Below are 57,671 nucleotides of genomic sequence, written 5' to 3' on the forward strand. Positions count from 1 at the left end.
TTTGCAGTTAAAACCGACCAAGCAGTGATTCCAGCCGCTACAACTAAACCGGCTATGATTAAATACTCAAGAACTTTTGCCATAATCATTCCTTTATAATGATATGTTCTTCTCTTTTAGAGTCAAACATTTTAATTTGTTCTGCATTTTCTATTTTATAAGGTTTTTGCATAACATCTTGTTGTGTTTTTAGACCCAAAATAGTTAATCCTGCTAAAATCGATAATAATAAAATAGTTGCTATTAACATTCCGCTAACGCCTGAAAGTGAAAATACACATCTGTTTGAATTTTCCATTATTCGCCCCTTGAAAGAGAAATCACATATTCGCCAACTGCTTCTTTTTGAAGCTCATTTAACAAGCCATTGTTAAAATGAGGCATTACACCTATACTACCTGCTTTACCACGATTTAAAACATCTACTACAAATTCTGCACTACCATATTTTGTTAAATCTGGAGCCACTAATTGACCATCAATAGTTCCTTTTCCATCTTCACCATGGCATACTGTACAAGTGACAAATAATTCTTTTCCTTTTGCTACAAGTTGAGGATTTTCAGTTTTTTTAATTGCTGAAATTTCAGAAGCAACATAAGCAGCAATTGCAGGAATATCAGCTTCATCTATACCATTATCTGCTGCACTTAACATCTCACCCATAGGATAATTTAAGCCCTTAGAACCTTTAGTAATTACTTCTATAAGTCCCTCTTCTGAACCCCAAACATTAAGATTTTGAGCTTTTCCATTGATACCATCGCCTGTAATACCATGACAAGAAGAGCATTGAACTAAAAAGATATTTTTACCCATTTCTTGCTTATCTTCATTGCTTAAATTTGCAAATTTTTGTGCAAATTTCTCATTATGCGCTTGCACTTCTTTATTATATTGACCAATTTGAGAATAACTATTTAAAGGATACCCCCAAAGAAAATACCATATACACCATACTATAGCTAAGAAAAATACCACAGCCCAGCCAAGTGGTATAGGATTTTTATATTCACCTATACCATCCCAACTATGTTCACTTAGCTCACCCTGACTTTTTTCTTCTTTCATACTTTTAAACAATTTTCCTACCACAACAAGCGTAATCAATATGATAAGAATTGCTCCAATAAAAGATAATAAATTAACATTATCTTGTAAGTTCAACCATTGCATTAAGCACTCCTTTTATTTTGCTCTAAAACACGATCGCCAATTTCATCATGTAATGCTAAATCAGCATATTTTTCATAGTTTCTTCTACCTGTTTTTTCAGATCTATACAAATGAAACCAATAAGAATACAAAACTACCACTAAGAATACTACAAGGGCAAAAAAGCCATAAGCTTGCAACTCTCTTATTAGTTCTAAATCCATAATTTTTCCTATTTTAAGCTATTAAGATACGCAATCAAAGCGACAATTTCTCTAATTTCACCTCTAGCAAACGCATCTTTAACATCTTGATTTTTCATTTGATCTACTATAGCTTGGGCTTCTGCTTTAACTTCTGCTTGAGCTTCTTCCCAAGTACCAAGTTTTGTACCATTTTCAACATCATAAGGAACATTGAAAACTTTTTTTACAGTTAGTGCTTCTGCATAAGCTGTTTCTATATTTGCATTATTGCTAAACATATGTTTGTAAGCTGGCATAATAGAACCAGGAACAACTGAAACTGGATCCCACATGTGATTTTCATGCCAATCTGTAGTTCTAAAATTACCTATACGCAATAAATCAGGTCCAGTTCTTTTTGAACCCCATAAAAATGGTCTATCATAAGCATATTCACCACTAACTGAATACATACCATAACGATCTGTTTCTGATTTAAAAGGACGAATAAGTTGTGAATGACATGCATTGCAACTTTCTTTAATATAAGCATGGCGTCCTGCAAGTTGTAAAACCGTATAAGGCTTTTTACCTTCAATTGGTCTTGCATTTTGAGCAAAATCAGGTAAAACTTCCACAATACCTGCATATGCGATCACTATAAATACTGCCACAGCAAAAAAGAATGGATTTTTTTCTAACCAACTAAACATGTTTTTCCTCCTTATGCTGCCATAGGTGAAGCACTTTTTGGCTCTTTATCAAGCACTCTACCCACTGAAATTGATTTATAAATATTATAAACAAACATGAAAAATCCTACTAAATACAACAACCCACCTACAGCTCTAATCCAATAATAAGGAATAATAGCTTCAACAGTATCAATGAAAGTATAAAGCAAGTTACCATACTCATCTGTAGCTCTCCACATCATACCCTGAGTAATACCTGCTATCCACATAGAACTAAAGTACAATACTATACCTGTAGTTTGAATCCAAAATTGAGCTTCCATTAGCGATTTACTATATAATTCTCTTTTAAACATTCTAGGCACCATGTGATAAAGCGCAGCCATAGTCATAAAGCCAACCCAACCTAAAGTACCATCATGAACATGTCCTGGAATCCAATCTGTAAAGTGTGCTAATGCATTAACTGATTTAATAGAAAGAATAGGACCTTCCAAAGTTGAGAACATATAGAAAGTTGAAGCTAAAATCATAAATTTGATTAATGGGCTTTCTCTTAATTGACTCCACTCACCTTTCATAGTAAGTAAGATATTAATTGCTGAACCCCAAGAAGGTAAAATAAGTACGATTGAAAAAACTGAACCCATAGTTTGCATCCAATCAGGCACTGTAGAATAAATCAAGTGGTGTCCACCTGCCCATAAATAAACAAACATTAAGCCCCAAAATGCAAATAAAGATAATTTGTATGAGAAAATTGGTTGTCCACTTTCTTTTGGTAGAAAATAATAAATTTGAGCGATGATACCAACAGTGAATACAAATGCAACTGCATTGTGTCCATACCACCATTGAACTAATGCATCGTTTGTCCCTGCATACATAGAAACACTATGCCACCAATCACCCATTCCACTCACAAAATAAGTAGGCACAGCCATATTGTTAAATAAATAAAGCATTGCTATACCTAGGAAAGTAGCTATATAATACCAAAGTGAAACATATAAAGTTTTTTCACGGCGAATTCCAATAAGCCCAAAAATACTTACACCCCATAAAACCCAAACTAAAACTACCAATATATCAAGTGGCCATTCAAGCTCTGCGTATTCCTTTGAAGTGCTAACACCTGCAAACAAAGTAATAACAGCTATAATCATAGTGATCATGTAAAGCCAAAAATGCAATTTACCAATGAACATTAAAAAGCTTGATTCTGCCATACTAACTTTTAGCACACGCTGACCAATATAATACCAAGTAGCCCAAATTCCTGAGAGCATAAAACCAAAAATTACACCTGAAGTGTGCAATGGTCTAAGTCTTGAAAAAGTACCATACTCACCGGCTAAATAATTTAAATCTGGATAAGCCATCTGAAAGGCAATAAGCGTTCCAATAGCCATACCAATAACACCAAACAATAAGGTAGCAAACATAAAATATTTAGCAACCGTATAGTCATAGTTTAATGCATTTCCTGGGTGCATTTCCTCTCCTTAAGTTTTTTTCTGCAATTATGCGATCTTTATATTATACGATACTTAATATCTTTTTTAGCTTAAACTATGTCTAATTATTTATTATTTATTAATAAATTATCGCGTAAAAACAAAGCCTATATAAGAAAAATACACACCATAACAAAAAATTAAAATATAGGAAATTAAACTAGCTATTTTTTGAAATTTTTCATTTAATGTTTTAGAAAAATACGCAAGAAATATCAATGCTGGTAAAGTTGAAAAACCAAAAACAAGCATAATTAAAGCCGATAAATACACACTTTGCACACTCATTCCAAAGGCTATATAAAAATACACCAAACCACAAGGCACAAAGCCATTTAAAAATCCTAAAAAAAGAGTACTCTTGAAAGATTTTTGTTGAATCAATCTAGAGATGTTTTTTTTAATTACGCATTCAAAAAATAAAGAATTTTCAAAAAAACTTAGAAATTTTCCTTTAAAAATCAAAGCAAGTGCTAATGTTATCATAAAAATTCCAATTATAAAAAACATTATGCCTTTTGAAAATTCACTAAATGAAAGCAAACTTCCAAAAACTCCAAAAAATATACCCAAGCAAACATAAGCAAAAATTCGAGATAGATGATATGAGAAAATTAAAAGAAAAAAAGGGAGTTTAATTTGCTTTGAAAGCTGAGTATAAGCTAAAACAAAACCTCCGCACATTCCATAACAATGCCCAAAACTAGAAAGAAAAGCTATACTTGCTAAAGCAATAAAATCTAAACTCACAAAAGCTCTAAAAATTCTTTAAAAATATACTTGCTCTCATGTGGTCCTGAAGAACTTTCTGGGTGATGTTGCACCGATATAATAGGATAATTTTTATATCTCACACCCTCTACATTATCACCAAACAAATTTCTATGAGTAATAGTTGCAACCTCTGCTATTTCTTCAGGAATATTATAATTATGATTTTGTGCTGTAATTTCTACTGTGTTATTAGTAAGGTTAATAACAGGATGATTTGCTCCATGTTGGCCGAATTTCATTTTATAAGTTTCATAACCAAAAGCATTACTTAAAAGTTGATGTCCCAAACAAATACCAAGCATAGGAATTTTAGCTTCTGCTAGTTTTTTAATCTCTGCGATTTCATCTTTTAAAATTTTTGGCTCACCTGGTCCATTGGATAAAAATACACCATGAATTTTACCTTTTTGATATAAATCAATCAAATCTTTTGCCTTGGTATTATAAGGAAAAACCTCCACCTCAAGTCCAACACTTACAAGCTCATTTAAAATATTTTCTTTTACACCATAATCAATCACAGCTACTTTTTTACCATTTGCTTTTACATTCTCATAAGCTTTGTTGCTATGATCCCAAGCACCTTTACTATGTTTATAAGAGCTTTTAGTGCTAACCTGTGCTACATAATTTACTTCATCAATTTTAGCACTAGAAAGAAGCATTTTTTTAAGCTCTTCTTTGTCCTTAATTTCAGTAGATATTACCGCTCTCAAATTTCCTTGATCTCTGATCATTTTAACTAAAAATCTAGTATCAATTTCACAAAGCCCTATTTTTTCATGCTTTTTCAAATAAGCACTTAAAGAATCATTGGCTCTAAAATTAGAATAATCTTCATTTAATTCTCTTATAATCATTCCGCTAGCAAATACATCTTTACTTTCATTATCTTCATCATTAATACCAACTATACCAATTTCTGGCATTGAAAATACTACAAACTGACCTGCATATGATGGATCAGAAATAATTTCTTGATAGCCTGTTAAAGAAGTATTAAAAACAAGCTCTCCAAAAAAAGTTCCACTTTGTCCAAAAGCCTTTGCGCTTAAAAAAACATCATTCTCTATATAAATATATGCTTTCATAAAAGTCCCTTTTTTCTAAGCTCTTCTTGATATAGCTTTTCAAATACCAATTCATATTCTTCAGAACCTGGAATAAGTTTTCTTTTATAATTTGAAATTTTTTCATAGACTAAATCTTCTAAATTTTCATACTCTTTTAAATAAGACATAATACTTGAAAAAATGAGATTTTTCACGCGATTTTCTGATACATTGTAGTTTATCAAATCTTCTTCCACTAAATTTTCTAAAATTTTATGAGAAAGATTATTGTATCTATCTTCACTATCAAGCATAAATTTAAACTCATTTGCTAGTTTTTTCTTAATCATCCAAAACATACTTTTTCTATCTATTTGCATAAACTCAATTTCATCTTCTTGGCTTTCTAAAATTTCTTTTGCTTTTTCATCAAGTTTACGCTCATTTAAAACATCTATTTCTATAATTTCTTTTGCTGTTTTTAAAAGTTTTTGACTATCATCTTTAATTTTAACAAAAGAAGAATGCATTAAATCAAGTATTATTTTATTTGCTATATAAGGTATATGAGCTGGTTTGATACGCATTTATTCACCTTTTTATTTTTATTTTGAAATAATACTAAAAAAAAGGTAAAAACTGCTTAAAACTTACTGCGAACTTGCATTTTGATCTAAATTTTTCAAAAGTAGTGTTAAATCGGAAGCTTTTTTTGGATCCATCTTGGCCATAATGGATGAAATTTTTCTAGGGTCTAGCGAAAGTAGAATTTTTGAAGCCTCATCCGGTTCCATTTCGCTTAATATACCTGCCACAGCCACATCTTTCATTTTAGCATAAATTTCTGTGATACGCCCCATAGTTTTATCATTAATAACTTGAAGATTTTGTTTAGTCGCTTCTAGTATACGCTCATTTTGCTCTTTTAAACTTTTTATTTGCTCTAAACTTGCATTAACATCAGCTTCTTTTTGCTCCAAAGCTTGCATTTTTTCTTTTTGCAAAGCTTCAAAAGAAGCTCTATAAGCCTCTAAACTTTGTCTTGCTTCATCATATTCTCTAATTTGCTCTTGTATTTGCTCTTTTCTTGCTTCAAAATACTGCTCGCAATTTTGCTGTGCATTTACAAAATTTAAGAAAATCAATAAAAATATTATTTTTTTCATCATTTATCCTTATTAAAATGTCTTGTTATAGCAAGTTCATCTATAAATTTTTCTTCTTCTTTTTGTAAGGCTTTTTGGATTTTTTTTAATTCTTCATTTTCTAAAACCTTAATTTTTTCAAATTCCAAATGAGCCTTTTTGTATAAATGTTGATGATGTGCAAGTTCTTTTTTAGTTAGGTCTAATTTTTGTTTAATTCTTTGCTTACCCTCTCTTGCAATCTCTTGCATTTTTAAAGACGATCTTAACAAAGCCACCGAACCTTTATCAGCCAAAGTCAAGCTTTCGCATGTTTTTAAAGCTTCTTTAAATTCTTCTTCACACAACAAAAGCTTTTGTCTTGTTCTAGTCAAATTTGCCTCTGCTTTATCAAGCTGTTGTTTTCTAAGCTTAATCACAGAAGAATATTTGCTTTTCATAAAATGATGGTATCTTCTCTTTCAGGACTTGTGGAGATATAACCTACTCTAACGCCACTTAATTCTTCCAAACGCTTAATGTATTTTTTAGCATTTTCAGGTAGCAAATCATAATCTCTAATCCCTGCAACTTTATCCCAACCTTCCATTACTTCATAAATAGGCTTAGCGTTTTCTAAATCACAAGGTACATAGTCTATTTCTTGTCCTTTATATTCATATGCTTTACAGATTTTAACACTTTCAAAACCATCTAATACATCAAGTTTCATTAATGATAAAGTATCTAAGCCATTTAATCTTGCAGTATATCTTACCGCAACCGCATCAAACCAACCACATCTTCTTTTTCTACCTGTGCTTACTCCGATTTCTTTACCAATAAGTCCTATTTTTTCACCATCTTCGCCTAAATCCTCACTTGGAAAAGCTCCATTTCCCACTCTTGTTGTGTAAGCTTTTACTATGCCTATAACTTTTCCAATTTCTTTTGGATTTAATCCCAAACCACTTAAAGCTCCAGCTGAAATAGTCGTTGAACTAGTTACATAAGGATAAGTTCCATGATCAATATCAAGCATAGAACCTTGCGCGCCTTCTAACAATACTTTTTTATCCTCATCTAAAGCTTTCCAAAGCATTCTTGTAGTATCTGTAATATATGGCGCTAGCACTTCTTTAAAGCGTTTTAAATCTTTTAAAATTTCATCATAACTAGGCATTGCAATACCTAAAACATCAAAATAAGTTTTTTTAAGTTCAAAATCTTTCATTAAATTTTCACAAAGTTTTTCAGGCTCTAGCAATTCCCCTACTCTATGTCCATTACGACTTATTTTATCTTCATAGCTTGGCCCTATGCCTTTGCCTGTTGTTCCTATAGCTTTATCGCCTTTAAGTCTTTCTCTTGCTTGATCAATCAAAGCATGATGATTTAAATTTAAATGAGCTCTATCACTTATAAATAATCTTCCTTCTAAATTTTCAAATTGAGCCATTTCACTAATTAATACATCAGGATTAACTACAACTCCATTACCTATAACATTAATACATTGCTTATTTAAAACACCTGATGGCATTAAATGTAAAGCATATCTTATACCATCAACCCATATAGTGTGACCTGCATTATGTCCACCTGCACTTCTGCAAACATAATCATAATTTTCACATAGTTTATCAACTATCTTACCCTTACCTTCATCACCCCATTGGATACCAACGACAATATCTGCTTTACTCATAAAAAACTCCATTTTGACTTAAATTTGGCGAGAAGGTGAGAGAATCGAACTCCCCAAAAAGTAGTCAACTACCCTTTCATCTGATTTGAAGTCAGTGGCCATCACCAGATAAGCTAACCTTCCAAAAATGATATTATATCTTAATATTTTTAATTGAAACAAAAATTAAACATATGAAATTATAAGCGTGTAAAAATACTTTGAAATATTATATTTTTTAGTTATAATGTTTGTTTTTCAGTGTCAAGTTTTGACAATTACAATTTTTGGATATATCAATGCATTCTTTCAAACAATCTTTTTTTATAAATTTTTGGGATAATTCCAAAGGCATGATTATACTTGGAATTTTAAGTGCTATTTATTTTGGAATTTTTGGTAGTGTTTGGGCTGTTACAGGTGAAATGACACGCTGGGGTGGAGAAATTTTAGAATTTTTTGGTATGGATTTAAGCTCCTACACTTACTACCAAAAGCAAAATTTAAGTGGCAGTCCCTTAACAAGAATTGATGGTATCATGCTCATAGGTATGTTTATAGGATGCTTAGTAGCTGCATTTTTAGCAAATAAATTTAAATGGCGTTTGCCTGCTAGCAAAATTCGAATTTTTCAAGCTATTATAGGAGGAATTTTATCAGGCTTTGGTGCAAGACTTGCTTTTGGTTGTAATTTAGCAAATTTCTTTACAGGTTTACCTTATTTTTCTTTACATACTTGGGTTTTTACTTTATTTATGATTTTAGGAATTTATCTAGGTGTTAAGGTTTGTAATCTTGCCTTATTTAAGCCAAAAGCAAAGTTACAACGCGTTTGCAAAGAAAATCAAAAATTAAAAACACAAAATAAAATTTCAAAAATATATTTTTACATAGGACTTGGTGTATTTATAATTTTTATAACTTATGTTGTATTTATACTACAAAAACAAAATATTGATATTAAAAACAAAGAAAGTTTTTTTCCTTTAGCGTTAATATTTGGTTTTGTTTTTGGTTTTATCATTTCTAGGGCTCAAATTTGCTTCACTTCTTGCTTTAGAGATTTATTTTTATTTGGTAGAGACAATGCTATAAAAGGCGCTTTAATAGGTATGATCATAGCTTGTTTAATAGCTTTTGCTTTTATATTACAAGGGCATACTAGTAAAGTAATAGAAATATCACCAAACCTTGCTATAGGTGCTTTTTTATTTGGATTTGGAATAGTTTTTGCCGGAGGATGCGAGTGTGGTTGGATGTATAGAGCTTGCGAGGGACAAAGTCATTTTATTATAGTGGGTATTGCCAATATCATCGGTACTATGATCTTAGCTTTAAATTATGATCATTTCCCAAAAATACTAACAAATGGTATAAAAATTCATCTTTTAAATGATTTTGGTTATTTTAATGGCTTATTAATCAATTTAGCTTTGTTTGCTATTTTATTTTTGTTTGTTTTAAAATTTAAAAGATTATTCTTCCAACACAACAAAGGAAAATTATGATTATTCATTATAGTTTAAATTTAGAAGGTGAGGCATGCCCATATCCTGCTATAGCTACCATTGATGCATTAAAAGAATTAAAATCAGGTGAAGTCTTAGAAATTTTATGTGATTGCCCACAAAGTATTAATTCTATACCTCAAGATGCGAAAAATCGCGGATTTGAAATTTTAGAGATAGATCAAGATGGACCAACGCTTAGATTTTTAATTCAAAAACCTTAAAAATTAGATTTGAGTATTTACTCAAATCTTTATATTTATACGATATTTTTCTATTAAATTTTCATCCAATATCACTCCTATACCCACAGCATCATTGACTTCAACTATACCATCTTTGCAAGGGATTAAATTTTTCACCAAATGAGTAAAAAGCACACTTGTTGATTGAGAATACTCTATCAAATTACAATATTTAGTACTTGCTAGAAACTGCACCGTAGCAGCAAGTAAAATTCCTGTAGAAAAACCATGCGGGACTAAATCACAACCATATTTTAAAGATATTTTTTCAATTTCTAACATAGTGTCAAAACCACCGCATCTAGTAATATCAGGTTGCACAATAGAAACTTTTGACTTTTTAATAAAATTTTCAAACTCATTTAGCGTGTAAAAACTCTCTCCACCCGTAATCTTACAAGGTAAGTGTTCGCTAAGTCTTGCATAATCATAAAAATTATTTGCACCAACTGGTTCTTCTATCCACTCTAAGTTATATTCTTCAATTTCCAAAAATCTTTCTCTTGCATAAGAAAAATTTTTCCAAAGCCCTACTAAGTCAATACTAAGTTTAATATCATCACCCACTGCACCTCTAATATTCTTGATAATCTCTTTATCAGCTAATGCATTATTACCAAAGCCTGCACCACCAAATTTTAATAGTTTAAAACCTTCTTCTTTTAAGTATTTTACTCTAGAAATATTTTCTTCCATATTTTCACTCGGAATAAAAGTAGCGTATGCATTTAAAAAGTCTTTTCTTTTTCCACCAAGTATAGTAGCTACACTTACACCATAAATTTTTCCAAGTAAATCATATAAAGCAATATTTATTGCACTTAAAGCACAAATTAATGCTCCGCTAAGTCCATAATACGCACTTCCCTCAATCAAATCATCCATAATCTTCTTAATATTTCTTGGATCTTGTCCTATTAAAATTTCACTTAAATTTCTGCAAGATCCATGAGTACTAGGTTGCTCAAACATTATCTTTAAAACTGCCGCAGCACTATCACTTTCTCCTATTCCATAAAGATTATTATCTGTATAAATTCTTAATATAAAGGCATCTTCACCCCACTCACAAGACTCATCAAAAGTTTTTGTCCTTAACCATATAGGTTCAACCTTTGTAATTTTCATTATCCATCCTTTTTATCCATTTAATAAGCCCATAAAAGCTAATAGCAAGTATTACCAAAAAAGGAGCAGCACTCAAAACAACTGCAACTTTTAAGGTATTTAAATCTGCATTTATATAAAGCATTGCTAAAGGAATTAATCCAAGCATAATACACCAAAAAACTTTTAAATATTTACTAGGATTTTCACTATCTATTTTTGTGCTTACACAAGAAATAGTAAATGCAGTAGCATCCATATGAGAAGCCAAAAATACCATCATAAGCAGGAAATAAAAAAGAGCAAAAATAGTACCAAATGGTAGTGTTTTTATCAATGCTACCACTCCAGCTTCTCCAGCATTTGAACTAATAAAATTTGGAACATCTAAGATTCCACTTTGAAAAATATCTATTGCATATGAACTCAAAACTCCAAAGAAAAACCAAGTCCCAATACATCCACCCACAATAAGACCAAAAATTACTTGACGAATGGTCCTTCCTTTAGAAATTTTTGTCACAAAAATACTAACAGCAGGAGTGTAAGTAATCCAATAAAGCCAATAAAAAACTGTCCAATCAGAATTAAAGCTACTTACACCAGCAATATCATTATATAAGCTCATTGAAACATAATTACTAAAAAATACCCCTATACTATTTATTATATTATTTAATATAAATACACTATCTCCTAAAATAAATACCAATATTGCAAACACAAAACACAAGATACAAGATATTTTAGCAAGTTTTGCCATACCACTTGATAATCCAACAAAACTAGAAAAGGTAAAAACAGCTGTAACAATAGCTAAAAGAATAAATTTTAAATAAAAACCATCATTAATATCAAAAATTCCAGAAAGTCCAGCACTAATTGTAATTATAGAAAGGGTTGTAGTAAGTACAAGTCCACCAAAAGTACTAAATAAAAACACAACATCGATGATTTTATCAAGCACTATATTTTGATTAATATGCAAGATATTTGCTATTAAACTTGAAATTTTTAAATTTTTATTTTTAAAAATATAAAAATGAAAACACATTGCAATAGAACTTAAAGCATATACAGCCCAAGGCGTAATACCCCAATGCAAATACACAAAAGAAGTTGCACTTCTTAAAGCTTCTGTAGATTTTGGAGTAATATTTAATCCAGGTGCTAAATAATAATATGCCCATTCCATAAATGCCCAATACATAGTAGCAGATCCAAGTCCTGCACAAATAAACATAAAAATCCAAGCAGTATTTGAATAAGGATTTATCCCATCGCCTAATTTAATATTACCTATTTTAGAAAAAGCCAAGTAGAAAATAAAAACTACACAAATAAACTCAAAAAGTTGAACAAATGAGCCAAACATATGTGTAAGCTTACTAAAAAGAAAATTTGCTACTTCTAAAGCTTTACTAGGATTTATAAGTAAAATTACAATCACCATAAAAACCGCCAAAATAGATGTCACTATCAAAAATAAATCATAAGTTTTTTGATTATTTTTTTGCATAAATCTCCTTTTTGTTTCAAGTAGTAAATATATAGTATTTTCTTATTTTAAAATAAAACTTAAAGAAACTTTTATCATAAATGCATTAAAAGCCATACCTTAGTATTTTCAAATATTTTTTACTATAATAAAAAATTATTTAATCAATAAATTATTGCTACTAAAATACACAAATAAATAATGTTATTTCTCAAAATACAAAAATATTTAAAAAAATATCTTACATTGAAATTAAACACAAAAAAGGAGGAATACATGTGGCAAGGGAGAAATGATGGTGATGAAATTATCCATAAACGATTATTTAAATGTTTAAATCACTCTTCAAATAATAAATTATTAGGCTTTTGTTCATCATTGGGTGTGCAGAGAAATAATGGTAGAATTGGAAGTGAATTAGCACCAAAAATTATAAGAAAGAATATGGCAAATTTTGCTATACATGATGATTTTGATTTTGATGATTTAGGAGATATTGAAAATTTTGATACCCTAGAATTAGGCGATGAACTACTTTATCACAAGTGCTTAGAAATTTTACATAATAATCATTATGGTGTAATTTTAGGAGGTGGACACGAAACATCTTTAGCTTGTATCAAAGCGCTTTTAGATTACAAAAAAAGTGTAGGAGTTATAAATTTTGATGCACATTTTGATGTAAGAATTCAGGAGTTACATACTTCTGGAAATTCTTTTTACAAAGCTTATGAATATGCAAAAGAAAATAATTATAATTTTTCTTATCTTTGCTTGGGTGCAAGTAAATTATCTAACACAAAAGCACTTTTTCAAACTATGGATAATATGAAAGCAAGTTATGTTTTAGATACTGAATTTGAAAAATGTATAGAAGTCATTAAAAACTTCTTAAAACAAAATGAAGTTGTTTATTTAAGTATTGATATGGATGTATTTTCACAAAGCATAGCTCCTGCTGTAAGCGCCCCTGCTGTTTTTGGTATCAATTTAAAAGAAATTTCAACTCCGATAAAAATTATTTTTGAAAGCAAAAAAGTTGCTTTAGCAGATATTTGTGAATTTAATCCTAAATTTGATATAGACAATCACACTGCAAAAATCGCTGCTTATCTAGCATATTTTTTATTAAGTAAAGGAATGATATGAAATTTGATAGTTTAAGTGTATTAGCTATTAGTATCGGGGTTTTATTGTTTGGTATGTTTTTGAAAAAAAGCTTTTTAATCTTAGAAAAATTTTGCATTCCCGCGCCAGTTATAGGTGGATTTTTAATCAGTATAATCATTTGGATTTTAAGTTTTATTGAGATTAAAGTTGATTTTGATACAAGTTTACAAACTCCTTTAATGGTGGCTTTTTTTACCGTAATAGGATTAAGTGGAAGTTTTAAACTCTTAAAAGTAGGAGGAAAAGTACTTTTAATCTATCTAGGTTGTTGCTGGTTTATGGCTTTAATGCAAAATTTTATCGGCATTTCCATGATGAGTTTATTTGATTTAAATAAACTATATGGAATTTTATGTGGTGCTGTTTCTTTGGAAGGAGGACATGGAAATGCTATAGCTTTTGGAGGTATGGTTGAAGAATTAAGTGACTTAAATAACGCTAAAGTTTTAGCAGTGGCAGCGGCAACCTTTGGACTGATTTCAGGGTCTTTGCTCGGAGGTCCTGTAGCAAAATATCTTATAAATAAACACAAATTAAAAATCACAACTAATCAAGATATTAAAGATATAGATCCTCTAAAGCATGAAATTCACAATGCAAATTATAAAGATTTTTTAAAATCTTTATTTTTAATATTATGTATTATGTGTATTGGATTTTTTTTAAGTTCCAAATTTACACAATATAGCGGCTATTCTTTGCCTAGTTATGTTGGTGCTATGCTTGTTGCTATTGTTGTAAGAAATATTAATGATTCTTTTAATATTTTCAAGCTAAATCAATATACAATAGATACTATAAGTGAATTAAGCCTTGGTATTTTTTTAACTATGGCTATGATAAATTTAAAAATAAACGAACTAAGTGCTGTTGCTACACCTCTTTTTATTACTTTGATTGTGCAAGTTTTAGCTTTACTATTCTTTACAATTTTTATAGTTTTTAGATTATGCGGAAAAAATTATGATAGTGCGATTATGTGTGCCGGACTTATGGGACATGGTCTAGGTGCAACACCAAATGCAGTAGCAAATATGAATGCAGTTTGTTCTAGATATAATTTAACTTCAAGACAAGCTTTTTTAATAGTACCTTTATGCGGTGCTGTTTTAATTGATATTGTTGCAATACCTTTAAATACTTATTTGATTAATATTTTTTCATAGTTACTCTCGCATATTGCGAGAGTATTAGAGATGTTTTAGCATTGTTTCATAAGCTGCTTTAGTTCCTGGGCGAACTTTAGTTACCATGCTCACTAAAATAATCACAACAGAAGCAGCTAAAAATCCTGGAATGATTTCATAAATAGGAAAATCAAGCCACTCTGCTAAGAAATTTTTATATACTACAACTACAACTGCACCGGTAATCATACCTGCAATAGCAGCATATCTAGTCATTTTTGACCAAAATAACGAAAAGAGCATTACAGAACCAAAACTTGCTCCAAACCCTGCCCAAGCATAAGCTACTATACTTAATACGCTTGAGTTTTTATCAGTAGAAATAATAAAAGCTATCACAGCTACTGCTAAAACACCAAATCTACCCAAAGTCATCACTGTTTTATTGGACGCTTCTTTGTTAAAAATTCTTTTATAAAAATCCTCTGCTATAGTTGAACTTGAAACAAGCAATTGCGAACTTGCTGTGCTCATAATGGCTGCCAAAATAGCACTTAATAAAACACCTGCTATCCAAGGATTGAAAAGCAATTGCGACATTACGATAAAAATCTTTTCAGGATCTTGCAAACTAAGCTCAAATTTACTCACATAAGCTATACCTAAAATACCTATCAAACAAGCTCCAATTAAAGATATAACCATCCAAGAAATTCCTACAAAAGTAGCAGTTGGAATATCTTTAGTTGATCTTATAGACATAAAACGCACCAAAATATGTGGCTGACCAAAATACCCAAGCCCCCAAGAAAGCGCTGAAACTATACCCAAAAAGCTTAATCCTTCCCCCATAGAAAAAGTATTTGGCTTAATTTCTTTGACTATATTAACAGCTTCACTAAAGCCACCCAAATGATAAATCATCACTATAGGTACGATAATCAAGGCACTCATCATTAATAAACCCTGAATTAAATCCGTCCAACAAACTGCCTTATATCCACCCAAAAATGTATAAGCAACTATAATCACAGTTCCTGTAGTAAGCGCATAATCATATTGGATTCCAAAAGTTGCTTCAAAAAGCTTTGCTCCACCTACAAGTCCTGAAGAAACATAAAAAGTAAAGAATATCAAAATAACAATAGCACAAACCACTCTTAATATATGCTTATCATCATCAAATCTTGTTTCAAAATAATCTGGAATTGTAATAGAATTTGCAATCACACTAGTATAAATTCTAAGTCTTTTTGCTACAAAAGCCCAGTTTAAAAATGCTCCTATACTAAGACCTATTGCAATATAGCTTTCAGCTAAACCACTTACATATAAAGCTCCCGGTAAACCCATTAAAAGCCAACCGCTCATATCAGAAGCTCCAGCACTAAGTGCTGAAACTACCGGCCCCATAGAACGACCACCTAAAAAATAATCCTCTGAATTTTTATTTTGTTTATAAAAATAAAATCCAATAAAAAGCATTAATGCTGAATATGCGACAAACATTATCGCAATTTGAGTATTAATGTGCACAACCTCCATTTTTTCTCCTTTTTATTTTAAAGCACGAATGCCTAAATTTCCATAACGGTGGAAAGATATACTTAAAGCTTTTTCATTATGATATAAAAGCAACTCAAAACGTCCGTTCATTAAAGGCTTAGCATTGGCAATGATTTTTGCACAACTTGCTGCTTTTATGAAAATTTCATCATTAATATCTAATGGAGCAAAATAACGAATTCTTTCATAATCAGCTATTTTGCTAATGAAATTTTCTTTACTTTCTTTAAGGAATAAAGTTTTTGAACTAATTTTTTGATTAATCTTTTGCACAAGATCTATTTTTTCATGCTCATCATAACTTAAAATAAGATCAATATTTAGCACACTAGCTGCTAAAATAACTCCTAAAATATCTTTTAAACTATCATCTTTATGTACTCTATAAGCAATATTTTTAACCTTTGTATAAGAGAAAATATTATCCTCGCCTCTTATATTGACATAATCTTTTGCACTTGCAAATTCATGTTTTGCATGATAAGCATAGCTTCTTGCCATAGCTTTAATGACTTCAAAATCGGCTTTATCTTTTTCATTTAAATCCAAGCTTAAAGCATTTAAATTTGATACTAATTCATTATCTAAAACATTTTGATCAGCTTGACTTTGCTCTATATCTAAAAATTGAGTGATGTAATTATAAATTCCAACTTTTCTACCAAAACCAATGGCTGATTTTTTAATACCACCAAAAGGTTGTCTAAGAACTATAGCTCCTGTTGTTGGTTTATTGATGTAAATATTTCCTGCCTCTATGTGAGTGTGGAAGTATTCCCATTCTCTCTCATCTAAACTTTCAAATCCTGCTGTAAGTCCATAACCTGTAGAATTTACTATATCAATAGCTTCTTTTAAATCTTTTGCTTTCATTACAGTTAAAATTGGCGCAAAAAGCTCATTCATGTGTGTAAAATCACCTTTTTTTGTACCATATTTAATCCCTGGAGTTAAAAGATAAGGATTATCATCTACAAATTTAGGCTTTACAGCCCAACTTTCATATGGAGCTAACTCATCTAATGCTTTTTGCAGTTTTACATCTGGTTTATCTGCTAAAGCTCCAAGTTTATTTTTAAATACAAATGGATTTCCAACCGCCATAGAACTAGCAGCATCTACCAAGGTCTTTTTAAATTCCTCATCTTCATAAACTTCTTCTTCCAAAACAAGTAAAGAAGTAGCAGAGCATTTTTGACCTGAATTTGAAAATGCTGAATGAATGATATTTTTAATCGCACTATCACGATCAGCAAATTTAGAAACAATAGTTGCATTTTTACCGCCTGTTTCAGCACTTAAAAGTAAGGTTGGATTAGCTTTGAGCATTGCATAAGCAGTTTCTTCTCCACCGGTTAATACTGAAAATTTCACACTTTGATCAACAAGCAAGTATTTTGATATATCACTACCTTTAGCAGGTAAGAAAATCAAAGCATCTTTTGGAATTCCCGCATCCCAAAAGCATTTACAAAGCATATAACCTGTTAGCATGGATAAAGATGATGGCTTATATATTACTTTATTACCTGCAGCCAAAGGTGCTGCTATGGTTCCTACTGAAATACCTACTGGAAAATTCCATGGTGCAATTACCACACCTATGCCTTTTGCTTTAAAAGTAGTATTTGGATTTTGCTCTTTTAGTTTTTCCAAAGAATGTGGGTAAAATTCTAAAAAGTCTATAGCCTCACTAACTTCAGGATCAATCTCTAAGAAAGTTTTTCCTACTTCTAAAGCTGCTATACCTATTAAATCTCCTCTACGATCTCTAACAAGTTGAGCAGTTTTTGCTAAAATTTTATAAATTTCATCATGACTTAAATCACTAAAATTTGAGCTCTTAGCTACATCTAAAGCATATTTAATCTCTTTTTGGCCTGCTAAATGTGCTTTACCTATAGTGCGATTTTTGATTTTATCTTTAACTTCTATTACTTGTAAATTTTCATTTTTAATTTCTTCTTTTGCAACCGGATACACATCATAATTTTCTAAATTTTCATATTTAGTTCTTATATTTTTAGCCCATTCTCTATTTGCTTTTAAGATAAAATCTGTATCAGGTTCGTTTTTAAATTCTTTACTCTCATAAGAACTAATAGCCTTTATCTCATTATTTCTATCTTGAGTTCTATGAGTAGAATTATCCAAACTAGCAACGCCTTCTAAAGATTTTATAAATAATTCTTTTTGCATTTGCCAATTTTTATCATTGATTTTAAGGTTGAAAAAATATCTCATGAAATTATCTTCACTAGTATTTTCATCAAGTCTTCTTACTAAGTAAGCAATGGCATTATTAAAATGCGCTTCATCACACACCGGTGCATAAAGTATAAGATCATGCATTTTAGAAAGCTCATAAGAGCATTGCAAACTCATACCTTCAAGCATTTCAAAAGTAAAAGATGATAAAGCTCCTGCTTGTGAAATTCTAGTATAAGCATAAGCAATTTCAAATAAATTGTGACTCGCAATACCTACATTAATATATTTATAATTATCACCCTCTAAGACAAAATCAAGCATTTTCTTATAATTACTATCTGTGTCAATTTTTTTATAAAAAGTAGGTAGAGCCCAACCTCTTTGCGAAGCTATAGTTTCTTCACTTTCCATATTCGCTCCTTTAACAAAGCGAATTTTTATAGGCTTCATACCTTTTAAAACTCTTTCTTTTGAAAAAGCAAAAAGTTTTTTCAAATATTCATAAGAATCAGGAAGATAAGCTTGTAAAACGATACCTGCTTTAATATTATACTTTGCAATACTTTCCATAAAAGCTTCAACGGTTAATTCTAAATCTCTAAATTCTTCCATGTCAAGATTGATAAATTTAGACACACCTTGCTTTTTTTCTTCTTCTAAAGCAAGAGCATATAATTTATCCAATCTTTTTACCACTTCATCTTTAGAGTATTCAAAATCAATGATATTAATTTGAGAAAAAATGGTAGTGATTTTAATTGAAATATAAGTAATATAGCTTGTTTTTAATGCTTCTTCATATTTTTTTACTCTATAAGCACTCTCAGCCTCACCCAAAACCTCTTCACCAATTAAATTTACATTTAAGGTAATTTTATCTTCATCTTTTCTTTTACGCATATGAGGCTCTAAAACACTAGGGTTTGCATCTAAAACCATAGCTTTAGTATCTTCTCTTAAATGCTTAATGAAAAATGGCACACTAAGAGTTGGTGCAAATTTTCCAAAATTTAAAAATGAAAAAAGCAAAAATTTTTCAAAAGCACTGAAAAAATCTGCTATACCATATTTGTTTAAAGTATGCTCTATAAGCTCAAAACTCGCACTTTTATCTTTACATCTAAAAGAGCGATCTAAAAGTTCAATCAACATCACTTTATTTTTAGGATTGTTTAAAAGTTTTTGCATTTTGGCGTGAAATTCTTTTTCACTTTGAGAGATATTACTTTCTATTTTTCTTTGTAATTCTTCAGCTAATTGCAAAGCTTTTTGTATCATTTCTTCCTCCATTTAGTAATTAATATCTTTTATGATACAAAAATAGCCACAAAAATCAACATATATTTATTTATAATTTATTTTTTTATGTAAAAAAGTAACAAATATAAACATATATTTTTAATTGTAAATAAAATATTAGCGTAATAATAAATAATTATGAGTATTTCTTACACATCTAGCAATAATCTTTGCCTCTATATTGTAATCTTTCAAAATTTTCAAAGCCTCATTTGCATCTTTTTCACTCATTGCAGCTAAAAGTCCACCTGAAGTTTGAGGATCAAAATACACTATATCTTCATCTTTTTCATTTAAATTATCAACCCAAATTTTTAGGCTATCTTTATTTTTATAAGCTCCTGCTGGGATTATCCCCATATTAGCCATTGGCAAAACTCCATCCATTAAAGGAATTTCATTTTTATACACTTCTATCATAATCTCTTCATTTAACATTTCTTTTAAATGCCCCAAAAGGCCAAAACCAGTAACATCACTTAAAGCACTAAGACTTTTAAACCCCTTTAAAATACGACTTGCGTAAAGATTTAAAAAACTCATTTGCTCTATTGCTTTTAAAATCTTTGCTTTTTCTAGCAAACCAGCCTTGATAGCAGTGCTAATAATGCCACTACCTATAGGCTTAGTAAGTAAAATAACATCACCATCTTTTGCACTATTATTAGCTATAAATTTCTTAGGATGAACTACACCTGTCACACTAAGACCAAAAATAAATTCATCATTTTCTATAGTATGGCCACCTACTAGCACAGCACCAGCTTCTTCAACCTTAGCTCTAGCACCTTCTAAAACTTCAAGTAAAATTTCATTGTTAAAATGACAAGTATCAAAGCCTACAATATTTAAGGCATTAATCACCTCAGCACCCATAGCAAATACATCACTTAAAGCATTGGCAGCAGCTATAGCACCAAAATGATACGCACTATCAACCACAGGTGTGATAAAATCAAGTGTTTGCACTAAAGCTAAATCTTCATTTAGCTTATAAACACTTGCATCTTCGTTATTATCAATACCACTTAAAATGTTTTCATGCGGTTTTAAAATGCCAAGAATTTTGTCAAGACCCACCGAGTCTAGTTTGGCAGCTCAACCCGCAGCTTTTACATATTGAGTTAGTTTTTGGTCTTTATATATCATAAAGAAATAATCTTTGCCTTTCCAAAAAGTTCATTTAAAATTTCATAAGCATTACCTATTTTGCCTATTTTAAGCTCTTTAGTTTTACCAAAAAATTCCAAACATGCCCCACAACTATAAATTTCAACCCCTAAATTTTCAAGCTCTTTCATAGCTTCAAAAGCCATATGAGAACAATCAGTATTCATTAAAACACTATCATTAACGCAAAGGATTTTTACAGGTTTATTAGGTAAATCTTTTAAGGTTTTTAAAAAACCTAGCATTAGATTTTTCCCAAGCTCCCCTTCACCTACCTTATCGCTTTTTAAAAACAACACATTATATTCTTGTAAATTTTGTTCTTGAATTTGAACTATATCACCATCTTTTATAATGCTAATAATACTTTCATCATTTACATCTTTCACACTAAAGTTCAAATTTAAAGATTTTAAAAACCTCATTACATTTTCTTTAGAAGCTTGAGAATTTAAAAGAATTTCTAAATTTTCATTTTCTTTTAACTCTTCTAAAGCCTTTTTTGTCTCTATCACAGGACGCGGACAAGCTAAATCTCTACAATCAATTTTCATTTTTTACCTTTTTTACTTAATGATATATTTTTATAACTTGTATTCAAATTAAGTTTTATCTTTTTCTTGATTTTTCTTGAAAAATAATTCTTTAAAGCGCTTATTAGTGTATTCTTCTACATCTTGTTGTAAAATTTTAAAATTTTGAATTAGCTCATAAGCTCTAGGAGTAAGCTTACTACCAGCTTCACTTCCCCTTCCTTTTTTAGCAATGAGCAATTCTTCTTTCATATTTTTTTCTAAATCCTGTATATAAAGCCAAGCTTTTTTATAATTAATCCCTAATTGTTTAGCCGCTTGGGAAATACTTCCGCATTCTCCAACTAATTCTAAAATATCTGTTTTCCCTTTACCAAAAAGTAATTCTCCATCAGGATTTTCTACCCAAATTTTGCTTTTTATATGAAATTTTTTACCTTTTTTTTCTTCAAAACAACCAAGTTCGCAGTATTTAACATCAATTTTATAAGTTTTAAGCGTAGCTCTCATATCAACCATATTAAAGTTTTTAGCACATTCTAAAGCATCTTTACATGATATGCGACGCTTAGAATCTAGTTTTGTTTCTAATTTTTCTAAAATTTCACTTTTTGCTATATTTTTATTTAACTTTCCAAATTGACCTAACTCGCAATCTGAAATTTTTACATCCATTTTTTTTATACTAGCTTGAAAATCTTCTTTGGAGTATTGTTTTAAAAGCTCTAGTGCTTTTTTACAAGTAAGTTTATTATTTTCATCAAGATTTTTTTGAATTTGTAAATTTAATTCTTCCATGAATTAACCTTGGATTATAAGTAGTAAAAAAGGGTGCCTGTAAACACCCTTTGGGTTATTTTGCATCAAGTCCTAAATTTTGACCCTTAAGCAAAACTCTTTTTCTATACATTGCACTAACTTCAGCTGCATCACCAACCAAAAGTGCATTTGTAGAACAAACCGCAGCACACATAGGTACTTTACCTTCTGCGATACGATTTTGTCCATAAAGTTCTCTTTCTTCATGAGAGTTAGTAGGCTCAGGACCACCTGCACACATAGTACATTTATCCATTTGACCTTTGATACCAAAAGCACCATCTCTTGGAAATTGTGGAGCACCAAAAGGACACGCATAAAGACAATACCCACAACCTATACAAGTTTTTTTATCATGTAAAACAATACCATCAGCTCTAATATAAAAGCATTTTACAGGACAAACTTGCTCACATGGAGCATCTGTGCAGTGTTGGCAGGCAAGAGTTGTTGAAAACTCTTTTCCTTCTATGCCTTCATTTAGAGTGATTACCTTTCTTCTATTAATCCCCACTGGCACTTCGTGCGCACTTGAACAAGCCACTTGACAAGCAAAGCAAGAAATACAGCGATTATTATCTACATAAAATTTCATTCTAGCCATAACTTACCCCTTAAGCCTTTTCAAGTCTGCAAAGTCCTGCATTAAATTCAGAAATTTGCGTATTTATATCAAAACCATAGTTAGTAACCGTGTTAGAACTTTCACCTATAGTATAAGGTCTAGTGCCTTCAGGATAATTATAACTTAAATCCACTCCTTGCATAATACCCGCAAAGTTATAAGGCAAGCAAATTCTATCCGGTGTAACAGAATGATTATGCACACATTTTACTTTAATCTTAGTACCTTGCGGTGAATGAATCCACATCATATCTCCATCATTTATACCATATTTTAAGGCAAGTTCAGGGTGAACATTAGCAAACATTTCAGGTGTGATTGCAGCAAGATATTTACTAGTTCTCTCAAGCATACCTGCACCACTTAAATTTACTAAACGCATACTTGAAATGATAGTTGGAAACTCTTTGCTCCAATCTTTCTTTTGTTGCTCGCTGATAAATTTACTCTCAACTCTGAAGTTTTTCTCTTGATCGCCCCAAGTAGGATATTTTTTAACCAAATCCCAACGAGGTGAGTGAATAGGCTCTCTATGTAGTGGAATAGGATCTGCAAATTCCCAAACTTTCATTCTAGCTCTTGCATTACCTAAACAGCAAGCACTCTTTTCTCTACATTTTTCTAAAATAATACCTGAAATATCTGTACTCCAGCTAGCGCCCATTAATTCTTTTTCGCTATCACTTAGTTTGATATTAAATACTTTTTCAATATTTGCCTTAGTGATTTGTGGGTAACCACCTTTAACTTTACATCCTTTTGGAGTAAAGGCATCATCTGCTAATTGAGAATGTCCTTCATGCTCCAAACCAAAGCGGTTTCTAAAGCCCATACCGCCTTCTTCATAAGGCACATCAGTATTCCATAATATAGAAGTTCCCGGATGTTGTTCATCCCAACAAGGCCAAGGTAAGCCATAGTATTCGCCTTTAACTTCACCACCAAGACCTCTTTGAGTATCAGGATCAAAATGTTCCCAATTTTGTTGGTGTTTTCTTAAGCGTTCAGCTGAAATACCTCTTAAGCCTATACTTAAAAGACCATTACTCATTTCTCTTGTAGCATCATCAGGCCATATAAAATTATCATCATTATCATCTCTTGTTTGTACAAGCTTATGATCTTTCAATTCCATTTTCATACCGCGAGTGTATTCTTTATAAAAGCCGAATTTTTTAGCAAAAGCAAACATAATCTCTTGATCTTCTTTGCTTTCATAAATTGGTTTTACTACTTGAGAACGCCATTGCATAGCACGATTAGTCGCAGTGACATAACCTTCTGTTTCAAATTGAGTACAAGCAGGGATAATATAAATACCATCAGAACGATCTGCTAAAACTGCTACTTCATTTACAAAAGGCTCAGCGATTACAATCATATCAAGTTTTTTAAGCGCTTCTTGAATTTTTACCGTATGCGCCATAGAAGTAATACCCGTTCCTTGCACCCAAAGCACACGGATAGGTGAGTTAGAATAAGTTTTTTCTTCATGTAAAACGCCTTGCCACCATTTTGCTAGTGAAAAACCTTTTTCATGCATCCATTCTTTAGAATAAAATCTTGAATTTAAATATTCTCTATCTACATTCCAAAAATTAGCAAAATGATTCCATGCATTATCATCAAGCCCATAATAAGCTGGTAAAGTATCAGCCAAACAGCCCATATCAGTAGCACCTTGAACATTATCATGACCTCTAATGATGTTTGTTCCTGCACCTGGTTTGCCTATATTACCAAGAACGAGTTGTAAGATAGCTAGAATTCTTGTGTTGGAGCTACCTACCGAGTGTTGAGTAATACCTAAAGCCCAAAATAGCGTAGCAGGTTTGATTGTAGCTAACATTCTTGTGATTTTTTCAAGTTGAGCAGCTGGAACACCTGTTACATCTTCTACAACTTCAGGAGTCCATTTAACAGCCTCCGCTTTTATTTCTTCAACCCCATAAGTTCTAGTTTTGATTAATTCTTTATCTTCCCAACCGTTTTTGAAGATCAAATGAAGCATACCATAAACTAAAGCTATATCTGTACCTGGACGAATTCTTACATATTCATCAGCATGTACTGCAGTTTTTGTAAATACAGGATCTACAACTACCAATTTAGCATTATTACGATCTTTTGCTTGTAATAAGTGTTTAAATCCGATAGGATTTGCCACAGCAGTATTTGCACCAAAAATAATCATCATTTTTGAGTGTTTAGTCACATCACCAAAATGATTTGTCATAGCGCCATAACCCCATGTATTCGCCACACCGGCGACTGTTGCGCTGTGTCAAATTCTAGCAACGTGGTCTATATTGTTAGTACCCCAAAATGCTGCAAATTTTCTAAAATAATAAGCTTGTTGGTTATTAAATTTAGCCGAACCTAAAAACATAACACTATCAGGTCCATTTTCTTTACGGATTTCAAGCATTTTATCGCCAATTTCATTGATAGCTTGCTCCCAAGTTAAACGTACCCATTTGCCATTTTCTTTTTTCATAGGATATTTAATACGCTGCTTTGATTTAGTAAGATCGATTTGATCTATCCCTTTACAGCAGTGTGATCCTTGAGAAATAGGATGTTCTATAGCGTTTTCTTGACGCACCCAAACTCCATCTTGCACTTCTGCTTTAATTCCACAGCCTGCACTACAGATACTACAGATTGTTCTAACAATCTTAGAATCTGGATAAGGATTTGCTACTTCTTGTTCACTTGCAGCTCTAATAGCTTTGTTTTCACTACCAAAAGCCGCACTTCCAAGACCAGCAATACCAGCAAGCTTAAGAAAATTTCTTCTTGCTAATGCCATCTTCTTCCTTTCTTAATTAATAAGCTATTTTGTAGTATTTTTCCCAATGCATAGTTTTTTTATAAAGCACTTCTTTTTTAGTACTTTTTCCTAAAACTACGGTATTTTGCTCTTGGTAATCATCTTTAGCTAAAGCATTCACGCTTGCCCCAGCTACTACCCCTAAAGCACCAATTTTCAAAGATTTTTTTAAAAAATCCCTTCTTTGATTGGCCTCCATGTTCTCTCCTTTGAAATAAAAGTAAAGAATAACTATAAATACTTATTTTCAAAGTATTTATACACTTAACAAAATAAATTTTGCATATTTTCACTTAAGATTTTATTTAATTTCTATTTTCATAAAAAGATGATTTTGATAATATGTATTTTGGTAACAAAATACATATTAATTTTTATAATTTACTAAGTTCTTCTATATTTGTTTTGCTAAATTTAGTAGGAAGTCTTGGCTCATAAGGAAGTCTTTGTAAAGCCTCATCTGCTACACTTTTACCTTCTTTTTTTATAGGTGCTTGTACTTCCAAATAAGCTCTTTCATTTGCAAAAAAGACTTTCATAATATTGGCAATAGCAATGTAAAAATTTGAGTTTTTGTGGATTTGTAATTTTTCTATAAACTCATCTATTACAGGGTTTATCACAAAACGAAATAATTGCTGTGCAACTTTTAAATCATGCTCAATAATACTTGCCATAAAAGCAAACAAAAAGCCAAATTCATCTTCACTTTGCCTGCAATCTTCTTTTTTTCTAAATTTGGTTTTTCTAATAATTTCACAGGCTTGAAGCTTCATTTTACCATCATCCCTACCCTCATCATAAAAAGAAGCACTAATAGGCACATTCACATAAGAAAAATCAAAAAACACTCCATTTTGTTCTTCTTTAAAACTTGCAAAATCACATACACTAAGTTTTTCAAAATCAAATTTTAAACTATCATCTAAAGGACTTTGAGCTAAAACTAAAACCTGCTCATGCCAAATTTTAAACTCATTTTCATCGATAAAATTAAAAGCTTTTGAAAAAAATTCATAAAAATATTTACGCGAAAGATCAATATCTTGTATCATTAATTTTCCTTGTTATTTTTATTTGATTATAACAAGGAAAATTTAAAAAAATCAAGTGAGATTTTAAAATTTTGTTTTAGAATCGTAAGTAAACGATGGATTGATTTGTTTTTTATCGCTTAATTCTTTATACCAATAAGAATGTAAAATATAAACTTCTTCTTCTTCTTTATAACCACTAATCATAGAATGGATACTTCCTTTAATAGCAAATACGGCCATATAAATATGAATAGCAAAAAATACTGCACATAAAATACCCAAAATATTATGGATGATAGCTGAAGCTCTTAAAATATCTATATGAGAAATTCCAAAAATAGATTGCAAAGAAGTAGAATTAAAATCAAGGAAAAACATAAACGCACCAGTGATTATCATCAAAAAGCCACCAAAAACAGCTATATAATACCAAGATTTTTGACCAAAGTTAAACTTACCCGCAGGCACAGGTTTTTTCTCTTTGCTTAAATATCCACCTACTATCATCATCCATCTTAAATCATAACTCGCAGGAAGCATTCTTTTAATCCAACACAAAAGCATAGGAATGATGGAAATGATAAATAAAATAGTAGCAATACCATGTAAGTTTTTACACATTCTTACAAAAAATCCACCGCCAAAATACGATCCAAAAATCATAATAAGTCCGGTTGGCACAAGGATAATCCAAGAGATTGCTGCTACAAAATGAAACAATCTTTCAAATACTGAAAAAGCGTAAATTTTCTTACCATCATGAGAAAATTTCTTTGGACCTATGACCATATAATGCAAAGCAAAAGCTGAAATTACGACTATAAGTATAATCAAAACAGCACTTGCAATATACTCACCTTGCAGTTTAGTCCACAAAGCACCAAAATTTTGATAACTTTCTATATTCATCACTCTTTGCACATCCCAAATTTGAGTATTTTTAACTTCAAAATTTTCTTGAGCAAATAGAAAGTTAAAACAGGCTAAAAGAGCTAGTATAACTCTATGCATAAATTACTCCTAAACATTACACGCTAGAAAAAGCTTAGCATTGTAGTTTTGTTAATTTTCAGTTTCCATTTTTATTTTAAAAAAAGTTTTATTTAAAAAACATAAATTTGCAAAAAACTACAAAAAAACTCAATTTTTAGTTTCTTTTTGAATAATTTTCATAACAAAACTCTCTTATCATAGATAAATTTTCATTCTTATCTAAGAACATTAAATTTGGAAGTCTTACTCCATTAAAAGTAGTGTTTTTAACTATGGAATAATGAATTTGATCTAAAAATACTATTTTTTGTCCTATTTTTAACTCTTGATTAAAAGCATACTCGCCCATGATATCCCCTGCTAAGCAAGTATTGCCACCAAGTAAATAAGCAAATTCATTTTCTTTTAACTCGCTGTAATTTTGTCCATCACGACTTGATAAAATTCTAGCATTTAAAACCTCGCTTGTATAAGGCATAATGATAGTATCTGGCATATGAGCTTCGCTTGAAGTATCTAAAATAGCTATTTTTTTCTCATTTTCTACTATATCTATTACACTTGCAACTAAAGTCCCACACTGCCAACCCACAGCCTCACCTGGCTCAAGATACACTTGCACTCCATATTTATCGCTAAATTTTTTACAAAGATCAATTAGTTTTTGCGTGTCATAACCTTCTTTAGTAATATGATGACCTCCACCAAAATTAACCCATTTCATATTTTTAATAAATTTTGAAAATTTAGCTTCAAAAGCATTTAACACAAGCTCTAAAGAATACGCACTTTCTTCACATAAAGCATGAAAATGAAGCCCACTTAAAGCACTTAAATCTTCATTTTCAAAATCAATCGCACGAATTCCTAATCTTGAAAATCTACCACAAGGATTATAAAGTTCTTTTGGAGCCACTGAAAGCTCTGGATTACAACGCAAACCAAGAGACTTGTGGCTTGCTTTATCTTTAAATTTTTTAAACTGATTAAAAGAATTAAATACTATATGGTGTGAAAGATCTATGATTTCATCTATTTCATCATCTTTAAAAGCAGGTGAAAAAGTATGAATTTCTTTGTTCATATATTCTTTTGCAAATTTAGCTTCCCAAAGCCCACTGCAAGTACAACCTGATAGATACTCACCCACTATATCCATAGCACCTGAAAAAGCAAAACCCTTTAGAGCAAGCAAGACTTTTGCTCCACTTTGCTCACTCACTTTAGCCAAAAGCTCACAATTTTTTCTAAGCTTATCTTCTTCTAAAATATAAGCAGGAGTTTGAAAGTCTTTATCTAAATGATTTTTAATTAGCATTATTTGTCCTTAATTTTTGATTTAAAACCACTTGTATAACAAATCATATTAAAATTATATCTTGTTTTTATAATTTACAATCATTAATCAAATAATAGCTATAATCAAAATCCAAATCAAAATTAATTTAGGAGTAAAAATTTAATGGATAGAAGGTTATTTTTAAAATTTAATGCTTTAGGTTTAGCAAGTATTAGCAGTGCTTATGCAATGGGGGATCATTCTCATCATAATATACACTCAAAACATACACAAAAAGATACAAAAGAAATCGATACTTCTTTTATCAAACTAGAAAATCCAAACATTAAACTACTCGATGAAAAAGACTTTCCTAGCGGACAAACATTAGCAAATTTAAAACTTCTAAAAAACACAAGCACAAAGAAAAATTTCTTTAGATCAAGTATAGAAATCAAAGAAAGTCAAATAGAGCTTGTTAAAGGTAAAAAAACAAAATGCTTTACTTACAATGGCTCTATACCTGGACCTAAAATAGAAGTTTATGAAGGTGATACGGTTGAAATTTTGGTAAAAAATAGTTTAAAAGAACCAACTACAATCCACTGGCATGGACTTGACATACCACCTGAGCAAGATGGCAACCCACACGATCCTATCATGCCTGGTAGAGAAAGAATTTATCGCTTTAAACTTGGAGAAAATTCAGCAGGAACTTACTGGTATCATCCACACCCACACTACACCACAGCAAAGCAAGTTTATAAAGGCTTAGCAGGGGTATTTGTAGTAAAAGCTAGAAAAGATGCGTTGTCGCATTTACAAGAACAAGATTGGGTGATTAGTGATTTGCGTTTAGATGAAAACGCACAAATTCCTGATAATAATTTATTTGATTGGCTAAATGGTAGAGAAGGAAATTTAGTTCTTATCAATGGACAATTAAAACCAAAAATAACACTTGACAAAGCTCAAAGAATTCGTATTTATAATTTTTGTGCGGCAAGATATTTAATTTTACGCATTAAAGGTGCTAAATTTATTTTAGTAGGAACTGATGGAGGGCTTATAGAAAAAGGTGTTGAATTAGATGAGTTATTTTTAAGTCCTGCTTCAAGAGTAGAAGTGCTAATCAAAGCAAGCAAGGGTGAATTTAAACTTGAAAGTACTTATTATGACCGCGATAAAATGCTTGTTAAAGAAGAACCTTACACTCTTATGTTAGCTGATCTTAAAGTAGAAAAAACTATAGAAAACATACCTGAAAAATTACGCGATTTTCCACCTTTAAAAGAAGCTACAAGCTTTAAAGAAGTGATTATGAGTGAAGATCATATGCAAATGCATGGTATTAGTAAAAAAAGTGAAGAAGAAATCAAAAAAAGCCTTGCCTCTATGTTTTTAATCAATGGTAAAACATTTGATATGAATAGAACGGATTTAACCTCAAAATTAAATGAAGTAGAAGAATGGGTAATAAAAAACAAATCGCATATGGATCATCCTTTCCATATACATGGAACACAATTTGAACTCATATCTTCTAATTTTAAGGGTAAAATAACAAAAGCAAAATTCAGAGCATTGCAAGATACGATTAATGTAAGACCTGGAGAAGAATTGAAACTTAGAATGAGTCAAAAATTTACCGGTATTAGAATGTTTCACTGCCATATTTTAGAGCATGAAGATCTTGGAATGATGGGAATTTTAGAAATCAAAGAATAAAGGTAAAAAAATGGTAAAAGTTGAATTTCTAGGGCCAATTAACAAAGAAAGCTTAGAACTAAATGTAAGTAATCTTAAAGAATTAAAAGCAATTTTAGGACAAGATGAAAGCTTAAAAGAATGGCTTGAACTTTGTGCAGTTGCTTTAAATGATGAAATGGTTTTTGATGATGAAACTACCTTAAAAGATGGGGATAAAATTTGTTTATTACCACCGGTTTGTGGAGGATGAGTTATGTTTGAATTACATCAAGGAGCCTTAGAAATTCCTAGCATTTATGCTAGATGGTATGAATATGCTAAAGATAAAAACTGCGGAGCTTTAATCACATTTTGCGGTATAGTGAGGGCTGAAGATGAGATTGAGGCTTTAAGTTTTGATATATATGAGCCTTTATTAAAAACTTGGTTTGAAAAATGGTGCCAAAAACTTGTAAATGAAAATGTAAGCTTGATGTTTGCTCACTCTATCGGTAAAGTTAAGGTGCATGAGAGTTCTTATTTTGCTGGGGTTTTAAGCAAGCAAAGAAAATTAGGATTAAAACTAATTAATGATTTTGTAGAAGATTTTAAAGCAAGTGCGCCTATATGGAAATATGATATCATTAATGGCGAAAAAATTTATGCTAAAGAACGCTCTTTGAAACTTCAAGGAGCAGGAATTTTAAGCACTAAGGACTAAAATGCTAACTTCTTATAACCAAAGTTTAGACATACTTCATTCACACATACAAGCGTATGAAAAGATAGAAAACATCGCTTTAACACAGTGCTTAGATAGAATTTTAGCCATAGATATCAAAGCTTCTACTAACAACCCTCAATTTCCTACTGCTTCTATGGATGGCTATGCGATTAAATTTAGCGAACAAGATGAGCCTTTGTCTATCATAGGCGAAGTACCTGCTGGAATTTTCCCAAGCTTTAAAATACAAAATAAAGAATGCGTTAAAACCTTTACAGGCTCTTTGATGAGTGAAGGTTGTGATACCTTAGTGCCTGTGGAAAAAGTTGAAGTTAAAAATGGTGTGATTTATATAAAAGAAAAAGTTCCACAAGGCTTTGCTGTGAGAAAGGTGGGCGAGAGCTACACTAAAGGTGAAATTTTACTCACTAAAGGCACAAAACTAGGCTATAGCGAGATAGCACTTTTAGCCGAGCTTGGATATTTTCACATTAGTGTTTTTGCCAAACCTATCATAGGCGTGCTAAGTAGTGGAAGTGAGATCAAAGACTTGGGCGAAAGCTTAGAGCACCCTGCACAAATTCGCTCATCAAACCATATAGCCATAGCTAATATGGCGAAAAAACTTGGTGCTGAAGCTAGAATTTTTCCACTTTTAAAAGATGATATGCAAAAAACCCCAAGTGTTTTAAAACAAGCACTTAATGCATGTGATATTTTAGTTACCACTGGTGGAGTTTCCATGGGGGATTTTGACTTTTTAAAACAAGCTGTTAAAGAGTATGAAATCATCTTAGACAAAGTCGATGTAAAACCTGGAAAACATATCAAAATAGCCAAATTTGAAGATAAATTCATCTTTGCCCTGCCGGGTTTTCCATACTCGGCTATGGTAATGTTTAATTTATATGTAAGAGAACTTTTAAATATTTGGCTTTTACAAGAAAAAGACTATATATTTAAAGCATTTGCAAATACTGACTATAAGAAAAAAAGTTCGCATTTAGAATTTGTAGCTTGTAATATAGAATTTAAAGATGGAAAAATTTATGCCAATTTAAAAGGTAAAAAACAAGGCTCAAGTGCTATCATCAACAACCTTAACCACAAGGCTGCACTTATGATAGCAAATGATGATATAAAAGAAAATGATTTGGTTGATATAATTTTTATGCCTTGATTTACGCTGGATGAGAGCTTATGCGTTGTCCTTTTTCATCATAAGTTACAATCCAACTACCTTCTTTTATACTAACACTAGAACCTATAAATCCTATCAAAGCATCACCTTTGTTTGTATTTACTGGCTTACTATAAAGCCTCCTATTTCCATCATAAACTTCTACCAAAGTAATAGCCATTTTTTCTCCTTTAATTAAAATCGAAGGACGATAATATCAAAAAAACGCAAGAGCCGATTAATCATTTTTAAAAATTGATGATTTAAGGCAAAATTTAACAAGGATATAAAATAGATAAAAAATTAAATGATTTTTTTAAATTAAGAAAAGAATTTTATACTTTCTTTGATGAACACATACCAAAAATGGAAAAAGTTGATATTTTTGATTTTTCTAAAGCAAAAACTATGGGATGTAAAGGAAGTTTATAATCATTTTATAAATCGACTATGCTATAAAAAAATGCTCGCTTGATATTTATAGAGCTTTTGATATTAGCTATAACAAAGATATAAAAAAAATTTTAATGACAAGGTATAAATTTTTAACTTTTATTAAATTTTAAAAAAGATTTTTTAATCTTGATTTTTAATAAATTCGCTTTTATTAAATTCTTTAAAATTATACCAAGCTAAGACATTATAAACAAATCCTATAACAAAAAATACAAATCCTATTAAAATAGGCAATGTTAAAAAACCATAAAAATACATTTTACAAACTTTTATAAAATAAAACTGATTAGCTACTCTAGCTATCTCATAAAAAATTCTTTTTAAGAATTTAAAATATAACAAACAAAATAAAATATGTATAGCCAACAAAAACGGAGTAAAAAACATTAATAAAAAATATTCTTCATTTAAAAAAACATAATAAAAAAATAAAATCATAAAATAAAGTAAAATAAAATAAAAAAATAAAATAAAAAGTGTTATAAAATAATTCTTGAACAAATTCTTAGCACTAGTATAAGTTTTTAATTGATATAAAACTATCATATATAATGTCGCGCTAATTACACTTAAAAAACCCATATAAGGCATAAAAGAACATAAATAAAAAGTTAAAGAAAAAAGGGCTATAACCCTCACATTTTTAGATTTCTTTTTTATATCTATCATTTATTACCTCTTAAACTAGCTTGAATTTTTTCAAAAAGCATTTTTGCTTGTTTTTGATTTTGCTCTAACTCGCTTAAAATTTCCTCTATTTCACGCAAAGTTTTTTCTTCTTTTGTATTTGGATTTTTAGCACTTAAATCATAATTTCTTTCTTCAAGTTCTTTTTTACTTACCAAATAAGAATTAGCCGTGATTTTTCTTTCTTTATAACATTTTAAAAATTCTTGCAAATGCGTGTATTCTAAAGGTTTATTTTTAGTCAATTTAAAAGGTGGTACAAGCTCATAGTAATACACACTTTCATCATTTTCACCACAAATGCTTCTTTGCCCTTTAGAGAAAAAAAGCACATTAGTTTTTACCGCACTATAAGGTAAAAATATCCCACTTGGCAAGCTTAAAACACATTCAAGATTAAAATTTTCTAGCAAGTCTTTTTTTACACTCACAAAGGCATTTGAATTTTGAAAAAGCACTCCTTCAGGCACTACTATGGCACATCTTCCATTGTTTTTCAAAGACTTTAAAATATGTTGTAAAAACAAAAGCTCAGTAGCGTTTGATTTTACAGGAAAGTTATTTTGAATTTGATCTTTTTCTTTACCACCAAAAGGAGGATTTGCCAAAATCACTTCGTATTTTTCATTTTCAGTTATGTCTGTGATTTTTTTATTTAGAGTATTGGTTTTGATGATATTTGGGGACTTAACCTCATGTAAAATCATATTCATCACACCCATTGCATAACTAAGTGGAGTTTTTTCTTTACCGAACAAGGCATCATTTTGTAAAAATTCAAGTTCCTCCACACTCAAATTTGCTTTTTTCTTTTTTGCCCTATCTTCATAGAGAATATGCAAAAAACTCTCTACTAAAAATCCACAACTCCCACACGCAGGATCGTAAATTCTCTCTTTTGCTTTAGGGTCTAGCACCTCCACCATAGCTCTAACCAAAGGTCTTGGGGTATAAAACTCCCCGCTATTTCCCCCATCACTTCCCATGTCTTTTAAAAGCTTCTCATAAACCTCACCCAAAGCAAATACATCACTTTCTTTGCTAAAACTTAGCTCATCAACTAAATTTATAACCTCTCTTAAAGTATGGCCATTAGCTATGCGGTTGTCTATAAATTCAAAAATTCCGCCTATCTTATACTCTATACTTTTGAAATTTTCATTATCTTTGAAACTTTTTAGGTATGGAAAAAGCTCATCATTCACAAAGCTTAGCAAATCACTTCCACTTAAAGCGTTTTTTACATCAAGCTTTCCTTCACTTGTTTTAGGTGCTGCCCAAGCCCTCCAACTAAATTTTTCTTGCAAAATAGCCCTATAAGGCTTTTCATCTAGCTCAGCTTCTAGCTTTAACTCTTCTTCATAATCATCTAAAAATTTCAAAAAAAGCACCCAGCTAATCTGCTCACTATAATGCATAGCACCACTTATGCCATCATCTCTTCTTAGAATATCTGTGATTTTATCGATTTTACTTTGCATTTTTATCCTTTAAAGCTTTTAAAATAACCTTATCAAAATCTGACTTATAGTTTTTATCTTGAATAACTCTAAATTTATAAAATTCTTCCTTAGCAAAATCATCTGCTAATTTCTTACTTATTTTGCCATTATCTTTTAAAATTTCTCTTTCATTGAATTCTAAAAAAATATCTAATCTATCTTTCCAATCTTGCATAGTCATAGCTATGTTTTTCTTTGCTCTATCTTCAGCATAGTCAAGATACATACCAACTATACGATTTAACTCCAAAAGTTCATCTTGACTAAGATAATTTTTAGCAATCACCACATCGCTTTGCAAAATTTTTCCTTCAGGAGCATTTTTCCATGAATAAAGTCCCATATTTTCTTTTTTATGATCTGCTCTTTGTTTTATAAGCTCTGCTGCAGTGTGTCCATGTGTAGCAAAATGGAGTTTATTTTGCACACTAGCAAAAAATTCTTTAGTCAATTCATCATTTTTGTCATAATCAATCGCTGTTGTATAAATATCAGTTATCTTTTGATAAAACAACCTCTCACTAGCTCTTATTTCTCTGATTTCTTCTAAAAGCTCATCAAAATAGTTTTTATTTATCACACTACCATTTTTCAGACGCTCTTTATCTAATACATATCCTTTAATGCTAAATTGTTTTAAGATTGTTGTAGCCCATTGTCTAAACTTTGTGGCTTTATAAGAATTTATTCTATACCCTACACTTATAATAACATCAAGATTATAAAATGCTATCTTCCTTTTAACTTCTCTTTTTCCTTCTTTTTGAACTACCGAGAATTCCTCGGAAGTTGAATTTTTATCAAGTTCATTTTCTTTATAGATATTACTAAGGTGTAGATAAATATTATCACTAGAACATTCAAATAACTTAGCCATTAAAGCTACGCTAAGCCATATATCATCATCTTTATAAATCACTTCTAAAAAATCTTCTTGATTTTCTAAACTAAAACTTAAAAAATCCATAGCAAGATTTCGTTTTATATTTTTTTGCATTTTTATCCTTCAAAAAATATGCTAAAAAAATCAAAATTTTTTAGCATATTTAGTCCATATGTTAAAATTTGATAAAAATTTTAACATTTACAATCTTCCTTGAAAAGCTTTATCTAGCAAGGACTTTTTAAGCTCTTGTAGATTTTTTATCTGCATTTGATAGTTTTGTTTTAAATTTTTTACATTAGAAGAAAGCTCATCTAAATAAGAAGCGATTTGCTCTTGTTCTTTGAGTGAGGGCATGGGGATTTGTAATTTAGAAAATTCTGTTTTATTTATAATTGGTAAAGTAGTTTGAGAAGCATTTTTTTTAAGAATTTCTTGAAAATAGTTACTTAGGCATACAAAAAATAAATACTTTGAAACAAAAGCAGAATTTGGAATAATGGCATTAATCTGTTGATTACAACTCCCATTAACTCCACTTAATCCTACTTTCCCGATAGAAGCACCTATACAAACTACCAAAATTGTATCTTTTGGTAAATTTCTTGCATTATCAAAGCCTAATTTTGATAAGTTATCGCTAGCAAATTTTATTATCATATCTCCATTTAAATCACTAGGCTTAAATAGCGGATACTCATTTCCATAAAAATTCGGATTATTTTTACTAGGTGTTGTTCCGGTAATTATTTCTCCAATTTCCCCTAAGCTTTTCCATTCCCAACCTTGTGGGAGTTTATAGTTTTCCTTAGCATTATCTTTTAAAGGGTCAAAAGCTTTTTGCAAGGTACTTTGCATTAACTCATCTAAATTTAGCAAATCTTGCTCTAAAATTTTAATACTTTCATCTATCTTTGCAAAACTCTCATCTAAAATCCCCACTATCCTTTCTTGCTCTTGTAAAGGTGGTAGTGGGATTTTAATTTGCTTTAATATAGTTAAATTTAGATTATTTTGAGCTGCCCCACGCCCCTTACTGCAAATTTCATCTTTTATACTTCTTAAAAAATACATTAAATATAAACTATTTATGTTATTTTCTTTTATATTTATTCCTGCAATAGCTTGATTTGTTGTTGCATCTATATCTAAAATAGCAACCTCACCCAAAGTAGCAAAAATAGAATAAAGTAAAGTTCCTTTTTTAAACAATTTTGCTGAAGAATTTTTTAAACCATCTTCGGTGATAAATTCTTCAGTAGTAGAAATAAATTTTTCTTTAATGTCTTTTATCTTTACCCAAGGTATAGTTCCATTCTCCCAATATTCTTTTTTATTTCTTGACGGAGTTCCACCACTTGAAATTTCAGCAATATCACCAAGTTTTTTAACTTCCCAACCCTGCGGTAATTTTGTCATTGAATAGCTTATTTTATCCATCATTGCTTATACTTCTTACAAGTGCTTTAAATTGATTTTTATCATTTTTTTTCATCATTTTTAAAACAAAACTAGCTATTTTTTTGCTTTCTTCTATATCAATAGGTTGCATCCCCCTGCTAAATATCTCTCTCAAATGCGAATATTCATTGTGATACCTATTTGTAATACTTGCTACCATTTTTTGATGATTTTCGTCAATATTATCACTTTGATATGTATCATTAAAAAATCTTTCGATTAATTCTTGATTTAAACTCTCAAAATTATTTGGATATTTAAAAAATAAATAAATCTCAAGAAATTTTCTTAAATTATTTCCAAAATTATAAACAATGGAAGTTTTTAAATCTTCATTGTGCATATCATCAATATTTTTAAAATTATAGATTTGTTCAAAAAGATAATTAAATTCTGTTGTATATTTTTTCAAGCATTTTGATAGATTTTTAATTTCGCTTGTTTCCATACTTTCTTTGACACTTTTTTCAATAAAATAGTATTGTGGAAACTCATACTCTGTTTTATCGTTTTCATTTTGTTTAGGTTTGCTTTTCTTTAATCTTTTTATATATTTTAAAAAATCTAAATTGTGAGTAGATATAAAAAATTGCTCAAAAGAATCTTTTTTTATTATTTCATTTTCTATTAAAGAAAAAATAAAAAATATATGATTGTTATCAAGACTGGAGATAGGGTCGTCTATCCATATTATAGGATTTTTATCTTTGGTGTTTGCATCTTCCAAACTTGCTACAAAATAACAAAAAGCTACCAAGCTACACTCACCCTCACTTAAATTCTTAGCTTGTTTGCCATTTCTTAAAATTTCAAACTCTCCATTTAATTGTCCTTTATCGTCTTTTTTTGCTTTTAATTCTAATAAATTGTGTCCAAAATATGATTTTAAATATTTACTTATATTGCTTGTAGAAGTTTCTAGATTACTAAGCTTTGCCTTATAATTTTCTATTCTTTTATTTAAAAGGTTTATTTTGTTGTCTTGTGTTTTAATACTTTCATCCAAAGTATTTATATTTTGTTGTAAGGTTTCAATTTCATCTTGTATAGCAAAATAATCGCTATCTTTAGCAAACTTTACTACTTCATTCAATCTTAATCTTTCTCTTGCTTCATTTTGATTTGTTAATAATTTTTCTGTATATTCATCATTTTCTTTGCATAAATTTTCAATTTTATTTAATATTAAAAATATCTCATCTGAAAAATCATTTATGTTTTCTAATTTTATAGGAGTAAAAACATCTTTTTGTTTTTGCTTTAATTTTTCTTCTATTTTTAATAACTCTTCGTTGTATTTTTCAATACTTACTCCTAGCTGTTCTCTCAAGTCAATAAAACTATCTTTATAGTTAGAATAAAAATTTTCATATTCAATACCTAGCAATAAATTTTTTGATTCTAGTTTATAACTTTCAAAATTATCTAATAAATATTTTAATTCTTTTTCAATCTGTTCTTTTTCTCCACTATCATCTTTTGTGTTGTTTTCAATCCAAGCTATTCTTTCTAATGTTAAAGGATTATTACAAAATTTACATTGCTGTGTAGATGAATGTTTTTTATGAAATTTTAAACCTTCTTCTAACCATTGTCTTAATTCGCTTGTTAAATTTTCTTTAATGATAATTTCTTTTTCAAGAATTTCTGATGAATGTTTTAAAATATTTTGAAAACTATTTTTATTAAAATTGATTGTAAAATTTATATTTTGTTTCTCTTTATCTTCTAAAATTTTTATAAGTTGATTTTGTGTTTCATCGTTAAGAATATAGATATTTACATCATTTTTAATTACAACTAAATCTTTTTCTAAATTTCTCTTGTTATAGTCATTACCTTGTTTTGTCAAATTTGAACTACTTTTTATAACTTTAGCTTTATTTGCAAGGTTTTCATTTAAAGTTTTTATCTTATCTTGTTGTTTTTTAAAAATATCATCTTGATTTATTTGTGTATTTTTTAACTTCTCACATCTTTTTGCTAAAATTTCTTCTCTTTTTTCAATTATTTCATTTATGTTTTTTTGCTCCACCCCTATACTTTTAAAGCCTTTTATATCTCCTTTTTTATCATATAAATAATTTAAATTTTCCTTTACAAAATCACTATTATAAACCCTAATATCTAGATTAGAATTTACCACATTATTTTGGGTTAAAAAACTACCATCTTCTAATTTTATTTTAAAATTTCCATCCAAAAAATCTTCATTATGTTTTTTAAGCTCAAAACTTCTAGCTATCCTTGAAAGTGTAGTTTTACCTGAATAATTTCTACCATAAAAAATATTAATTGTTTTAAATTCTTCAAGATTATTACCCCATTTAAAATTTTTATAAGAGCCAAAATTTATTTCATCAAAATTTAAAATTTTCATTTTTTACCTCGCATAAATCTCCCTTTGTAAATCATCAATGCATTGTTTTAAATTTTCCATACCTTCAAATTCACCCACTAGCTCTTTTACGCTGCCTAAAGAGCTAAGATCTATAAGTGTTTTTAACCCGCTATCAAAGTCTTTTATGCCATACTCTTGATACCTATTTAGTAAAAATTCCACAAGCTTTAAGGCTTTTTCTTTTTGGAAGCGTTTTAAAAATGCACTATTTTTTACATTTAGCACGCGTTCATGGCGTGTTTTTATCTCGCTGTTAAAGCTTAAGTGTGCTAGCACATCATACACATCGCAGTCTTTTTGCTCAAAAATAGCTGTCAATTCTTCCAAAACCTGCTCGCTTATGCGGTCTTTTTCAAGTTTTTGTAAAAATTCTTTCCTGCTCGCTTGGTTACTCCAAATCTCGCGTAATTTTGTCTCATCGTTATAAAATTCTGCTAGCTTTCCTACTAAAAATTCCAAAAATTCTTTTGCACTAAGTGGCTTGTCGCTATCTCCTATGTAGCTTGTCGTTATATCAAGCACTTTTAGCTTTGTGCCTTTTAAATGCACGGTGACTTCTTTTTGCTTGGTTGCTTCTTTAGGGTTGCTTTGCTCTCTTTTGTTTTGTATAATTTTTACTTCGGTTTTTTCTTCATCTTTGATCTGCTCGCCATCCCATTTAGGATCATAAAAAAGTCTTGTTACTCCGGTAAAATCTAGTATAGTAAAAAAGTCTTTTCCCTCATATACCCTAGTGCCTCTTCCGATGATTTGCTTAAATTCTATGATAGAACCTATATTTGCCAAAAGCACTATGTTGCGGACATTTCTAGCATCTACTCCTGTGGTTAGCATTTTAGAACTAGTAAGTATCACAGGGTAGCTTTTGTCATTATCTTGAAACTGCTTTAAGTACTCAAGCCCTATTTTACCCTCATCGCTTGTAACCCTCACGCAGTAGTCATCTCTTTTTACACTTTTAAATTTATCAATGGATCTTTTTACTTCACTTGCATGAGCTTGGTTAGCACAAAAGATGATGGTTTTATCCATAGGGTTGATGAGCTTTAAAATTTCTTTAGCTAGAAAGTCGTTGTATTGAGGTAAGTGAATATTTCTTTCAAATTCATTGATCTTATAAAAGCCTTTTTCTAACTCACCTTCTATGATATCATCAGGGTTATACACATAGCCTTCACTAAGCGTAGTCGTAACACGCTTAACTTTATAGGGAGTTAAAAAGCCATCTTCTATACCATCTTTAAGACTATACTCATATATACTCTCACCAAAATACCTATAAGTATCTACATTATCGCTTTTTTTAGGCGTAGCAGTAAGCCCTAAATGCGTAGCCGATGAAAAATACTCTAGCACCCCTGCCCAACTACCTTCTTCATTCGCTCCACCTCTGTGACATTCATCGATGATGATAAGATCAAAAAAGTCTTTGGGGTATTGTAAGTAGAATTTGCTTTCTTGCTCTTCATTAGCGTTTTCTTGTTCTTTTGAATTTGAAGCTAGACTTTGATAAATTCCAAAAAACACATTTGCACTTGTAGGTACTCTACCATTATTTTTTCTCAACTCTTGCGCACTCACTGCCACGCAATCGCCCTCTATAGGATTAAACTCTCCTAAAGCTTGATCTCTTAAACTCACCCTATCACATAAAAATAATATCTTAGGTTTTTTGTCTTGATTTGTTTTATTCCACCTAGCTTCAAGCAAACGATAACACAAAGCAAAAGCTATGGTAGTTTTACCTGTGCCTGTAGCAAGAGTGAGTAAAATTCTATTTTTACCGTTAATCAAAGCTTCTATGACTTTATCAACTGCGATCTTTTGATAATATCTTAATTCTTTTTGGGGTATGTATAATTCTCGCTGTGATAAAAGCTTGTATTGCCATTCTTTTAAATTTCCATAAATCCTAGCAAAAAGCTCATTTGGGGTTGGAAATTTTTCTATATACTCACCGCTTGAAGTTTTTAGGTTGTATTCATGAATTTTATCGCCATTAGTGCTATATACAAATGCTACATTTAAAATTTTAGCATATTCTATGCCTTGAGACAGGCCATCTAAAGGATCTTTGCTTTGTTTTTTAGCTTCTATAATAGCAAGATTATTGTTTTGAAATTTCAACAAATAATCTGCAAATTTTCTTTCGCCTCTTTTATTTCCTATAAGCTTACGCCCATCGGTAAAATAATAATTTCTTATGATATTTTCTTCACTCCAAGAGCTAGCGTGAAGTTTTACATCTATGAGTTTAACTCTAGTATCATCTTCTGAAAAATGCTTAAGTTCCATGGCTTCCTTATGGATAAAAAATTTAAATAATTATACCATAAAAATCAAACCAAAACCCACAAACGCACCTTTAGTATAGTATCTTACTTTATTTTCCCTATTGCAATAAAAACCTAGCTTTATTATAATTTCAAAAACCACAAAGGAGAGAAAATGGACTCAAAAATCTTTTTAGAAAATGGTCGTGTTAAGAGCAAAGGTTATGCTATGCTTAGCAAGGATTCTAAATTTACACCTTTTGAATTTACACGCCATAAAGTAGGCAAAAACGACATCTTAATCGCTATCAAGTACGCAGGAATTTGCCATAGCGACATACACACTGCAAGAAGCGAATGGGGCGAAGCAACCTATCCTTGCGTACCTGGCCATGAGATAGCAGGAGAAGTCATCGCAGTGGGTGAAAATGTGAGTAAATTTAAAGTAGGTGATTTTGCTGGGGTTGGGTGCATGGTAAACTCATGCGGAGAGTGCGAAGCATGCAAAAAATCTCAAGAGCAATTTTGCGAAAATGGAAAAACCATCTACACTTATAACTGCAAAGATGTATTTCATGATAATGAAAACACCTATGGAGGCTACTCAAATAACATCGTAGTAAGTGAAAAATTTGCTATCAATGTACCAAAAAATGCTCCACTTGAAAAGATAGCACCTTTACTTTGTGCGGGTATTACTACCTACTCACCGCTTAAATTTTCAAATATCAAAGAAGGTTCAAGCGTAGCTATAGCAGGATTTGGTGGACTTGGTATGATGGCAGTAAAATATGCTGTGAAAATGGGTGCAAAAGTAAGTGTTTTTGCAAGAAATGAAAACAAAAAAACACAAGCTCTAGCTATGGGTGTGAGTAATTTTTATACTAGTACAGATAAAAGTACAGTAAAAGAAAGATTTGACCTCATCATCTCCACCATACCAACCCCTTATGATCCGCTAGCTTATATGGATTTATTAAAATTTGGTGGTGAGATGGCTATAGTAGGATTACCTCCACATGAAGTAAGCCCTAGCATTAATATCATTCATTTTGTACATAAAGCAGGTAAAAAAGTATATGGCTCGCTTATTGGGGGCATTAAAGAAACTCAAGAAATGCTTGATTTTTCTTTAGAACATGGAATTTATCCTGAAATTGAACTCATCAAACCAAGCGAGATTGACAAAGCTTATGAAAACCTCACTTCAGGAAAAGCCAAATTCCGCTATGTAATCGATATGAGTGAGCAGGATTAATACTCATCAAAAATCACATCACTAGTGTCAAAACCTCTTTGTTTGGCTATTTCAAGCAAAGAGGTTATTTGCTCTTTTGCTAAAATCTCTCTTGATAAAATCCAAAGATATTTTTTATCAGGACTACCTACGATAGAAACTTGATAATTTGTATCAATGTAAACAATCTCATAATTTGGCTTGTTAAAAACATTCATAAAAATACTAAATTTAACCGCTAAAGATCTTGGTGATTTTACCCTAGCTTTGCCATTTGCTTGAGAGATTTCTCCATTTTCTTTAGTGCATATATTTTTGACTTTGATTATAGGCGTAGAGCCTTCATACTCTAGCTCATATTCTGCCTTAGCACTTTTGCAAGTTTTTTGAAAAAATGCAGGTTTTCTAGCCATTTCTAACCATGTGCCCATGTATTTTTCTAAATTTATACCATCTAATAATTCTATCATTTTTCTTCCTTTTGATTTGCCTCGCCCCAATCACACATCGCTTGTAAAATAGGAATTAAACTTTGACCTTTTTTAGCAAGACGGTATTCTACTTTTGGAGGGATTTGTGGGTATTCTTTACGCGTGATTAAATCATCATTTTCAAGCTCTCTTAAAGTATGTGTTAAAGTCTTAAAAGAAATATTACCAAGATATCTTTTAAGTTCATTATATCTTACTACTTCATAGCGAAATAAACAGTACAAAACGCTCATCTTATACTTTCCCGAAATCAAAGATAAAGTATAATTAAATCCGCATTCCGTAAAATCGCACTTTTCTTCCATATACTTTCCTTTTATATAGCATCATGCTTTTTTATATTATAATCCAAAATCATTTTTTATCAAAATGAAAACAAATTAAAAATGGTTTCGATGTATTTCATCACAAATCTTATCATTGCTGCTATTGTTGGTGGGGCATGCAGGGCTGCGCTTCATTTATGGAAAAAGAAAAAAGAAAAAGATAGTAGTGAAAAATAATATGTGAAGCAAAATGCTTCACATATATCTATACTAATTGTCTATCATTTTTATGATATTTTAAAATACCCTCTGCACAACGATAAGCCAAAGCTCCAACTGTATCAGTAGGATTATATCCGCTATTGTGCTGAAAATTTCCTGCACCCACAACAAAAAGATTATCCATATCCCAATGTTGCAAATAAGTATTAACAACACTTGTTCGAGGATCAGCACCCATAGTAGTTCCACCCGTATTATGTGTAGATTGATAAGGCACAATACTATAATCTTTTAAATAAGTTCCTTTTTTAATTGATCTCACTCCTTGCATTTTTTTAGCTACTTCAGCTGTTTTATCTGTTATAAATTTATGCAAAGCGCGATCTTGATCTGTAAAATTATAAGTAAGTCTTACGAGTGGCGTTCCAAAAGCATCTTTATAGGTTGGATCTAAACTCAAATAGTTACTTTTATGTGGTAAAGATGCGCCTTGCCCTCCCACTGTAATGGCTCTTGTAAAATTATAGTTTAAAGCTTTTTTAAATTCAGCTCCCCAACTTGGAGTTCCTTTTGGCAGAGGAGCTGATTGGATAGGGCGATTTCCAAGTTGCACACTATAAATCATAGCTCCGTGTAAAAACTTCTCTTTTGAGTGATCAAAATTATCCCCATTATAATCATCGCAAGTTGTACCCAAAGCACCTGAACCCATATATGTATTAAATTGCTCATCAAAAAATGCTGTTGTTCCCATATTGATTTGATAACAATAGTTTTTACCTAAAGTACCTTTGCCTGTATTTGGATCGTATTGCTCACCTATACCACTTACCATTAAAAGCTTAGCATTGTTAAACATATAGCTTGTAAGCACTACAATATCTGCTGGCTGAATATACTCTTTCATAGTTCTAGTATCTACAAACCTAACTCCTGTAGCTTTGCCATCTTTTTTTAGTATTTCTATAACATTACTATGAGTTCTTATAGTATATTTTCCTGTACTCATGGCTTTAGGTATGACAGTATTAATAGGACTAGCCTTAGCACCATACTCACAACCAAAACGCTCACAATAAGCACAATATTGACATGGGGCTAGATCTTGACCATCTGGATTAGTATAACCGCCTTTTGAATTAGCCGCAGGTAATCTAAATGGATGTAATTTCATTTCTTTTGCAGCTTTTTCGAAGCGTTTAAGCATTTTAGTATTTTCTAAAGGTTCTTGCGGATAAGGACTTGATCTAAACAAACCCATTTTTTCAGCAAGTGGGTTTTCTTCTCCACAAATTCCACAAGTTTTTTCAAACTTATCATAATAAGGTTCCATATCTTTATAGGTTAAACCCCAATCTTGCAAGGTATAATCATCACCTAATTTATTACCATATCTTTCAAAACTTTTTGTTTTAATCTCAAAATCATAAGGTAAAAATCTAAAGGTCCAACCATTCCAATGCACCCCTGCACCACCAACATTACTTCCAAGTAAAAAAGATCCCATTTTTCTATATGGTAAAGCTAAACCATTGACATTATGGCGAAAAGTTACTGTATCTTTTGAGCAATCTTGCATTAAACCATAGTTAATACCATATCTCCACTCATCGTGAATCATTGCAAAATTTTCCGTAGTTTGCATCATACCACGCTCTAAGCTCAAGACAGTCAATCCAGCTTTGGTAAGTTCTGCTGCAACTATACCACCTGTCCAACCAGCTCCTACTGTTACCACATCTACTTTTTTTAATACTTCTACCATAATTCATCCCTCCATATCAGCTAAGCTCATAGGCTCTATGTCAAAAAACTCATCACTTGCAATTTTATCAATATAACTCATTTGAGCACCAGGATATTGCATCATTCTCCATCCATTTTTATTATCATTACCACCATAAATTGGATCAGACAAAACTCCAGCTATTGTCATATCCCTTAAAAGAGTAAAAAATTCAGAAGATTTAAATCCTATGAAATCGATTTTATTTTTTTCTAAATCAACTAAAATTTTATCCTGCTCAACTCCTTTTAAAGATGAAAAAGTTTTTTTATAACGCTTTTGAGATATTATTTCCAAAGCTTTAACACCCTCTAAAAAAATCTCATTACGCTTCATTGGGGTTTGATAACCTTGCTCAGCAATTCCTTCTATAAATGGTCCTTGTAAGTATTCTCTATCATTATAACCATAAGCTGAAGCTAATTGATTATCAATAAAATAAGGTACGCCTAAGCCTATAGCACCATCACCTTGCTCATCTTTTGGATAAATTCTCTCACATGCTGCACTTAGATTATCAAAATCAGTCTGCACTTGAAAAAACATTTTTCCTCTTATTTTATTTGAACCTCCTTGTGTTTTCTTGTGCGCATGAGTTAATTCTGCAGCATGCAATATAGCTCCACCACTCATAGTGCTAGCAGCAACCACGCCGCCACCTAAAAGACTTAATTTAAAAAAATTTCTACGATCAATGACATTATCTTGCATATCTTCCTCCTTTTTATTGACAATATCAAATCATATCAATTCTATTCCTTGACTTTTTAATATAGTCTTAAATAAAAAAAATAATACTATTTTTGTATTATTTTAAAAAAATCAATCATAAAAAGTAACATATTTGTTTTAAACTTTCTTATAATATAGTATCTTACATAAACTTCAGCATTGAAATATAGTTATAGTTAAATTATAATTTTAAAAACATAAAAAGGAAAAATATGCAAAAAGTATTATTATTAAATGGTGCAAAAGATTTTGGACACTCCAAAGGAAGATTAAACACAAGCTTGCATGAGCTTGCACTTAAGACTTTACAAGAGCTTGGTTTACAAACCCAACAAACACACATAGATCAAGGCTATGATACAAACAATGAGGTAGAAAAAATTCTAAATGCTGATGTTTTGATTTGGCAAATGCCTGGTTGGTGGATGGGAGAGCCTTGGATAGTGAAAAAATACATTGACGATGTTTTCACAGCAGGACATGGAGTGTTTTATAAAAACGATGGTAGAAGCCATAATGAACCTACTAAAAATTATGGCACAGGTGGGCTTTTAAAAAATAAAAAATACATGCTTTCACTAACTTGGAACGCTCCAATACAAGCTTTTGATGATGAAAATGAATTCTTTAATGGAGTCGGAGTTAATGGAGTGTATTTACACTTTCACAAAGCACATGAGTTTTTAGGAATGAGTGCTTTACCTACTTTCATAGCAAATGATGTAATCAAAAATCCTCAAGTGCAAGAATATTTCACAAATTATAAAGCGCACTTAGAAAAAATTTTTAAAGCTTAGAAATTTGGGATTTGATGCTAGAAATCATTGATTTTTTAGCCTCAAATTCACTTTTTAAATTCAAAATAATCTGTCTTTTAGCTTCTGCAAAATCAACAAAACTTTGCATATAATTTTTATAAATTTTTAAAACCACAGGCTTATTTAAAAACAAATCTTCAAATTCATATACATTAAGCTCGGTTAATACTCTTTGGTGCACTTCACTTGCTTTTGGATGATACAAGCTAAACTCGGTACTATCAAGCTCGTAAAATTCTTTACTCGCATTCATTTTAGCACTAAAAAATCCTAAAGTAAGCTTAGTAGCACTCTCATAATTTGCCAAAGCTTTTAGATTAAGCTTTTCTAAAAATAGATCAAGTTCAAGTTGGCTTTTAAACAATAATTGTTTAAAATCTTTTAAAAAAAGTTCTTCACTAGCACTAGCAAAGCTTCTAAAACTAGCAAATTCTTTTTCACTTTCTAAGGCATTTTCTTTTTGTAAATTTGAAAATTGAGCCTTAAAAAGCAAAATTTGCTCTTCTAAATGAGTAAAAAATAAGGAAAAATCATCTTTAATTTGACTAAATTCTAAAGCGATTTCATTTTTTAATCTTTTAAATTCCTTATTCATTGCTTCAGAGTTATAAAACATAGCCAAAAACGCATCATCACTTGAAAGATATGGTGCTTTATAAGCAACTTTTTCATAAAGATTTTTCTTAAATAAACCCTTAGCTTCTTTATAATAACTACTATCTTTTTCTTTGATAAATTTTAAAATTTCTTGAGCAATTTTTTCTCCAACAAGTTTTAATTTATCCAAACAATTATGATTTAGAATTTTGATTTTTTGCTCTAGCTTGCTTGCTTTGAAAATTTGCAAAATAGCATTAAATTTAAGCTCTAATTGCTCTAGTGCATTTTGAAACAAATCATATTGATTTAACAAAAGCTCGCATAAATTACTAAGTTTTTCTTTAATAAAATCTTTTTTAATGCACTCATAATCAAGTTCTTTTAAATACTCATAAAGTAAAGGTAAATTTGACTTTTGCAAATCAAATTTTGCTTCTTTGCATGAAATTGCGATGATTTTTTCAAAATACTTATCAAAAACTAAATGTGCATAATTTAAAACATTTTCTAGCTCATCTTGACTTAACTTATCTTTTTGATTAAGCACACAAATTCCACCACGCTCTAAAAGCTTAGCATTTGCCTTTATAGCATCTTCTTCACTTTTTTTGCCTGCATTATCAATCAAACTAAGCCAAATAGCACTATGCATAAAAGAAAGCTCTTTAAAAGTAGTTAGCGTATCGGTGGTGTTTGCATTTAAACCTGGGGTATCTATAAGTGTGATATCTTTTAAAAGCTCAATAGGTGCAAAAAGGTGCAAACTTTTAGTTTCTTTTAGCTCATTTCTTTGATCGCTAAATTTAGAAAGTTCGTCTATATCAACAATCTCATCACTGCCATCTTCATATTCAACTCTTAAAAAATACTCCTTAGCATAGCGTAAAAAAGTAGGCTTAAAAGTCACTGGCACCACGCCTGTTGGCAGGCATTCTTTTTGTAAAATTAAATTTAAAAGCGTAGATTTACCACTAGAAAATTGCCCTATAATAGCCACATTAATGGCTCTTTTATAGCTAGCTATAATCATTTCAAGATCTTTTAAAAAGACATCATTTAAATGCAAACTCGGTTCTAAAAATGCATTTTTGATTGCTAAAATTTTTCCTTCAAAACTATCATCAAAACTTTTACAATAAGCATTTTCATAAGCTTTTAAAAAATCATTAATCAAATCATTTTGCATTTAAAAGCTCCGTTTTTAAAGTCTTTAAACTTTGTAATTTTGTATTGTTTTTTTCTAAAAACTCTTTGGAATTTTGTTCATTTTGTTCTATTTGTAAAATCAAGTCTTTTAAGTCTTTGATTTGCTCTTCTTGTTCTTTTTCGTATAATTTTAAACTAAATTCTAAATTAGTAAAAAATTCTTGATTATTTTTTAAATCTAGTGCGATTTTTTCTATATTAAATGTTTGTAATTTTTCTAAAATTTGATTTTCTAAAGAACTTTCTAATTTATAAATATCTTGCGTGGATTCTAAATTTTTTAAAAGTCCTGCTTTTAATGCCATAAAAAGATCATTGGTAAAAATGCTTTCTATTTTTGTTTCAACCTTACTTTTAAAATCATCACAATTTTGCTCTAAAATAGCTTTTAAAAAATCATATTTCACACTTAGAGTGTTTTTAAGCTCATTAATTTTATACTCACTTTGCTGTTTTAGCTCTCTTAAAAGATCAAAAATTCCATCTTTTAAAGTCGTATCAATGATAGTGTTTAATCTTTGAGTGTTGTTTTTAATTTTATTATTTTGATTATATTTTAACTCATCTATAAGTTTTTCTTTTAATTTCTTAGCTAGTAAATGCAAAAGTGTTAAAATTTCTTGAGTATTTTCATCTTTTGTGTTAAAAATAGCACTTAGTTCTGCTTTTACTTGCATTAATTTTTCTTTTTTTGCTTTAAAATCATTAACAATAGCTTGATTTTGCTTATCAAGCTCAAAGTTTTCATAATTTAGCATTTTATTAGAAAATTTAATTTTTTCTTCTATTTTTTCTAAATGCAATAATAATTCTTTTTTATAAGCACTTAGAGCGATTTTGTTTTTATCATATAAGCTTTTAGCTATAAGTTCTTCTAGTGTTAAAATATTACTTTGTTCTAAATTCCCACCTTTTTTTTGATAAAAATCATTAGCTAATTTTGAAGAAATACACACAAAATCTAAATTATCTAATAATTCTTGGCTAAGCTGCTTTTGTGCTAAATTTTCTTTGAGTTTATTTTTAGTATAGTTAATTACTTCTTGCAAGTCTTTTTGACTAAGCAAGTCAGCCTTAGTAAGCACAATCAAAAGCTTACTTACCCTTGAAGTTATCAAACATTCTATAATAAAATCACAATCTTTTTGACTAAGACTTTGAGAAGCATTCATAAGGTGGATTAAAAAATCAGCCTTACTTATATAATCTTTTGTTAAAAGCTCTCTTTGGATAATCACATCATCAAGTCCTGGAGTATCAACTATACAAACATTATCTTTTAAAAAATCAAGCGATGCAAAAAGCTCTATTTTTTTAATAAGTGCTGAGATTTTGTTTTTTGCACTAGTGTAATTTTTTAATTCTTCAATTTTTATTTCTATATTTTTATTTTCTTTTTCAATATACTCATTTAGATTAAAATTTTGTTCTAATTGTTTTATAAGCTCTTGCATATCTTGATTATCTTTAGAACTTTTTAAAATATCTTGCCATTCTTCATCATTCCAAAAATATATCTTAGCTTTTTGGTCTTTGCCGTATTTTAAAACACTCAAATTTGCAGTTTCAGGTACATTAGATACACCTAAAAAATCTTTTTTTAAAAGTGCATTTAGCATACTTGATTTACCTGCATTTACCACACCCGTTACCGCGATAGAAAAATCAATATTACTAAATTTAACCAAAGCTTCTTGTAAGAGTTTTTGAACTTTTTCATCTTCGCAAAGCTCTTGTAAGTTTTGATTAATGAGATCTAGTGTTTGATGTGAGTTTTTAACTTCTTGCTTGTAATCTTTTTGAATAACTTTTTGCCTAGATACAAAAGCACATATTAAAGTATTATCGGTGATTTTTTGAAGTTTTTCCAAGGCTTTTAAAAGCTCGTTTTTGTCTAAAATTCCCAAATTTAAAGCATTAATAAAACAAACCTGTGCATACTGTATACCATAAAGATCTAAGCGTAAATTTAAACTTTTCATCAAATTTTTAAATTCATTTAAAGCGCTAAATCTTTCATAATTATCAAGATTAGTACTTAAAACAATTGCTGCTTTTTGAGCGTCAATTAAACTTTCATCAAAAAGTGTATTTGTGTCAAGATAAACACTATGATTTTGCCAAATTTGTTTTAGTAAGGTTTTAAGTGCCCCCTTTTCTTGGGGGCTAGGATTATTTGTTTCTTTGAGCGACAAGCTGTCTTCTCATATAAGCAATTTTACTTTGTAAAGGTAGTTCTTTTGGACAATTATCTTCACATGCAAGTAAAGACATACATCCAAATACACCATCATCATCGCCCACTAATTCATAAAAATCCTCTATAGTTCTATGATCATGTGGATCTTGTAAATATCTAGCTGTTCTTAAAAGTCCAGTAGCTGCGATAAAGTCAGGTCTCATTAGCTTAGTCGCACAAGAAGCAACACAAATTCCACACTCTATACAACGATCAAGTTCAAAAGTCTCATCAGCAACTTCTGGCTCAATACGCTCTTCAAGTTTAGAAATATCTGTTTCTTTTTCATTATGCACCCAGCTTTCAACGCGTTTGCACATACCATCAAACCACTCACCTGTATTAACACTTAAATCTTTTATGTGTCTAAATGCAGGTAAAGGCATAAGCTCTATAACGCCATCTGGATAGTCTTTTGTCAATGTTTTACAAGCAAGTTTTGGCTTACCATTAATCATCATAGCACAGCTTCCGCAAATCCCTGCTCTACATACAAAGTCAAAACTCAAATCCGCATCCATTTTTTCTCTGATTTGAGTTAAGCACACAAAAATCGTCATAAATGGAGTTTCTTCAAGCTCATAAGTAACAAAATGAGGCTTAGAAATTTTACTTAATGGATTATATTTAAATGCTCTTATTGTTAATTTTCTACTCATAATCAACTCCTATTCTTTGATTTGGTGCTTTAAATTTAGCTTGTAATTCATAAGGCATTAAAGCATGTTGAATTTCATATCTACCTTTGCCTTCTGCTTCCATTTTTTCACGGATCGCATCAACTTCAGCTTGGCGTTTTTCACTTAATGGGTTTTCAATGATATTTCCTTTAGCACCATAACCTCTAAATGCAGGTGGGATTTCCATTTTCATAATATCAAGATCTTCATACTCAACTCTAGGCATACTTTCACCTTCTACCCAGTAAGTATTTGTTCTTTTCATCCAATTTAAATCATCTCTTTTTGGATAATCTTCTCTATAATGAGCCCCACGGCTTTCTGTTCTTAAAAGCGCACCATAAGCAACACATAAAGCAATTTTTAGCATTCTTGGAACCCTGTAAGCTTCTTCAAGCTCTGGATTTGCACATTTTAATTCTTTATCATGCACTTTTAGATCAAGTGATTTATGATATAACTCTTCAAGCTCTTTAACCGCTTCTTCAAGACCTTGACCTGTTCTAAAGATAGCTACTTTTTCCCACATAATGTCTTTCATTCTGTTTTTGATTTCAAATACATCATGTTTTCCTTCTTTACTTACAAGAGATTTTAAATAATCATACTCTTTAGAAAGGAAAGATTTAACGATGTTTGTATCAATTTCTGAACCATTTTCTTTACAATATTGTGCAAAATAATCCCCTACGATCATACCTGCAACAACAGTTTCTGAACATGAATTTCCACCCAAGCGGTTAAATCCGTGCATGTCCCAACAAGCTGCTTCACCACATGCAAAAAGACCATTTAGCCATTGACTTTCACCAGTTGGTTTTGTTCTAATACCACCCATTGAGTAATGTTGCATAGGTAAAACTGGTGCCCAGCCTTTTGGACCCTCATCAGCAGGATCAATGCCATTAAATGTTTTACAAATATCTTGAACATCACGAAGATTTTTTTCAACATGAGCACGACCAAGGATAGAAATATCAAGCCATAAATGATCTCCATAAGGGCTTTTTACCCCTTTTCCTTTTCTAATATGCTCCATCATTCTACGACTTACAACATCCCTACTTGCAAGTTCTTTTTTCTCAGGCTCATAATCAGGCATAAAGCGGTAACCATCAACATCTCTTAAGATACCACCATCACCTCTACAACCTTCAGTTAGTAAGATACCGCTTGGCACGATTGGAGTTGGATGAAATTGCACTGCTTCCATATTTGAAAGTCTACAAAGTCCAGTTTCAAGTGCAATAGCAGCTCCTGTACCTTCACAAATAACAGCATTTGTAGTTTGTTTATAAATTCTACCATAACCACCTGTTGCAATCATAGTTCCTCTAGCAACATAAGCAATTAATTCTCCATTAGTTAAATCTCTAGCAATAGCTCCTAAACATTTTTTACCATCATGAATTAATCTTACTGCTTCCATTCTATCGATGATTTTAACTTGATGTTTAATCGCTTCATTTGCCACACCATATAACATACAATGCCCTGTTGCATCAGCTATATAACATGTTCTCCATTTTTTAGTACCACCAAAGTCTCTTGCATTTATAAGACCATGTGCTTCTTCTTTTTCTTCGATAGTAGTTTTTTGAGCGTTTATAACAACAGTTCTAGGTCCTTTTGTAACTCTAGTCCAAGGCACACCCCAAGCAGCAAGCTCACGAACCGCTTTTGGAGCAGTTTGTGCAAACATTCTAGCTACTTCTTGATCACAGCCCCAGTCAGATCCTTTTACTGTGTCAGCAAAATGCACATCTTCATTATCACCTTCGCCTTTTACACTATTTCCTAAACTTGCTTGCATACCACCTTGTACAGCAGCTGAGTGAGATCTTTTAACCGGACAAATACTTAATAAAGTTACACTCTGACCACTTTTTGCAACTTCAATAGCAGCTCTTAAACCTGCAAGACCACCACCAATAACTAAAGCATCACTATATTGTATGTTCATATTTAGCTCCATCATAAGTTTTTACTATTTGCGCTACAGAGTTGTTTTGGTAATTATTAAGACCTATTTTTGCAAAAGCAGCTAAGCTTAATACACCTAAAACTAAGAAGAAAATACTAATAAACCATTTTGCTTTTTTAAGTTTTTTACGACTTTCTTTTGCATCTTTACCTTCAAACCAACCCCATTTTACACATAATCTATATAAACCAATACTTCCATGCAACTCAACACAGATTAATAAGGCAATATAAAATAACCACATAAAATGACTTACCACTCTATCGCCTGACATATCAGCACTGATTTTATCTGCATTAGTTATAACAAAAATCAAATGCGCTGAACCTAGGAAAAACATTACAAAACCAGTTGCAGCTTGAACCCACCATAAAGAAGAATCACCATGATTCATATATTTTAAGTGTGTTCTACAAAGTTGATATTGTCTAAAATTGATAGGAAATTTTCTCATTGCAAGACCTGCATGCACAAAGAAAATCACTAAAACACAGGCGGCTAAAAAAGAAGTGATGTAGCTCATCATAGGGCTATCAATGATAAATTTTAGTTCCAAAAAGTGAACTACTGAATCAAAAAAATCATCACTAACCAAAATGGTAGAAACGAAAAACATATGTGCCCACATAAACAAGCCTAAAATCAAGCCTGTTGCACTTTGAATATAGTCAAGTTTTGCTGGCATTTTGCTTTTTTTGCCATCAACACTCTTGCCTAAAAAACCTTCAATGAGTTGGCTCATATTTACTCCTTTAAAAAGTTGATAATTTATAATATCGGAGCAATTATAGAACTTTTATTCTTAAAAAAAATAAAAATTTATAAATTTTTTTTAATATTTCTTAAATAAAAAGATAAAATTAGTCCTAATAAAAACATTATAATACTTAAAATTTGGCCCATACTCATACCAAAAGCAACAAAGCCTATACCAAAGTCAGGCTCTCTATAAAACTCACAAACAAAACGCGCTAAAGCATAAAAAATTGTATAATAAGCAATAAGCTCTCCATTGTATTTTTTATATTTTTTTATCAATAATAAAATGATAAAAACTATAAAACCTTCTAAAAATGCTTCATAAAGTTGCGAAGGATGACGCAATATCCCATCTACATAAATACCCCAAGGTACATCCGTAGCTCTACCAAATAGCTCTTGATTTAAAAAATTTCCAATACGCCCAAAAATATAACCACACGGCACACTAATAGCAACCAAATCTAAATATTTCCATAAATTTTGTTTATTTTTTTTACAAAAAGCATAAGTTGCTATTAAAAATCCTATAACAGCACCATGGTAACTCATACCTCTAATTCCTACAAATTCTCCATTATAAAAAGGATTAAAAATTTGCCAAGGATGTGCAAGATACCATAAAGTATTTGCATCATAAATTAAAATATAACCCAATCTTGCACCTAAAATTACACCAATTTCAACCCATATAAAATAACTATCAAGCATAGCTTTTGAAATTCCCATATTGTCTTTAATAGCATAGTATTTTGCAACCATTAAAGCAACAAGTAAGGCTAATACATACATAATACCATACCAATGCACTTTTAAACCAAAAATTTCAAAAGCCACTACATCAAAATTTGCATAAATATTTTGCCAAAATTCCATAAAAAAGCCTTTATAATAAAACACATAATATAGCAAAAAATTGTATAATTATAAAAATAACAAGGAGAGAAAATGAAAAAAATATTATTATTTTTTAGCATAATTTTATTTTTAAGTGCTTGCACTGGTAATCAAAAAACTTATTATATTTCTATGCCAAGTTTTAAAAGTTCTTTTGAAGAACATAACAATACAAAAGAAAATGGCCCAAAAGTTAAAATCAATGAAATAGAAATTATTAAAAATACTTTTTATAGTTCTTATTTTGAACAATCTACCCTAAATCAAAGAATCAATAAAAGCCTAGAATTACTAAAAAAACAGCTATTTAAAGATAGTAAAGCACTATTAGAAAGTAAAGGATATACTATAGATAATGAAAATCCTGATTATGTTTTTAATATTACCATCAGTGCTAACTTATATGAGGATAAAGTTACAAGAAATTCAAGTCTTGGAGGCGATAGTGTAGAATCTTCTTTTATGATTATTTTAGAAGCTCAAAGTCATTTAAATAATTTGCATCAAGAAGATACTTTCCAAAGCACAACAAGCTCTGCAAAATTAGACAATCCTATTATTTTGAACTATCCTATAAAAGGTCAAGCAAGTATAGAAAGTTTTAGACAAGTATATAGTGCTGTCCCAACCCAAGTAAATGAAAGTCTTGCAGCTAGTGCTTTGGAAATTGATAAAGTTTTTATTGCTTTTTACAAAGAATTCACTTCTAGTTTAAAAACCAATATAAAAGAAATCAAGGAAGAATCAAAAGCACAAGAAAATTTAGAAGCTCAAGATATAAAACAAGATAGTAAAAAGGAAGAAAAAATCTCTCCTTATCAAAATAATGAAGTAATCATTTTTGAATAGCTAAAGCATGAAACACTTTGATTCTAAATTTAAGATCAATGTGTTTTTCTTCTGATTTAAATTCAACAGGCGTACTTATTTCTATTAAATTTTTATATCTTTGTAAATCATTTAAAAAAGAATAAAAAGCTTGTGGATTTTTCATCTTTACGCTAACTCCAAATTGATATTTTAAATATTCTTGTCTTTTTTTAATAGGAATAAGATTTATTTTAACATCATCAAAATAATTTTTCATAAAATCCATTAATTCTTTTTGAGAAAATTCCGCATTGATTTGAGCTAAATTTTGCGCGTTTGTACTTTGAAAATCTCTAATAACCTTTTCCAAAGCTTGTAATTCATTTAATGCTTTGGTGTTTTGAATTTGTTGAGCGGCTAATCTGGAATGTTCGATTTTATAATCCTTCAAAAAGGGTACAATTAAGAATAAAATCAAT

53 protein-coding genes and 1 tRNA gene (1 of these 54 only partly in view) are annotated in these 57,671 nt (G+C 30.5%); 11 read left to right on the plus strand and 43 right to left on the minus strand.

Annotated features, from left to right (window positions below):
• Positions 1-85: 85 nt before the first annotated feature.
• The 12 genes from L8X50_RS04750 to L8X50_RS04805 all read right to left on the minus strand — a co-directional run bounded on the left by L8X50_RS04750 (position 86) and on the right by L8X50_RS04805 (position 8,333).
• Entirely contained in the window at positions 86-298 is a 213-nt protein-coding gene (locus L8X50_RS04750; RefSeq protein ID WP_133319393.1) for a DUF4006 family protein, read from the minus strand.
• Positions 298-1,176, minus strand: a complete 879-nt coding sequence (gene ccoP, locus L8X50_RS04755; RefSeq protein ID WP_133319394.1) for a cytochrome-c oxidase, cbb3-type subunit III — start codon at positions 1,174-1,176, stop codon at positions 298-300. The genes L8X50_RS04750 and ccoP overlap by 1 nt, the downstream gene beginning before the upstream one ends.
• A complete protein-coding gene (locus L8X50_RS04760; RefSeq protein WP_133319395.1) occupies positions 1,176-1,379 on the minus strand; it encodes a cytochrome c oxidase, cbb3-type, CcoQ subunit in 204 nt (67 codons plus the stop codon). Before L8X50_RS04760 ends, ccoP begins: the two co-directional genes overlap by 1 nt.
• A gap of 8 nt (positions 1,380-1,387) precedes the next feature.
• Positions 1,388-2,053 carry a cytochrome-c oxidase, cbb3-type subunit II gene (gene ccoO, locus L8X50_RS04765; protein WP_087700416.1) on the minus strand — a complete coding sequence of 222 codons (666 nt, stop codon included), beginning with the start codon at positions 2,051-2,053 and terminating at the stop codon, positions 1,388-1,390.
• 11 nt (positions 2,054-2,064) lie between these two features.
• Complete coding sequence (gene ccoN, locus L8X50_RS04770) at positions 2,065-3,531, minus strand: cytochrome-c oxidase, cbb3-type subunit I (protein WP_039617631.1); 1,467 nt, start codon at positions 3,529-3,531, stop codon at positions 2,065-2,067.
• Between the two features lie 108 nt (positions 3,532-3,639).
• Entirely contained in the window at positions 3,640-4,302 is a 663-nt protein-coding gene (locus tag L8X50_RS04775) for a sulfite exporter TauE/SafE family protein (protein WP_133319397.1), read from the minus strand.
• The gene (carA, locus tag L8X50_RS04780) at positions 4,299-5,417 is read right to left on the minus strand and encodes a glutamine-hydrolyzing carbamoyl-phosphate synthase small subunit (RefSeq protein WP_133319398.1); all 1,119 of its coding nucleotides are present in this window, start codon (positions 5,415-5,417) and stop codon (positions 4,299-4,301) included. Before carA ends, L8X50_RS04775 begins: the two co-directional genes overlap by 4 nt.
• Positions 5,414-5,965, minus strand: coding sequence for a DUF507 family protein (locus L8X50_RS04785; protein ID WP_133319399.1), 552 nt, complete (start codon positions 5,963-5,965; stop codon positions 5,414-5,416). Before L8X50_RS04785 ends, carA begins: the two co-directional genes overlap by 4 nt.
• A 63-nt stretch (positions 5,966-6,028) precedes the next feature.
• The gene (locus tag L8X50_RS04790) at positions 6,029-6,547 is read right to left on the minus strand and encodes a MotE family protein (protein ID WP_263660525.1); all 519 of its coding nucleotides are present in this window, start codon (positions 6,545-6,547) and stop codon (positions 6,029-6,031) included.
• Entirely contained in the window at positions 6,544-6,963 is a 420-nt protein-coding gene (locus L8X50_RS04795; RefSeq protein WP_133319401.1) for a flagellar FliJ family protein, read from the minus strand. Before L8X50_RS04795 ends, L8X50_RS04790 begins: the two co-directional genes overlap by 4 nt.
• Complete coding sequence (locus tag L8X50_RS04800; protein ID WP_133319402.1) at positions 6,960-8,210, minus strand: adenylosuccinate synthase; 1,251 nt, start codon at positions 8,208-8,210, stop codon at positions 6,960-6,962. Before L8X50_RS04800 ends, L8X50_RS04795 begins: the two co-directional genes overlap by 4 nt.
• A gap of 25 nt (positions 8,211-8,235) precedes the next feature.
• Positions 8,236-8,333: transfer RNA gene (locus L8X50_RS04805), tRNA-Sec, on the minus strand.
• A 155-nt stretch (positions 8,334-8,488) separates the two neighbouring features.
• On the opposite strand from L8X50_RS04805, the gene yedE reads away from it, so the two are divergent.
• Together yedE and yedF (L8X50_RS04815) are read left to right on the plus strand one after the other, a co-directional pair.
• Complete coding sequence (gene yedE / locus L8X50_RS04810) at positions 8,489-9,697, plus strand: selenium metabolism membrane protein YedE/FdhT (protein ID WP_263660526.1); 1,209 nt, start codon at positions 8,489-8,491, stop codon at positions 9,695-9,697.
• Positions 9,694-9,921, plus strand: a complete 228-nt coding sequence (yedF, locus tag L8X50_RS04815; RefSeq protein WP_133319404.1) for a sulfurtransferase-like selenium metabolism protein YedF — start codon at positions 9,694-9,696, stop codon at positions 9,919-9,921. The genes yedE and yedF (L8X50_RS04815) overlap by 4 nt, the downstream gene beginning before the upstream one ends.
• 21 nt (positions 9,922-9,942) lie before the next feature.
• Here the strand turns inward: yedF (L8X50_RS04815) and L8X50_RS04820 are convergent, their stop codons facing one another.
• Both L8X50_RS04820 and L8X50_RS04825 read right to left on the minus strand, forming a co-directional pair.
• Positions 9,943-11,070, minus strand: coding sequence for a mandelate racemase/muconate lactonizing enzyme family protein (locus tag L8X50_RS04820; RefSeq protein ID WP_263660527.1), 1,128 nt, complete (start codon positions 11,068-11,070; stop codon positions 9,943-9,945).
• On the minus strand, positions 11,051-12,568 hold the full coding sequence (locus L8X50_RS04825; protein ID WP_263660528.1) for a BCCT family transporter: 1,518 nt from the start codon (positions 12,566-12,568) through the stop codon (positions 11,051-11,053). The genes L8X50_RS04820 and L8X50_RS04825 overlap by 20 nt, the downstream gene beginning before the upstream one ends.
• A gap of 255 nt (positions 12,569-12,823) precedes the next feature.
• Here L8X50_RS04825 and L8X50_RS04830 point away from each other — a divergent pair, with 255 nt between their 5' ends.
• A complete protein-coding gene (locus L8X50_RS04830) occupies positions 12,824-13,696 on the plus strand; it encodes a formimidoylglutamase (protein ID WP_263660529.1) in 873 nt (290 codons plus the stop codon).
• Positions 13,693-14,883: a sodium/glutamate symporter gene (gltS, locus tag L8X50_RS04835; protein WP_263660530.1), complete on the plus strand. Its 1,191-nt coding sequence runs from the start codon at positions 13,693-13,695 to the stop codon at positions 14,881-14,883. The genes L8X50_RS04830 and gltS overlap by 4 nt, the downstream gene beginning before the upstream one ends.
• A 24-nt stretch (positions 14,884-14,907) precedes the next feature.
• Here gltS and putP read toward each other — a convergent pair whose 3' ends face one another.
• The 11 genes from putP to nspC form a co-directional block, all read right to left on the minus strand.
• The gene (gene putP / locus L8X50_RS04840; protein ID WP_220566430.1) at positions 14,908-16,389 is read right to left on the minus strand and encodes a sodium/proline symporter PutP; all 1,482 of its coding nucleotides are present in this window, start codon (positions 16,387-16,389) and stop codon (positions 14,908-14,910) included.
• 12 nt (positions 16,390-16,401) lie between these two features.
• Positions 16,402-19,899 (minus strand): bifunctional proline dehydrogenase/L-glutamate gamma-semialdehyde dehydrogenase, encoded by a 3,498-nt coding sequence (locus tag L8X50_RS04845; RefSeq protein ID WP_263660531.1) that lies wholly within the window; start codon positions 19,897-19,899, stop codon positions 16,402-16,404.
• A gap of 138 nt (positions 19,900-20,037) precedes the next feature.
• Positions 20,038-21,069, minus strand: a complete 1,032-nt coding sequence (gene selD, locus L8X50_RS04850; protein WP_263660532.1) for a selenide, water dikinase SelD — start codon at positions 21,067-21,069, stop codon at positions 20,038-20,040.
• A complete protein-coding gene (gene yedF, locus L8X50_RS04855) occupies positions 21,066-21,644 on the minus strand; it encodes a sulfurtransferase-like selenium metabolism protein YedF (protein ID WP_133319412.1) in 579 nt (192 codons plus the stop codon). The genes selD and yedF (L8X50_RS04855) overlap by 4 nt, the downstream gene beginning before the upstream one ends.
• Before the next feature lie 48 nt (positions 21,645-21,692).
• On the minus strand, positions 21,693-22,421 hold the full coding sequence (locus L8X50_RS04860; RefSeq protein WP_263660533.1) for a winged helix-turn-helix domain-containing protein: 729 nt from the start codon (positions 22,419-22,421) through the stop codon (positions 21,693-21,695).
• A gap of 55 nt (positions 22,422-22,476) precedes the next feature.
• Entirely contained in the window at positions 22,477-23,046 is a 570-nt protein-coding gene (gene fdh3B / locus L8X50_RS04865; protein WP_133319414.1) for a formate dehydrogenase FDH3 subunit beta, read from the minus strand.
• Positions 23,047-23,056: 10 nt separating this feature from the next.
• Positions 23,057-25,879: a formate dehydrogenase subunit alpha gene (locus L8X50_RS04870; RefSeq protein ID WP_263660534.1), complete on the minus strand. Its 2,823-nt coding sequence runs from the start codon at positions 25,877-25,879 to the stop codon at positions 23,057-23,059.
• Positions 25,880-25,895: 16 nt separating this feature from the next.
• Positions 25,896-26,099 (minus strand): twin-arginine translocation signal domain-containing protein, encoded by a 204-nt coding sequence (locus L8X50_RS04875; RefSeq protein WP_012661099.1) that lies wholly within the window; start codon positions 26,097-26,099, stop codon positions 25,896-25,898.
• 175 nt (positions 26,100-26,274) lie between these two features.
• Positions 26,275-26,955 (minus strand): molecular chaperone, encoded by a 681-nt coding sequence (locus tag L8X50_RS04880; RefSeq protein WP_263660536.1) that lies wholly within the window; start codon positions 26,953-26,955, stop codon positions 26,275-26,277.
• 63 nt (positions 26,956-27,018) lie between these two features.
• Positions 27,019-27,948, minus strand: coding sequence for a formate dehydrogenase subunit gamma (locus L8X50_RS04885; protein WP_039627999.1), 930 nt, complete (start codon positions 27,946-27,948; stop codon positions 27,019-27,021).
• A 136-nt stretch (positions 27,949-28,084) separates the two neighbouring features.
• Entirely contained in the window at positions 28,085-29,248 is a 1,164-nt protein-coding gene (nspC, locus tag L8X50_RS04890) for a carboxynorspermidine decarboxylase (RefSeq protein WP_263660537.1), read from the minus strand.
• A 144-nt stretch (positions 29,249-29,392) separates the two neighbouring features.
• Between nspC and L8X50_RS04895 the strand changes: the two genes are divergently transcribed.
• Genes L8X50_RS04895 through L8X50_RS04910 form a run of 4 tightly spaced genes read left to right on the plus strand, consistent with a single transcriptional unit; the run spans position 29,393 to position 32,802 of the window.
• The gene (locus L8X50_RS04895) at positions 29,393-30,937 is read left to right on the plus strand and encodes a multicopper oxidase family protein (RefSeq protein ID WP_263660538.1); all 1,545 of its coding nucleotides are present in this window, start codon (positions 29,393-29,395) and stop codon (positions 30,935-30,937) included.
• A gap of 10 nt (positions 30,938-30,947) precedes the next feature.
• Entirely contained in the window at positions 30,948-31,169 is a 222-nt protein-coding gene (locus L8X50_RS04900) for a molybdopterin synthase, small subunit (protein ID WP_039617593.1), read from the plus strand.
• A gap of 3 nt (positions 31,170-31,172) precedes the next feature.
• Positions 31,173-31,619 carry a molybdopterin synthase catalytic subunit gene (locus L8X50_RS04905; protein ID WP_263660539.1) on the plus strand — a complete coding sequence of 149 codons (447 nt, stop codon included), beginning with the start codon at positions 31,173-31,175 and terminating at the stop codon, positions 31,617-31,619.
• 1 nt (position 31,620) lies between these two features.
• Positions 31,621-32,802, plus strand: a complete 1,182-nt coding sequence (locus L8X50_RS04910) for a molybdopterin molybdotransferase MoeA (protein WP_263660540.1) — start codon at positions 31,621-31,623, stop codon at positions 32,800-32,802.
• Position 32,803: 1 nt separating this feature from the next.
• Here the strand turns inward: L8X50_RS04910 and L8X50_RS04915 are convergent, their stop codons facing one another.
• The 7 genes from L8X50_RS04915 to hsdR form a co-directional block, all read right to left on the minus strand.
• Positions 32,804-32,983, minus strand: coding sequence for a hypothetical protein (locus L8X50_RS04915; protein ID WP_263660541.1), 180 nt, complete (start codon positions 32,981-32,983; stop codon positions 32,804-32,806).
• Positions 32,984-33,378: 395 nt separating this feature from the next.
• The gene (locus L8X50_RS04920) at positions 33,379-33,927 is read right to left on the minus strand and encodes a hypothetical protein (protein WP_220566418.1); all 549 of its coding nucleotides are present in this window, start codon (positions 33,925-33,927) and stop codon (positions 33,379-33,381) included.
• Positions 33,924-35,426, minus strand: a complete 1,503-nt coding sequence (locus L8X50_RS04925; RefSeq protein WP_220566417.1) for an N-6 DNA methylase — start codon at positions 35,424-35,426, stop codon at positions 33,924-33,926. The genes L8X50_RS04920 and L8X50_RS04925 overlap by 4 nt, the downstream gene beginning before the upstream one ends.
• The gene (locus tag L8X50_RS04930) at positions 35,416-36,444 is read right to left on the minus strand and encodes a virulence RhuM family protein (RefSeq protein ID WP_263660542.1); all 1,029 of its coding nucleotides are present in this window, start codon (positions 36,442-36,444) and stop codon (positions 35,416-35,418) included. The genes L8X50_RS04925 and L8X50_RS04930 overlap by 11 nt, the downstream gene beginning before the upstream one ends.
• An 87-nt stretch (positions 36,445-36,531) precedes the next feature.
• Complete coding sequence (locus tag L8X50_RS04935) at positions 36,532-37,773, minus strand: restriction endonuclease subunit S (protein ID WP_412175484.1); 1,242 nt, start codon at positions 37,771-37,773, stop codon at positions 36,532-36,534.
• Positions 37,763-40,171, minus strand: a complete 2,409-nt coding sequence (locus L8X50_RS04940; protein WP_263660543.1) for an AAA family ATPase — start codon at positions 40,169-40,171, stop codon at positions 37,763-37,765. Before L8X50_RS04940 ends, L8X50_RS04935 begins: the two co-directional genes overlap by 11 nt.
• Positions 40,172-40,174: 3 nt before the next feature.
• Complete coding sequence (gene hsdR / locus L8X50_RS04945; RefSeq protein WP_263660544.1) at positions 40,175-42,487, minus strand: EcoAI/FtnUII family type I restriction enzme subunit R; 2,313 nt, start codon at positions 42,485-42,487, stop codon at positions 40,175-40,177.
• A gap of 153 nt (positions 42,488-42,640) precedes the next feature.
• On the opposite strand from hsdR, the gene L8X50_RS04950 reads away from it, so the two are divergent.
• Positions 42,641-43,723 carry an NAD(P)-dependent alcohol dehydrogenase gene (locus L8X50_RS04950; protein WP_263660545.1) on the plus strand — a complete coding sequence of 361 codons (1,083 nt, stop codon included), beginning with the start codon at positions 42,641-42,643 and terminating at the stop codon, positions 43,721-43,723.
• On the opposite strand, the gene L8X50_RS04955 is transcribed toward L8X50_RS04950, so the two are convergent.
• The 4 genes from L8X50_RS04955 to L8X50_RS04970 all read right to left on the minus strand — a co-directional run bounded on the left by L8X50_RS04955 (position 43,720) and on the right by L8X50_RS04970 (position 47,178).
• Positions 43,720-44,172: a lipocalin family protein gene (locus L8X50_RS04955; protein ID WP_133319430.1), complete on the minus strand. Its 453-nt coding sequence runs from the start codon at positions 44,170-44,172 to the stop codon at positions 43,720-43,722. The genes L8X50_RS04950 and L8X50_RS04955 overlap by 4 nt on opposite strands.
• A complete protein-coding gene (rrpA, locus tag L8X50_RS04960; RefSeq protein ID WP_087700365.1) occupies positions 44,169-44,498 on the minus strand; it encodes a MarR family transcription factor RrpA in 330 nt (109 codons plus the stop codon). Before rrpA ends, L8X50_RS04955 begins: the two co-directional genes overlap by 4 nt.
• A 226-nt stretch (positions 44,499-44,724) precedes the next feature.
• Positions 44,725-46,446 carry a GMC family oxidoreductase gene (locus L8X50_RS04965; RefSeq protein ID WP_263660546.1) on the minus strand — a complete coding sequence of 574 codons (1,722 nt, stop codon included), beginning with the start codon at positions 46,444-46,446 and terminating at the stop codon, positions 44,725-44,727.
• 3 nt (positions 46,447-46,449) lie between these two features.
• Entirely contained in the window at positions 46,450-47,178 is a 729-nt protein-coding gene (locus L8X50_RS04970; RefSeq protein ID WP_133319432.1) for a gluconate 2-dehydrogenase subunit 3 family protein, read from the minus strand.
• A gap of 233 nt (positions 47,179-47,411) precedes the next feature.
• On the opposite strand from L8X50_RS04970, the gene L8X50_RS04975 reads away from it, so the two are divergent.
• Entirely contained in the window at positions 47,412-47,996 is a 585-nt protein-coding gene (locus L8X50_RS04975) for an NAD(P)H-dependent oxidoreductase (protein ID WP_263660547.1), read from the plus strand.
• On the opposite strand, the gene L8X50_RS04980 is transcribed toward L8X50_RS04975, so the two are convergent.
• The 6 genes from L8X50_RS04980 to lgt all read right to left on the minus strand — a co-directional run bounded on the left by L8X50_RS04980 (position 47,986) and on the right by lgt (position 56,361).
• A complete protein-coding gene (locus tag L8X50_RS04980; RefSeq protein ID WP_263660548.1) occupies positions 47,986-49,803 on the minus strand; it encodes a dynamin family protein in 1,818 nt (605 codons plus the stop codon). The two genes, L8X50_RS04975 and L8X50_RS04980, sit on opposite strands and share 11 nt — an antisense overlap.
• Positions 49,793-52,018, minus strand: coding sequence for a dynamin family protein (locus L8X50_RS04985; RefSeq protein WP_263660549.1), 2,226 nt, complete (start codon positions 52,016-52,018; stop codon positions 49,793-49,795). The genes L8X50_RS04980 and L8X50_RS04985 overlap by 11 nt, the downstream gene beginning before the upstream one ends.
• Entirely contained in the window at positions 51,996-52,721 is a 726-nt protein-coding gene (locus L8X50_RS04990; protein WP_012661078.1) for a fumarate reductase iron-sulfur subunit, read from the minus strand. The genes L8X50_RS04985 and L8X50_RS04990 overlap by 23 nt, the downstream gene beginning before the upstream one ends.
• Positions 52,714-54,705, minus strand: a complete 1,992-nt coding sequence (locus tag L8X50_RS04995; RefSeq protein WP_220566271.1) for a fumarate reductase flavoprotein subunit — start codon at positions 54,703-54,705, stop codon at positions 52,714-52,716. Before L8X50_RS04995 ends, L8X50_RS04990 begins: the two co-directional genes overlap by 8 nt.
• Positions 54,689-55,468, minus strand: coding sequence for a fumarate reductase cytochrome b subunit (locus L8X50_RS05000; RefSeq protein ID WP_070255907.1), 780 nt, complete (start codon positions 55,466-55,468; stop codon positions 54,689-54,691). Before L8X50_RS05000 ends, L8X50_RS04995 begins: the two co-directional genes overlap by 17 nt.
• Before the next feature lie 77 nt (positions 55,469-55,545).
• Complete coding sequence (gene lgt, locus L8X50_RS05005; RefSeq protein ID WP_263660550.1) at positions 55,546-56,361, minus strand: prolipoprotein diacylglyceryl transferase; 816 nt, start codon at positions 56,359-56,361, stop codon at positions 55,546-55,548.
• A gap of 72 nt (positions 56,362-56,433) precedes the next feature.
• Between lgt and L8X50_RS05010 the strand changes: the two genes are divergently transcribed.
• Positions 56,434-57,231 carry a membrane lipoprotein lipid attachment site-containing protein gene (locus L8X50_RS05010; RefSeq protein WP_263660551.1) on the plus strand — a complete coding sequence of 266 codons (798 nt, stop codon included), beginning with the start codon at positions 56,434-56,436 and terminating at the stop codon, positions 57,229-57,231.
• Here the strand turns inward: L8X50_RS05010 and L8X50_RS05015 are convergent.
• Positions 57,218-57,671, minus strand: the 3' portion of a protein-coding gene (locus L8X50_RS05015) for a hypothetical protein (protein ID WP_070255897.1). 86 nt of this gene lie beyond the right edge of the window; only the last 454 of its 540 coding nucleotides appear in the window; the start codon falls outside the window, past its right edge; the stop codon is at positions 57,218-57,220. The genes L8X50_RS05010 and L8X50_RS05015 overlap by 14 nt on opposite strands.

The sequence above is a fragment of the Campylobacter sp. CNRCH_2013_0898h genome, from assembly GCF_025772965.1.
In the GTDB taxonomy this organism is placed as follows: domain Bacteria; phylum Campylobacterota; class Campylobacteria; order Campylobacterales; family Campylobacteraceae; genus Campylobacter_D; species Campylobacter_D lari_D.

What these genes read in the sequence shown, in the direction of transcription:
- L8X50_RS04800 (WP_133319402.1), bottom strand. Translation starts at nt 8,210, where the DNA reads ATGAGTAAAGCAGATATTGTCGTTGGTATCCAATGGGGTGATGAAGGT.
- nspC (WP_263660537.1), bottom strand. Translation starts at nt 29,248, where the DNA reads ATGCTAATTAAAAATCATTTAGATAAAGACTTTCAAACTCCTGCTTAT.
- L8X50_RS04760 (WP_133319395.1), bottom strand. Translation starts at nt 1,379, where the DNA reads ATGGATTTAGAACTAATAAGAGAGTTGCAAGCTTATGGCTTTTTTGCC.
- L8X50_RS04900 (WP_039617593.1), top strand. Translation starts at nt 30,948, where the DNA reads ATGGTAAAAGTTGAATTTCTAGGGCCAATTAACAAAGAAAGCTTAGAA.
- carA (WP_133319398.1), bottom strand. Translation starts at nt 5,417, where the DNA reads ATGAAAGCATATATTTATATAGAGAATGATGTTTTTTTAAGCGCAAAG.
- L8X50_RS04950 (WP_263660545.1), top strand. Translation starts at nt 42,641, where the DNA reads ATGGACTCAAAAATCTTTTTAGAAAATGGTCGTGTTAAGAGCAAAGGT.
- L8X50_RS04940 (WP_263660543.1), bottom strand. Translation starts at nt 40,171, where the DNA reads ATGAAAATTTTAAATTTTGATGAAATAAATTTTGGCTCTTATAAAAAT.
- ccoO (WP_087700416.1), bottom strand. Translation starts at nt 2,053, where the DNA reads ATGTTTAGTTGGTTAGAAAAAAATCCATTCTTTTTTGCTGTGGCAGTA.
- L8X50_RS04980 (WP_263660548.1), bottom strand. Translation starts at nt 49,803, where the DNA reads ATGCAAAATGATTTGATTAATGATTTTTTAAAAGCTTATGAAAATGCT.
- yedF (WP_133319412.1), bottom strand. Translation starts at nt 21,644, where the DNA reads ATGAAAATTGATTGTAGAGATTTAGCTTGTCCGCGTCCTGTGATAGAG.
- lgt (WP_263660550.1), bottom strand. Translation starts at nt 56,361, where the DNA reads ATGGAATTTTGGCAAAATATTTATGCAAATTTTGATGTAGTGGCTTTT.
- L8X50_RS04975 (WP_263660547.1), top strand. Translation starts at nt 47,412, where the DNA reads ATGCAAAAAGTATTATTATTAAATGGTGCAAAAGATTTTGGACACTCC.
- L8X50_RS04845 (WP_263660531.1), bottom strand. Translation starts at nt 19,899, where the DNA reads ATGATACAAAAAGCTTTGCAATTAGCTGAAGAATTACAAAGAAAAATA.
- L8X50_RS04930 (WP_263660542.1), bottom strand. Translation starts at nt 36,444, where the DNA reads ATGCAAAAAAATATAAAACGAAATCTTGCTATGGATTTTTTAAGTTTT.
- L8X50_RS04905 (WP_263660539.1), top strand. Translation starts at nt 31,173, where the DNA reads ATGTTTGAATTACATCAAGGAGCCTTAGAAATTCCTAGCATTTATGCT.
- ccoN (WP_039617631.1), bottom strand. Translation starts at nt 3,531, where the DNA reads ATGCACCCAGGAAATGCATTAAACTATGACTATACGGTTGCTAAATAT.
- L8X50_RS04795 (WP_133319401.1), bottom strand. Translation starts at nt 6,963, where the DNA reads ATGAAAAGCAAATATTCTTCTGTGATTAAGCTTAGAAAACAACAGCTT.
- hsdR (WP_263660544.1), bottom strand. Translation starts at nt 42,487, where the DNA reads ATGGAACTTAAGCATTTTTCAGAAGATGATACTAGAGTTAAACTCATA.
- L8X50_RS04970 (WP_133319432.1), bottom strand. Translation starts at nt 47,178, where the DNA reads ATGCAAGATAATGTCATTGATCGTAGAAATTTTTTTAAATTAAGTCTT.
- L8X50_RS05010 (WP_263660551.1), top strand. Translation starts at nt 56,434, where the DNA reads ATGAAAAAAATATTATTATTTTTTAGCATAATTTTATTTTTAAGTGCT.
- L8X50_RS04915 (WP_263660541.1), bottom strand. Translation starts at nt 32,983, where the DNA reads ATGGCTATTACTTTGGTAGAAGTTTATGATGGAAATAGGAGGCTTTAT.
- L8X50_RS04820 (WP_263660527.1), bottom strand. Translation starts at nt 11,070, where the DNA reads ATGAAAATTACAAAGGTTGAACCTATATGGTTAAGGACAAAAACTTTT.
- putP (WP_220566430.1), bottom strand. Translation starts at nt 16,389, where the DNA reads ATGGAGGTTGTGCACATTAATACTCAAATTGCGATAATGTTTGTCGCA.
- ccoP (WP_133319394.1), bottom strand. Translation starts at nt 1,176, where the DNA reads ATGCAATGGTTGAACTTACAAGATAATGTTAATTTATTATCTTTTATT.
- L8X50_RS04785 (WP_133319399.1), bottom strand. Translation starts at nt 5,965, where the DNA reads ATGCGTATCAAACCAGCTCATATACCTTATATAGCAAATAAAATAATA.
- L8X50_RS04895 (WP_263660538.1), top strand. Translation starts at nt 29,393, where the DNA reads ATGGATAGAAGGTTATTTTTAAAATTTAATGCTTTAGGTTTAGCAAGT.
- L8X50_RS04750 (WP_133319393.1), bottom strand. Translation starts at nt 298, where the DNA reads ATGGAAAATTCAAACAGATGTGTATTTTCACTTTCAGGCGTTAGCGGA.
- L8X50_RS04910 (WP_263660540.1), top strand. Translation starts at nt 31,621, where the DNA reads ATGCTAACTTCTTATAACCAAAGTTTAGACATACTTCATTCACACATA.
- L8X50_RS04955 (WP_133319430.1), bottom strand. Translation starts at nt 44,172, where the DNA reads ATGATAGAATTATTAGATGGTATAAATTTAGAAAAATACATGGGCACA.
- L8X50_RS04990 (WP_012661078.1), bottom strand. Translation starts at nt 52,721, where the DNA reads ATGAGTAGAAAATTAACAATAAGAGCATTTAAATATAATCCATTAAGT.
- gltS (WP_263660530.1), top strand. Translation starts at nt 13,693, where the DNA reads ATGAAATTTGATAGTTTAAGTGTATTAGCTATTAGTATCGGGGTTTTA.
- L8X50_RS04925 (WP_220566417.1), bottom strand. Translation starts at nt 35,426, where the DNA reads ATGCAAAGTAAAATCGATAAAATCACAGATATTCTAAGAAGAGATGAT.
- L8X50_RS04825 (WP_263660528.1), bottom strand. Translation starts at nt 12,568, where the DNA reads ATGCAAAAAAATAATCAAAAAACTTATGATTTATTTTTGATAGTGACA.
- L8X50_RS04920 (WP_220566418.1), bottom strand. Translation starts at nt 33,927, where the DNA reads ATGATAGATATAAAAAAGAAATCTAAAAATGTGAGGGTTATAGCCCTT.
- L8X50_RS04860 (WP_263660533.1), bottom strand. Translation starts at nt 22,421, where the DNA reads ATGGAAGAATTAAATTTACAAATTCAAAAAAATCTTGATGAAAATAAT.
- L8X50_RS04965 (WP_263660546.1), bottom strand. Translation starts at nt 46,446, where the DNA reads ATGGTAGAAGTATTAAAAAAAGTAGATGTGGTAACAGTAGGAGCTGGT.
- yedF (WP_133319404.1), top strand. Translation starts at nt 9,694, where the DNA reads ATGATTATTCATTATAGTTTAAATTTAGAAGGTGAGGCATGCCCATAT.
- rrpA (WP_087700365.1), bottom strand. Translation starts at nt 44,498, where the DNA reads ATGGAAGAAAAGTGCGATTTTACGGAATGCGGATTTAATTATACTTTA.
- L8X50_RS04880 (WP_263660536.1), bottom strand. Translation starts at nt 26,955, where the DNA reads ATGATACAAGATATTGATCTTTCGCGTAAATATTTTTATGAATTTTTT.
- L8X50_RS05000 (WP_070255907.1), bottom strand. Translation starts at nt 55,468, where the DNA reads ATGAGCCAACTCATTGAAGGTTTTTTAGGCAAGAGTGTTGATGGCAAA.
- yedE (WP_263660526.1), top strand. Translation starts at nt 8,489, where the DNA reads ATGCATTCTTTCAAACAATCTTTTTTTATAAATTTTTGGGATAATTCC.
- L8X50_RS04935 (WP_412175484.1), bottom strand. Translation starts at nt 37,773, where the DNA reads ATGATGGATAAAATAAGCTATTCAATGACAAAATTACCGCAGGGTTGG.
- L8X50_RS04830 (WP_263660529.1), top strand. Translation starts at nt 12,824, where the DNA reads ATGTGGCAAGGGAGAAATGATGGTGATGAAATTATCCATAAACGATTA.
- fdh3B (WP_133319414.1), bottom strand. Translation starts at nt 23,046, where the DNA reads ATGGCTAGAATGAAATTTTATGTAGATAATAATCGCTGTATTTCTTGC.
- L8X50_RS04995 (WP_220566271.1), bottom strand. Translation starts at nt 54,705, where the DNA reads ATGAACATACAATATAGTGATGCTTTAGTTATTGGTGGTGGTCTTGCA.
- L8X50_RS04790 (WP_263660525.1), bottom strand. Translation starts at nt 6,547, where the DNA reads ATGATGAAAAAAATAATATTTTTATTGATTTTCTTAAATTTTGTAAAT.
- L8X50_RS04885 (WP_039627999.1), bottom strand. Translation starts at nt 27,948, where the DNA reads ATGCATAGAGTTATACTAGCTCTTTTAGCCTGTTTTAACTTTCTATTT.
- L8X50_RS04875 (WP_012661099.1), bottom strand. Translation starts at nt 26,099, where the DNA reads ATGGAGGCCAATCAAAGAAGGGATTTTTTAAAAAAATCTTTGAAAATT.